Annotated in this window: 60 protein-coding genes (2 of these 60 cut by a window edge); 32 read left to right on the top strand and 28 right to left on the bottom strand. The window is 44.1% G+C overall.

What is annotated here, in order from left to right:
- Positions 1–1,004: the 3' portion of a stage V sporulation protein SpoVR gene (gene spoVR / locus ACZ07B_RS11595; protein WP_003233364.1), read on the top strand. It extends 403 nt beyond the left edge of the window; 1,004 of the gene's 1,407 nt are visible here — the last part of the coding sequence; its start codon lies off the left edge, out of view; the stop codon is at positions 1,002–1,004.
- A gap of 29 nt (positions 1,005–1,033) precedes the next feature.
- Here the strand turns inward: spoVR and phoA are convergent, their stop codons facing one another.
- The gene (phoA, locus tag ACZ07B_RS11590) at positions 1,034–2,410 is read right to left on the bottom strand and encodes an alkaline phosphatase PhoA (protein WP_464877201.1); all 1,377 of its coding nucleotides are present in this window, start codon (positions 2,408–2,410) and stop codon (positions 1,034–1,036) included.
- A 537-nt stretch (positions 2,411–2,947) separates the two neighbouring features.
- Between phoA and lytE the strand changes: the two genes are divergently transcribed.
- Positions 2,948–3,952, top strand: coding sequence for a peptidoglycan endopeptidase LytE (lytE, locus tag ACZ07B_RS11585; RefSeq protein WP_003244816.1), 1,005 nt, complete (start codon positions 2,948–2,950; stop codon positions 3,950–3,952).
- 70 nt (positions 3,953–4,022) lie between these two features.
- On the opposite strand, the gene citR is transcribed toward lytE, so the two are convergent.
- A complete protein-coding gene (gene citR, locus ACZ07B_RS11580; protein WP_003233357.1) occupies positions 4,023–4,898 on the bottom strand; it encodes a transcriptional regulator CitR in 876 nt (291 codons plus the stop codon).
- Positions 4,899–5,006: 108 nt separating this feature from the next.
- Between citR and citA the strand changes: the two genes are divergently transcribed.
- The 4 genes from citA to ACZ07B_RS11560 all read left to right on the top strand — a co-directional run bounded on the left by citA (position 5,007) and on the right by ACZ07B_RS11560 (position 10,177).
- On the top strand, positions 5,007–6,107 hold the full coding sequence (citA, locus tag ACZ07B_RS11575; protein WP_464877200.1) for a citrate synthase CitA: 1,101 nt from the start codon (positions 5,007–5,009) through the stop codon (positions 6,105–6,107).
- Positions 6,108–6,180: 73 nt separating this feature from the next.
- The gene (locus ACZ07B_RS11570) at positions 6,181–7,050 is read left to right on the top strand and encodes an SDR family oxidoreductase (RefSeq protein ID WP_015483011.1); all 870 of its coding nucleotides are present in this window, start codon (positions 6,181–6,183) and stop codon (positions 7,048–7,050) included.
- A 251-nt stretch (positions 7,051–7,301) separates the two neighbouring features.
- Complete coding sequence (gene bcaP / locus ACZ07B_RS11565) at positions 7,302–8,699, top strand: branched-chain amino acid transporter BcaP (RefSeq protein ID WP_003233350.1); 1,398 nt, start codon at positions 7,302–7,304, stop codon at positions 8,697–8,699.
- A gap of 122 nt (positions 8,700–8,821) precedes the next feature.
- Positions 8,822–10,177, top strand: a complete 1,356-nt coding sequence (locus ACZ07B_RS11560; RefSeq protein WP_464877199.1) for a sodium-dependent transporter — start codon at positions 8,822–8,824, stop codon at positions 10,175–10,177.
- A gap of 34 nt (positions 10,178–10,211) precedes the next feature.
- Here ACZ07B_RS11560 and pdxR read toward each other — a convergent pair whose 3' ends face one another.
- Positions 10,212–11,621: a MocR-like pyridoxine biosynthesis transcription factor PdxR gene (gene pdxR / locus ACZ07B_RS11555; RefSeq protein ID WP_464877198.1), complete on the bottom strand. Its 1,410-nt coding sequence runs from the start codon at positions 11,619–11,621 to the stop codon at positions 10,212–10,214.
- Positions 11,622–11,730: 109 nt separating this feature from the next.
- Here pdxR and ACZ07B_RS11550 point away from each other — a divergent pair, with 109 nt between their 5' ends.
- Positions 11,731–12,159 carry a GNAT family N-acetyltransferase gene (locus ACZ07B_RS11550; RefSeq protein WP_009966899.1) on the top strand — a complete coding sequence of 143 codons (429 nt, stop codon included), beginning with the start codon at positions 11,731–11,733 and terminating at the stop codon, positions 12,157–12,159.
- 31 nt (positions 12,160–12,190) lie between these two features.
- On the opposite strand, the gene ACZ07B_RS11545 is transcribed toward ACZ07B_RS11550, so the two are convergent.
- From ACZ07B_RS11545 to sigM, 3 genes are read right to left on the bottom strand one after another with little or no spacing between them, the layout of a single operon-like run.
- Positions 12,191–12,481, bottom strand: a complete 291-nt coding sequence (locus tag ACZ07B_RS11545) for an anti-sigma-M factor (protein WP_003233341.1) — start codon at positions 12,479–12,481, stop codon at positions 12,191–12,193.
- On the bottom strand, positions 12,469–13,545 hold the full coding sequence (locus tag ACZ07B_RS11540) for an anti-sigma factor (RefSeq protein WP_015252469.1): 1,077 nt from the start codon (positions 13,543–13,545) through the stop codon (positions 12,469–12,471). Before ACZ07B_RS11540 ends, ACZ07B_RS11545 begins: the two co-directional genes overlap by 13 nt.
- On the bottom strand, positions 13,535–14,026 hold the full coding sequence (sigM, locus tag ACZ07B_RS11535) for an RNA polymerase sigma factor SigM (RefSeq protein WP_003224177.1): 492 nt from the start codon (positions 14,024–14,026) through the stop codon (positions 13,535–13,537). The genes ACZ07B_RS11540 and sigM overlap by 11 nt, the downstream gene beginning before the upstream one ends.
- A gap of 196 nt (positions 14,027–14,222) precedes the next feature.
- On the opposite strand from sigM, the gene akrN reads away from it, so the two are divergent.
- Positions 14,223–15,218 carry an aldo/keto reductase gene (akrN, locus tag ACZ07B_RS11530; protein WP_212082866.1) on the top strand — a complete coding sequence of 332 codons (996 nt, stop codon included), beginning with the start codon at positions 14,223–14,225 and terminating at the stop codon, positions 15,216–15,218.
- Positions 15,219–15,352: 134 nt separating this feature from the next.
- On the top strand, positions 15,353–15,952 hold the full coding sequence (locus ACZ07B_RS11525; protein WP_003233335.1) for a 1-acylglycerol-3-phosphate O-acyltransferase: 600 nt from the start codon (positions 15,353–15,355) through the stop codon (positions 15,950–15,952).
- Between the two features lie 68 nt (positions 15,953–16,020).
- On the opposite strand, the gene ACZ07B_RS11520 is transcribed toward ACZ07B_RS11525, so the two are convergent.
- Complete coding sequence (locus ACZ07B_RS11520; protein ID WP_009966903.1) at positions 16,021–17,355, bottom strand: hemolysin family protein; 1,335 nt, start codon at positions 17,353–17,355, stop codon at positions 16,021–16,023.
- Positions 17,356–17,415: 60 nt separating this feature from the next.
- Positions 17,416–17,847, bottom strand: coding sequence for a Cu(I)-responsive transcriptional regulator (gene cueR, locus ACZ07B_RS11515; protein WP_010886460.1), 432 nt, complete (start codon positions 17,845–17,847; stop codon positions 17,416–17,418).
- A 157-nt stretch (positions 17,848–18,004) separates the two neighbouring features.
- On the opposite strand from cueR, the gene ACZ07B_RS11510 reads away from it, so the two are divergent.
- Both ACZ07B_RS11510 and ACZ07B_RS11505 read left to right on the top strand, forming a co-directional pair.
- Positions 18,005–19,186, top strand: a complete 1,182-nt coding sequence (locus tag ACZ07B_RS11510) for a pyridoxal phosphate-dependent aminotransferase (RefSeq protein ID WP_464877197.1) — start codon at positions 18,005–18,007, stop codon at positions 19,184–19,186.
- 326 nt (positions 19,187–19,512) lie between these two features.
- Complete coding sequence (locus tag ACZ07B_RS11505; protein WP_029726332.1) at positions 19,513–20,898, top strand: hemolysin family protein; 1,386 nt, start codon at positions 19,513–19,515, stop codon at positions 20,896–20,898.
- Positions 20,899–20,911: 13 nt separating this feature from the next.
- Here ACZ07B_RS11505 and crcB read toward each other — a convergent pair whose 3' ends face one another.
- Genes crcB through ACZ07B_RS11490 form a run of 3 tightly spaced genes read right to left on the bottom strand, consistent with a single transcriptional unit; the run spans position 20,912 to position 22,378 of the window.
- Positions 20,912–21,268, bottom strand: coding sequence for a fluoride efflux transporter CrcB (gene crcB / locus ACZ07B_RS11500; protein WP_464877196.1), 357 nt, complete (start codon positions 21,266–21,268; stop codon positions 20,912–20,914).
- On the bottom strand, positions 21,265–21,660 hold the full coding sequence (locus ACZ07B_RS11495; RefSeq protein WP_014479308.1) for a fluoride efflux transporter FluC: 396 nt from the start codon (positions 21,658–21,660) through the stop codon (positions 21,265–21,267). Before ACZ07B_RS11495 ends, crcB begins: the two co-directional genes overlap by 4 nt.
- A complete protein-coding gene (locus tag ACZ07B_RS11490; RefSeq protein ID WP_014479309.1) occupies positions 21,647–22,378 on the bottom strand; it encodes a glycerophosphodiester phosphodiesterase in 732 nt (243 codons plus the stop codon). The genes ACZ07B_RS11495 and ACZ07B_RS11490 overlap by 14 nt, the downstream gene beginning before the upstream one ends.
- Positions 22,379–22,611: 233 nt before the next feature.
- Here ACZ07B_RS11490 and ACZ07B_RS11485 point away from each other — a divergent pair, with 233 nt between their 5' ends.
- From ACZ07B_RS11485 to srtN, 3 genes are all read left to right on the top strand, one after another.
- Positions 22,612–22,719: a YhdX family protein gene (locus tag ACZ07B_RS11485; RefSeq protein WP_009966908.1), complete on the top strand. Its 108-nt coding sequence runs from the start codon at positions 22,612–22,614 to the stop codon at positions 22,717–22,719.
- A gap of 148 nt (positions 22,720–22,867) precedes the next feature.
- Entirely contained in the window at positions 22,868–23,983 is a 1,116-nt protein-coding gene (gene mscY / locus ACZ07B_RS11480) for a small-conductance mechanosensitive channel protein MscY (protein ID WP_217019779.1), read from the top strand.
- Positions 23,984–24,052: 69 nt separating this feature from the next.
- Positions 24,053–24,796 carry a sirtuin NAD-dependent deacetylase gene (srtN, locus tag ACZ07B_RS11475; protein ID WP_024571683.1) on the top strand — a complete coding sequence of 248 codons (744 nt, stop codon included), beginning with the start codon at positions 24,053–24,055 and terminating at the stop codon, positions 24,794–24,796.
- A 23-nt stretch (positions 24,797–24,819) separates the two neighbouring features.
- Here the strand turns inward: srtN and ACZ07B_RS11470 are convergent, their stop codons facing one another.
- Positions 24,820–25,668 carry a polysaccharide deacetylase family protein gene (locus tag ACZ07B_RS11470; protein ID WP_021479657.1) on the bottom strand — a complete coding sequence of 283 codons (849 nt, stop codon included), beginning with the start codon at positions 25,666–25,668 and terminating at the stop codon, positions 24,820–24,822.
- Positions 25,669–25,952: 284 nt separating this feature from the next.
- Here ACZ07B_RS11470 and dat point away from each other — a divergent pair, with 284 nt between their 5' ends.
- Positions 25,953–26,801 carry a D-amino-acid transaminase gene (dat, locus tag ACZ07B_RS11465; protein WP_015483020.1) on the top strand — a complete coding sequence of 283 codons (849 nt, stop codon included), beginning with the start codon at positions 25,953–25,955 and terminating at the stop codon, positions 26,799–26,801.
- 42 nt (positions 26,802–26,843) lie between these two features.
- Here the strand turns inward: dat and nhaC are convergent, their stop codons facing one another.
- A complete protein-coding gene (gene nhaC, locus ACZ07B_RS11460) occupies positions 26,844–28,205 on the bottom strand; it encodes a Na+/H+ antiporter NhaC (protein WP_046160222.1) in 1,362 nt (453 codons plus the stop codon).
- A 126-nt stretch (positions 28,206–28,331) separates the two neighbouring features.
- Positions 28,332–28,832 (bottom strand): universal stress protein, encoded by a 501-nt coding sequence (locus ACZ07B_RS11455; protein ID WP_015252456.1) that lies wholly within the window; start codon positions 28,830–28,832, stop codon positions 28,332–28,334.
- Positions 28,833–28,995: 163 nt separating this feature from the next.
- Between ACZ07B_RS11455 and ACZ07B_RS11450 the strand changes: the two genes are divergently transcribed.
- From ACZ07B_RS11450 to bmrD, 3 genes are all read left to right on the top strand, one after another.
- Positions 28,996–29,157: a hypothetical protein gene (locus tag ACZ07B_RS11450; RefSeq protein WP_216999786.1), complete on the top strand. Its 162-nt coding sequence runs from the start codon at positions 28,996–28,998 to the stop codon at positions 29,155–29,157.
- Positions 29,158–29,276: 119 nt separating this feature from the next.
- Positions 29,277–31,034, top strand: coding sequence for a multidrug ABC transporter ATP-binding protein BmrC (bmrC, locus tag ACZ07B_RS11445; RefSeq protein ID WP_464877195.1), 1,758 nt, complete (start codon positions 29,277–29,279; stop codon positions 31,032–31,034).
- Positions 31,031–33,052 carry a multidrug resistance ABC transporter ATP-binding protein/permease BmrD gene (bmrD, locus tag ACZ07B_RS11440; RefSeq protein ID WP_464877194.1) on the top strand — a complete coding sequence of 674 codons (2,022 nt, stop codon included), beginning with the start codon at positions 31,031–31,033 and terminating at the stop codon, positions 33,050–33,052. The genes bmrC and bmrD overlap by 4 nt, the downstream gene beginning before the upstream one ends.
- A 48-nt stretch (positions 33,053–33,100) precedes the next feature.
- Here the strand turns inward: bmrD and ACZ07B_RS11435 are convergent, their stop codons facing one another.
- From ACZ07B_RS11435 to spaC, 6 genes are all read right to left on the bottom strand, one after another.
- Positions 33,101–33,721 carry an SDR family oxidoreductase gene (locus ACZ07B_RS11435; RefSeq protein WP_273796246.1) on the bottom strand — a complete coding sequence of 207 codons (621 nt, stop codon included), beginning with the start codon at positions 33,719–33,721 and terminating at the stop codon, positions 33,101–33,103.
- Between the two features lie 38 nt (positions 33,722–33,759).
- Positions 33,760–33,885 (bottom strand): hypothetical protein, encoded by a 126-nt coding sequence (locus ACZ07B_RS11430; RefSeq protein WP_003245136.1) that lies wholly within the window; start codon positions 33,883–33,885, stop codon positions 33,760–33,762.
- A gap of 104 nt (positions 33,886–33,989) precedes the next feature.
- On the bottom strand, positions 33,990–34,193 hold the full coding sequence (gene sspB, locus ACZ07B_RS11425) for a beta type acid-soluble spore protein SspB (RefSeq protein ID WP_003233287.1): 204 nt from the start codon (positions 34,191–34,193) through the stop codon (positions 33,990–33,992).
- A 209-nt stretch (positions 34,194–34,402) separates the two neighbouring features.
- The gene (locus tag ACZ07B_RS11420; RefSeq protein WP_010886462.1) at positions 34,403–34,621 is read right to left on the bottom strand and encodes a YheE family protein; all 219 of its coding nucleotides are present in this window, start codon (positions 34,619–34,621) and stop codon (positions 34,403–34,405) included.
- 149 nt (positions 34,622–34,770) lie between these two features.
- On the bottom strand, positions 34,771–36,132 hold the full coding sequence (gene yheD / locus ACZ07B_RS11415) for a spore coat associated protein YheD (RefSeq protein WP_161619720.1): 1,362 nt from the start codon (positions 36,130–36,132) through the stop codon (positions 34,771–34,773).
- The gene (gene spaC, locus ACZ07B_RS11410) at positions 36,122–37,213 is read right to left on the bottom strand and encodes a spore coat associated protein SpaC (RefSeq protein ID WP_003245845.1); all 1,092 of its coding nucleotides are present in this window, start codon (positions 37,211–37,213) and stop codon (positions 36,122–36,124) included. The genes yheD and spaC overlap by 11 nt, the downstream gene beginning before the upstream one ends.
- A gap of 266 nt (positions 37,214–37,479) precedes the next feature.
- Here spaC and ACZ07B_RS11405 point away from each other — a divergent pair, with 266 nt between their 5' ends.
- A complete protein-coding gene (locus ACZ07B_RS11405) occupies positions 37,480–38,613 on the top strand; it encodes a DUF445 domain-containing protein (protein ID WP_014479323.1) in 1,134 nt (377 codons plus the stop codon).
- A gap of 100 nt (positions 38,614–38,713) precedes the next feature.
- Positions 38,714–39,067 carry a YlbF/YmcA family competence regulator gene (locus ACZ07B_RS11400; protein WP_003224239.1) on the top strand — a complete coding sequence of 118 codons (354 nt, stop codon included), beginning with the start codon at positions 38,714–38,716 and terminating at the stop codon, positions 39,065–39,067.
- Between the two features lie 43 nt (positions 39,068–39,110).
- On the opposite strand, the gene ACZ07B_RS11395 is transcribed toward ACZ07B_RS11400, so the two are convergent.
- Positions 39,111–40,184, bottom strand: a complete 1,074-nt coding sequence (locus ACZ07B_RS11395; protein WP_130572165.1) for a DNA alkylation repair protein — start codon at positions 40,182–40,184, stop codon at positions 39,111–39,113.
- Positions 40,185–40,668: 484 nt separating this feature from the next.
- Here ACZ07B_RS11395 and ACZ07B_RS11390 point away from each other — a divergent pair, with 484 nt between their 5' ends.
- Both ACZ07B_RS11390 and ACZ07B_RS11385 read left to right on the top strand, forming a co-directional pair.
- Positions 40,669–41,535, top strand: coding sequence for a Cof-type HAD-IIB family hydrolase (locus ACZ07B_RS11390; RefSeq protein ID WP_003233277.1), 867 nt, complete (start codon positions 40,669–40,671; stop codon positions 41,533–41,535).
- 111 nt (positions 41,536–41,646) lie between these two features.
- Positions 41,647–43,152, top strand: coding sequence for a coproporphyrinogen III oxidase (locus ACZ07B_RS11385; RefSeq protein WP_014479327.1), 1,506 nt, complete (start codon positions 41,647–41,649; stop codon positions 43,150–43,152).
- A gap of 17 nt (positions 43,153–43,169) precedes the next feature.
- Here the strand turns inward: ACZ07B_RS11385 and khtU are convergent, their stop codons facing one another.
- From khtU to khtS, 3 genes are all read right to left on the bottom strand, one after another.
- Complete coding sequence (gene khtU, locus ACZ07B_RS11380) at positions 43,170–44,387, bottom strand: K(+)/H(+) antiporter subunit KhtU (RefSeq protein WP_014476307.1); 1,218 nt, start codon at positions 44,385–44,387, stop codon at positions 43,170–43,172.
- Between the two features lie 6 nt (positions 44,388–44,393).
- Complete coding sequence (gene khtT, locus ACZ07B_RS11375) at positions 44,394–44,891, bottom strand: K(+)/H(+) antiporter subunit KhtT (RefSeq protein ID WP_003233269.1); 498 nt, start codon at positions 44,889–44,891, stop codon at positions 44,394–44,396.
- 63 nt (positions 44,892–44,954) lie between these two features.
- Positions 44,955–45,272 (bottom strand): K(+)/H(+) antiporter modulator KhtS, encoded by a 318-nt coding sequence (khtS, locus tag ACZ07B_RS11370; RefSeq protein ID WP_464877193.1) that lies wholly within the window; start codon positions 45,270–45,272, stop codon positions 44,955–44,957.
- A 185-nt stretch (positions 45,273–45,457) separates the two neighbouring features.
- Between khtS and ACZ07B_RS11365 the strand changes: the two genes are divergently transcribed.
- Positions 45,458–46,225, top strand: coding sequence for an enoyl-CoA hydratase (locus tag ACZ07B_RS11365; protein ID WP_124059656.1), 768 nt, complete (start codon positions 45,458–45,460; stop codon positions 46,223–46,225).
- 20 nt (positions 46,226–46,245) lie between these two features.
- Here ACZ07B_RS11365 and ACZ07B_RS11360 read toward each other — a convergent pair whose 3' ends face one another.
- A complete protein-coding gene (locus ACZ07B_RS11360; protein WP_015715596.1) occupies positions 46,246–46,431 on the bottom strand; it encodes a YhzD family protein in 186 nt (61 codons plus the stop codon).
- Between the two features lie 126 nt (positions 46,432–46,557).
- Between ACZ07B_RS11360 and ACZ07B_RS11355 the strand changes: the two genes are divergently transcribed.
- The 6 genes from ACZ07B_RS11355 (at position 46,558) to yhaL (ending at position 54,289) form a co-directional block, all read left to right on the top strand.
- Complete coding sequence (locus ACZ07B_RS11355) at positions 46,558–47,454, top strand: ABC transporter ATP-binding protein (protein ID WP_003233262.1); 897 nt, start codon at positions 46,558–46,560, stop codon at positions 47,452–47,454.
- A complete protein-coding gene (locus ACZ07B_RS11350) occupies positions 47,447–48,706 on the top strand; it encodes an ABC transporter permease (protein WP_003244912.1) in 1,260 nt (419 codons plus the stop codon). The genes ACZ07B_RS11355 and ACZ07B_RS11350 overlap by 8 nt, the downstream gene beginning before the upstream one ends.
- Positions 48,707–48,811: 105 nt before the next feature.
- Entirely contained in the window at positions 48,812–50,038 is a 1,227-nt protein-coding gene (locus tag ACZ07B_RS11345; protein WP_406901221.1) for an exonuclease SbcCD subunit D, read from the top strand.
- A 4-nt stretch (positions 50,039–50,042) separates the two neighbouring features.
- Positions 50,043–52,934 carry a DNA repair/recombination ATPase SbcE gene (sbcE, locus tag ACZ07B_RS11340; RefSeq protein WP_464877225.1) on the top strand — a complete coding sequence of 964 codons (2,892 nt, stop codon included), beginning with the start codon at positions 50,043–50,045 and terminating at the stop codon, positions 52,932–52,934.
- A 73-nt stretch (positions 52,935–53,007) separates the two neighbouring features.
- Positions 53,008–53,952 (top strand): 3'-5' exoribonuclease YhaM, encoded by a 945-nt coding sequence (gene yhaM / locus ACZ07B_RS11335; protein ID WP_003245698.1) that lies wholly within the window; start codon positions 53,008–53,010, stop codon positions 53,950–53,952.
- Between the two features lie 124 nt (positions 53,953–54,076).
- Positions 54,077–54,289 (top strand): sporulation YhaL family protein, encoded by a 213-nt coding sequence (gene yhaL, locus ACZ07B_RS11330; RefSeq protein WP_216999665.1) that lies wholly within the window; start codon positions 54,077–54,079, stop codon positions 54,287–54,289.
- A 39-nt stretch (positions 54,290–54,328) separates the two neighbouring features.
- On the opposite strand, the gene prsA is transcribed toward yhaL, so the two are convergent.
- Positions 54,329–55,207, bottom strand: a complete 879-nt coding sequence (prsA, locus tag ACZ07B_RS11325) for a peptidylprolyl isomerase PrsA (protein ID WP_015383240.1) — start codon at positions 55,205–55,207, stop codon at positions 54,329–54,331.
- A gap of 159 nt (positions 55,208–55,366) precedes the next feature.
- On the opposite strand from prsA, the gene yhzE1 reads away from it, so the two are divergent.
- The gene (gene yhzE1 / locus ACZ07B_RS11320; protein WP_003327753.1) at positions 55,367–55,453 is read left to right on the top strand and encodes a sporulation protein YhzE1; all 87 of its coding nucleotides are present in this window, start codon (positions 55,367–55,369) and stop codon (positions 55,451–55,453) included.
- A gap of 124 nt (positions 55,454–55,577) precedes the next feature.
- Positions 55,578–55,664 (top strand): sporulation protein YhzE2, encoded by an 87-nt coding sequence (gene yhzE2, locus ACZ07B_RS11315; RefSeq protein WP_003155248.1) that lies wholly within the window; start codon positions 55,578–55,580, stop codon positions 55,662–55,664.
- Between the two features lie 49 nt (positions 55,665–55,713).
- On the opposite strand, the gene ACZ07B_RS11310 is transcribed toward yhzE2, so the two are convergent.
- Positions 55,714–55,896: a hypothetical protein gene (locus ACZ07B_RS11310; RefSeq protein WP_024571667.1), complete on the bottom strand. Its 183-nt coding sequence runs from the start codon at positions 55,894–55,896 to the stop codon at positions 55,714–55,716.
- A 107-nt stretch (positions 55,897–56,003) separates the two neighbouring features.
- Positions 56,004–56,522 (bottom strand): DUF3267 domain-containing protein, encoded by a 519-nt coding sequence (locus tag ACZ07B_RS11305; protein ID WP_268549536.1) that lies wholly within the window; start codon positions 56,520–56,522, stop codon positions 56,004–56,006.
- Positions 56,523–56,729: 207 nt separating this feature from the next.
- Here ACZ07B_RS11305 and ACZ07B_RS11300 point away from each other — a divergent pair, with 207 nt between their 5' ends.
- A protein-coding gene (locus ACZ07B_RS11300) for a YhaI family protein (RefSeq protein ID WP_009966921.1) crosses the window boundary here: on the top strand, positions 56,730–57,052 show its 5' portion. It continues 19 nt past the right edge of the window; the window shows 323 of its 342 coding nt (coding positions 1–323); the start codon lies at positions 56,730–56,732; its stop codon lies off the right edge, out of view.

The raw sequence follows: 57,052 nt of genomic DNA, 5'->3' as shown, positions 1-57,052 counted from the left end.
GGATAAAACACTATGAGCAGGTTCACGGGATTAAAGAAGTCGAATCTTTTTTAGATGCGATCCTTTCGATTCAGGAGCATATCGATCCGTCGTTGGTCCGACCAAAGCTCCAATGGAGTGTGGATGATGAGGAAGAGGAGATTGAAGAGGCAGCCACGCCTTACGATGATCTATGGTCTTTAGATGAAAAGAAACCGAAAAAACAAGTGAAAAAATCGAAAAAACCGTTCCCGCCGCGGCCTGAAAAAGATATCCTGCTTTTTATCGAGGAGCATTCCCGGGAGCTGGAGCCATGGCAGCGCGATATATTAACGATGATGAGAGAGGAAATGCTTTATTTCTGGCCTCAGCTGGAAACCAAGATTATGAATGAGGGCTGGGCTTCCTATTGGCACCAGCGAATTATACGTGAGCTTGATTTAACCTCTGATGAAGCGATCGAGTTCGCCAAGCTGAATGCAGGTGTCGTTCAGCCGTCCAAAACAGGCATTAATCCTTATTATTTAGGGCTGAAAATATTTGAAGACATTGAAAAGAGGTACAACAACCCGACGGAGGAAATGAAGAAAATGGGCGTGCAGCCTGACTCCGGCCGGGAGAAAATGTTTGAGGTCAGGGAGATTGAATCCGATATCTCTTTCATCCGCAATTATTTAACCAAAGAATTAGTCATGCGCGAGGATCTTTATTTGTTTCAAAAACAGGGCCGAGATTATAAAATCATCGATAAACAGTGGAAGTCGGTACGCGACCAGCTCGTAAGCATGCGGGTAAATGGCGGATTTCCATATTTGACAGTAAACGACGGCGATTATATGAAAAATAACGAGCTCTATATTAAGCATTGGTATGAGGGAATAGAGCTGGATTTGAAATATTTGGAGAAAGTGCTTCCTTATTTATTCCAGCTTTGGGGAAGAAGCGTGCACATTGAGTCTGTGCTTGAGGATAAGGAAGTCATGTTTTCGTACGACGGAAAAGGTGTTCACCGCAGATATTTATAAAAAAGAGGATGCAGCGTTCTGCATCCTTTTTATTTTCCAGTTTTTAAAATCTTAAATATGATGTTTGCCTGGTCCGTATTGTTAATCAATCCGCGGAATTTTTCTTTTCCGGGGCCGTACGCGTATACCGGTACTTCTTCGCCGGTATGATCGGTACTCGTCCATCCGCTGTTGGAGCGGGTATTAAAAATCTTGATGATGGCTTTGTAGGCCCCTTTACTTTTGTCAGCCTGTGCAGCTGCTTCAACGCTTTTGATTTCTTCAGATGTGAATTTCAGATTGGCATAGCGGGCGAGCACATCTTTAACCGGCTTGCCTTCACTGATTTTTTTGGCCATGAATTCAGGTGTTTTCTTAGCGGAGAGAATCGGTTCTGCGTGCCAATTCTTTTCCCCGTTTGCGCCAATGGTAAAGCCGCCGGTTGTATGGTCAGCAGTTGCAATCACAAGTGTATGTTTGTCTTTTTTCGCAAATTCAATCGCGGCTTTATAGGCCTGTTCAAAATCTTTAACCTCGCTCATAGCTCCTACTGTATCATTGTCATGGGCCGCCCAGTCAATCTGGCTCCCTTCGACCATCAAGAAAAATCCTTTTTGATTTTGGTTCAGGCGATCAATTGCTGAAACAGTCATTTCTTTGAGAGACGGTGTTTTGCTGTCACGGTCGAGCGCCTTAGCAAGCCCTCCATCTGCGAAAAGCCCGAGCACCTGCTGATCTTTATTTTTCTTCAATGCTTGTTTAGTTGTTACATAGCTGTAGCCGGCTTGTTTGAATTCCTTTGTCAAGTTTCTGTCCTTGCGGTTAAAATAAGATTTTCCGCCGCCGAGCAGCACGTCTATTTTATGTTTGCCTTTTATTTTGTCATCCATATAGCTGTTGGCGATTTGGTCCATGTTTTTCCGTGATTCATTGTGGGCACCATATGCGGCTGGAGTGGCGTGGTTAATTTCAGACGTGGCGACAAGCCCTGTTGACTTGCCTTGCTGTTTGGCCTCTTCAAGTACTGATTTCACTTTTTTCCCGTTTTTATCGACGCCAATTGCATTGTTATATGTCTTAACGCCTGTCGCTAATGCTGTTCCGGCTGCTGCTGAATCTGTAATATTATAGTCAGGGTCATCCGGATGCGTCATCATCATGCCTGTCAGGTTCCGGTCAAATTCTGTTAACTTCGGGTTATTCGGTGTGTCACCGTTATTTTTCATGGAACGGTAGGCTCTTATGTAAGGCGTCCCCATGCCGTCGCCTATCATCACAATGACATTTCTGATCTCAGCTTTGTCTTGTTTTTTGGCGCTGGCCTTTTCTGTTTGCTGCAGCTCAACTCCGGCAAAGATTCCAGCTGTAAGGACAGAAACAGCGGCGATTGGCAGAAATTTTGATTTCATATTTTGAAATAAATTCATTTTCTCATGCCTCCTTTAATGTATTCCGTTTATCATGTTAGGGAAATTTTGTTAAATGCGGCTGTTGATCATGTAAACAATAAGTAAAGCCTTGTAAGGAAATGAAAAAACGCTTTTCGTTATCTTGCCTTATTTGATGTAAAGCATTCATTTTTCAGAAAAATCTTTACCTCTCTGTCTTTGCATGATATGTTTGTTTAAATAAAAAAACTGCGGATAACCGCAGCTCTCCTCGAATATTCTTTATCACTCATTTTTCCGGTATGTGAGCCGACCCCGAAAGTTTTTCATTTATTTCCTTTATGTTGAAAAACATCCCATAAAACATGACAAAAGCACTCGTTTTTTGTCACTTTTGCAACGAAAATGAAATATTTAATACCCTTAAAAACTTTTTTTTAGAACGAATAATTAAGAAATTTGTCACATGAAGTCAAGACTATTTCTGATGGGAATCTATCCTTATAATAGAAATCAATAAGATTAATTTAAAAAAAGAGATACATATATAGAGAGTTAACATTTGGGGAGGAAAATATGAAAAAGCAAATCATTACAGCTACGACAGCAGTTGTTTTAGGATCGACGTTATTTGCAGGAGCGGCATCTGCACAAAGCATTAAGGTGAAAAAAGGCGACACGTTATGGGATCTTTCAAGAAAATACGACACAACGATCAGTAAAATTAAATCAGAGAACCACCTTCGCTCAGACATTATTTATGTGGGACAAACTTTATCGATTAACGGCAAATCTACAAGTTCAAAAAGCAGCAGTTCTTCTTCCTCTTCTTCTACATACAAAGTAAAGAGCGGGGACAGCCTTTGGAAAATTTCAAAAAAATACGGCATGACAATCAATGAACTGAAGAAGCTGAATGGCTTAAAATCAGATTTGCTTCGTGTTGGACAAGTCCTGAAACTGAAAGGTTCAACTAGTTCAAGCAGCTCCAGCTCATCAAAAGTGTCATCGTCTTCAACTTCTACTTATAAAGTGAAGAGCGGAGACAGCCTTTCTAAAATTGCGAGCAAATACGGCACTACGGTTAGCAAATTAAAAAGCTTAAACGGCTTAAAATCAGATGTAATCTATGTCAACCAAGTATTGAAGGTGAAAGGAACAAGCACAAGCAGCTCAAAACCTGCTTCATCTTCATCATCTTCAAGCAGCAAAACGTCATCTACATCACTTAATGTGAGCAAACTGGTTTCTGATGCAAAAGCGTTAGTCGGAACGCCATATAAATGGGGCGGAACGACAACTTCCGGCTTTGACTGCAGCGGATTCATTTGGTACGTACTGAATAAACAAACAAGTGTGGGCAGAACAAGCACTGCAGGATACTGGAGTTCTATGAAGAGCATTGCCAGCCCGTCTGTTGGTGATTTCGTCTTCTTCACAACATATAAATCCGGCCCTTCTCACATGGGGATTTACATTGGAAACAACAGTTTCATTCATGCAGGATCTGACGGCGTACAAATCAGCAGCCTGAACAACAGCTACTGGAAGCCTCGTTACCTCGGTGCGAAAAGATTCTAAATTTTAGAGAAAACCCGTTCATTGGAACGGGTTTTTTTCATTAGACGGAGCACAGGCGTTTTGGTTGCTTCTAAAAATGAAAATGTGATAAAAAATCCAAGAATTTTTTTTCTTTCTTATTTTCATAAAGCGCAATCGCGTAAGCGCCGGCATAGGGCAGCTGTACAGACTGATAAGGAATTCTGATCATCTGTTTCTCTGCTAACTCACGCTTTACTGTAGATAAAGGCAGAAATGAAACTCCGAGTCCTTCCTTGATAAACCGTTTCGTTATATGTGTTTGAGTGACCTTCATTGTTCTCACAAATGGAAATGTCATTCTGACTTGACGGAGCAAGTCGTCCCAGTAATCAGGATGATTATGGGTCAAAAGCAGGTATTGTTCGAGCACCTCTTTGGCATCAATTTCGTTGTCTTCTATGAAACGCTTATCGGGCGGGGCAACAAGGACGACAGGGTCTTTGTATAAGCAGTGGCAGCTTAAAGAAGAAGACTGTACCTTTAAACAGCTTAGTCCGATATCTGCTTCCCCGGCTTTAATCAGTGACGCGATTTCCGCTGATTCGAAAATCGTAACCGCCATTTCTGTTTCCGTATTCATTGCTGTGTACCGTTTCATGACAGAAGGAAGCACAGTATCTGCAATAAGCGGAGAAACCGCGAGCTGTAAGGTTTGAGAGTAGCCTTGTCTCACTCTGTGAAGCTCTGCCATGCTGTTTTCATAATCATCAAGAAGCCTGAGCGCATACGGCAAATACGCCCTGCCTTCATCAGTCAGCTGGATTTGCCTGCCTTTACGCTCGAACAGCTTGCAGCTGATTTCTTTTTCTAATTGCTTGATATGTACGGTCACAGTAGGCTGAGATAAGAAAAGCGTTTCCGCCGTTTTTCGGAAGTTCTCATATTTTGCAGCGGTCACAAAGGTGTGAAGCCATTTGAAATCCATTTCTATTCTCCCTCTGATTAATATTTTTAATTAATTCCCTTTAAAATATTCATTATTTTTTAAATATTATATTTACTATAATAACAGAAAAGGATAGGGGGAATACAAATGGTACATTACGGATTAAAGGGAATTACATGTGTGGAAACATCCATCAGCCATATTGATGGTGAAAAAGGGCGTCTGATTTACAGAGGACATCATGCAAAAGACATCGCACTGAATCACAGCTTTGAAGAAGCGGCTTATTTGATTTTATTTGGAAAACTGCCTTCAACTGAAGAATTGCAGGTATTTAAAGATAAGCTGGCTGCGGAACGGAATCTTCCGGAACATATTGAGCGCTTGATTCAATCACTGCCAAACAACATGGACGATATGTCGGTGCTGAGAACGGTTGTTTCAGCATTGGGGGAAAATACGTACACATTCCATCCGAAAACAGAAGAAGCAATCCGGCTGATTGCAATCACGCCTTCCATCATTGCATACAGAAAAAGATGGACGCGCGGTGAACAAGCAATTGCACCTTCTTCCCAGTACGGACATGTCGAAAACTACTATTATATGCTCACAGGTGAACAGCCTTCAGAGGCAAAAAAGAAAGCGCTTGAAACCTATATGATTCTGGCCATGGAGCATGGCATGAACGCATCGACTTTTTCGGCACGGGTCACGTTATCTACAGAGAGTGATTTAGTGTCAGCCGTCACGGCTGCTCTCGGTACGATGAAAGGTCCGCTGCACGGAGGCGCTCCTTCTGCGGTGACAAAAATGCTTGAAGACATTGGAGAAAAAGAACATACTGAAGCATATCTGAAAGAAAAACTCGAAAAAGGAGAGCGCTTGATGGGATTCGGCCACAGGGTGTACAAAACAAAAGACCCGCGGGCAGAAGCTTTGAGACAGAAAGCAGAAGAGGTGGCCGGCAATGACCGTGATCTTGATCTTGCGCTGCATGTAGAAGCAGAAGCGATTCGTTTGCTAGAAATCTACAAACCGGGACGAAAGCTGTACACAAATGTTGAATTTTACGCGGCTGCAGTGATGAAGGCCATCGATTTTGACGATGAATTGTTTACTCCGACCTTTTCAGCAAGCCGAATGGTAGGGTGGTGCGCCCATGTGCTGGAACAGGCAGAAAACAACATGATTTTCCGCCCGTCAGCGAAATATACCGGTGCCATTCCCGAGGAAGTTCTTTCATAACATATTTTGGCGTTTATTCATTTCTTTCATGTGGTAACGTTCAGTATCAACCACATGTCTAGGAGTGATGAATGTGAACCCAATGGACAGACAAACAGAAGGACAAGAACCGCAGCATCAGGACAGACAGCCGGGCATTGAGTCAAAAATGAATCCGCTGCCGCTGTCAGAGGACGAGGATTATAGAGGAAGCGGAAAACTGAAAGGGAAAGTTGCGATCATTACTGGAGGCGACAGCGGAATAGGGAGAGCAGCAGCTATTGCCTTTGCTAAAGAGGGGGCTGATATCTCCATTCTATACTTAGACGAGCATTCGGACGCAGAGGAAACACGTAAACGGATCGAAAAGGAGAATGTCCGCTGCCTGCTTATCCCGGGAGATGTCGGGGACGAGAACCATTGTGAACAAGCTGTGCAGCAAACAGTCGACCATTTTGGTAAACTCGATATCTTAGTGAACAACGCCGCTGAACAGCATCCCCAGGACAGCATTCTCAATATTTCAACAGAACAGCTGGAAAAAACCTTTCGCACAAATATTTTTTCCATGTTTCATATGACGAAGAAAGCTTTGCCTCACCTGCAAGAGGGGAGTGCCATTATTAATACGACATCGATTACCGCTTATGAAGGGGATACGGCGTTAATTGATTATTCCAGCACAAAGGGTGCGATTGTTTCCTTTACGCGTTCCATGGCGAAGTCGCTTGCAGATAAAGGCATCAGAGTGAATGCGGTGGCGCCCGGTCCGATTTGGACACCGCTTATTCCGGCGACATTCCCTGAGGAAAAAGTGAAACAGCACGGCTTGGATACCCCAATGGGAAGACCGGGACAGCCGGTTGAGCATGCAGGCGCCTATGTTCTGCTGGCGTCTGACGAATCTTCCTATATGACAGGGCAGACCATTCATGTGAATGGCGGACGTTTTATTTCAACGTAATCAACGAAAAACCAGCTCAAGAGCTGGTTTTTTTTTGTGGGGTGAAAAATTTCAAAATAAAAAATTTGTCGATTTTTCTAACAATTTTGTTTTCATTTTTGCAATTTTATATATAATATTGAGTAGGAGAAAGGAATGATTCGCGACCAGTACAAATATAGTAGAAAAAAAGAAAAATGACCATTGTTGCTCGTGAATTCAGAAAATTCAAATAAAATATATAAAAATAGATGATCGGGAGTTGAAGGGGAATGAAAGGGAGCGTTTTTAGGAAGAAAAGCATTCAGGATTTAATCGCTGCGACGAGCGGGGAAAAGTCTTTAAAAAGAGAATTAGGGGCATTTGATTTAACGTTGCTTGGAATCGGCGCCATTATTGGCACAGGGATTTTTGTTCTGACGGGAACAGGCGCAGTCACGGCCGGTCCCGGGCTGACGATTTCATTTGTTGTGGCGGCGTTGGCTTGTTTATTCGCCGCCCTGTCTTACGCGGAATTTGCGTCAAGTGTGCCTGTTTCAGGTTCGGTGTATACATTCACTTATGCGACATTGGGAGAGCTTATGGCCTTTATTATCGGGTGGGATTTAATTTTAGAATACATGCTGGCGGTAAGTGCAGTGTCGGTCGGCTGGTCTGGTTATTTCCAATCGTTTTTATCAGGGCTCGGCATTCATCTTCCGGTTGCTTTAACAGCGGCACCGGGCGCAGTGAAAGGCACTTTTACCCTGTTTAATCTTCCTGCATTCGTCATTGTAATGGCGATCACATATTTGCTTTATTTAGGCATCAAAGAATCAAAAAGAGTCAACAATATCATGGTTATCTTGAAGATACTGGTTGTTCTGCTGTTTATCGCGGTGGCAGCCGTTTACGTGAAGCCGCACAACTGGCAGCCGTTTATGCCAATGGGCTTTGGCGGCGTGTTCAGTGCAGCGGCGCTCGTATTCTTTGCTTTTATCGGATTTGACGCTGTATCCTCTGCTGCGGAAGAAACGAAAAATCCCGCGAAGGATCTGCCTAAAGGCATTATTTTCTCTTTACTGGTCTGCACGATTTTATATGTCACAGTATCAGCAATCATGACTGGGGTTATCCCGTTTGCTCAATTTGCGGGTGTGGATCATCCGGTTTCTCTTGTTCTTCAAAGCGCAGGGCAAAATTGGGTGGCAGGCATCATTGATATTGGCGCCGTGCTGGGAATGACAACAGTTATGCTCGTGATGCTTTACGGGCAGACCCGCGTCATGTTTGCCATGTCGCGTGACGGACTTGTGCCGGGTTCACTTTCTAAAGTGCATCCAAAGCACAAAACACCTTATGTAGCCACTTGGTTTTTCGGAACGATGTCGGCGCTTCTCGGCTCACTTGTTCCGCTGGATGAACTTGCAAAGCTGGTAAACATCGGGACGTTGTCGGCATTTGTCCTGATTTCTGTGGCAGTTATCGTTTTGAGAAAGAAGCAACCGGATCTTCCGAGAGCCTTTAAATGCCCGGGAGTTCCGTTTATCCCAGGCCTGGCGATTCTGTTCTGCCTGTTCTTGATTTTAAATCTGGGATGGGTGACGATTGTCCGCTTCCTAGTGTGGCTGTTAATCGGCTTGGTAATTTATTTCCTGTATTCAAGAAAGCATTCAAAATTAAATCAATAAATAACCTTTTGATAAAGAGAGCGGTCATACAGGCCGCTCTCTTTTCTGTTCCTGGCAAATGAATCTATAGAAATGAAGACAAAAATAAGAGATAATATAGGCTGGAAAGGAAGTGACGTTTATTGTCTGAGCAAAAAACAGTCCAATGGGCTTCGAAAATTGGTTTCGTCATGGCAGCGGCCGGCTCGGCTATCGGCTTGGGCGCGATTTGGAAGTTCCCTTACGTAGCGGGGACCAATGGGGGAGGAGCCTTTTTTCTTATCTTCGTGTTATTTACCATCCTCTTAGGCTATCCGCTTTTGGTGGGGGAATTTATTTTTGGAAGACGGAACCAGACGAATGCCATTGATGCATATAAAAAAGAAGCGCCGCGATCAGCTTGGTTTCTTACGGGGTGGATCGGCGTAGCCGCGTGTTTCTTAGTGCTGTCGTTTTACAGTGTAATCGGGGGATGGATTTTGCTGTATATCGTAAAAACGGCGTCAGGCTCACTGTCCGGGCTTTCTCAAGCACAGTATGGCGCTCTTTTTGCTTCTATTATCCAAAATCCGGTGCAGACGCTCGCGGCTCAGCTTGTCTTTATGGTACTTACTGTCATCGTTGTCGCAAGAGGGGTTCAAAAAGGGATTGAACGGGTAAGCGCGGTGATGATGCCGATTTTGTTTTTATTGTTTATTCTGCTCGTTCTTCGGTCTCTTACGCTTAATGGTGCAATGGAGGGCGTAAAGTTTCTGCTTGTGCCTCATTTCGGCGATCTGACACCGGAATCCATATTATTCGCGCTGGGACAGGCCTTCTTTACGTTAACACTGGGGGTTTCGGTGATGGTGACCTACAGCTCCTATTTGCCGAAAACACAAAATATCCCTCGTTCGGCAGCCTCCATTGTCTTGATGAATATCATTGTGACACTCTTGGCAGGTTTGGCTATTTTTCCGGCGGTTTTTTCATTCGGTTTTCAGCCAAATGAAGGACCGACACTGCTGTTTACAGTGCTTCCGGCCGTTTTTGAACAGCTTCCGTTCGGCACGTTGTTTTTTATCGGTTTTCTCGTTGCGTTTTTATTTGCAGCCTTAACCTCAGCATTTTCGATGGTTGAAATTATCGTTGCCACAATCGGAAAAGGGGACGAAAAGAAGAGAAAAAAACTGTCATGGACGAGCGGGCTTTTGATCTTTTTGGTCGGAATCCCATGCTGCTTGTCTTATGGCGTTTTGAGTGATGTGCACCTATTTGGCAAAACGTTTTTTGATATTGCCGACTTTACCGTCAGCAATGTTTTGATGCCTTCAGGCGCTCTGTTAATTTCTCTATTTATCCCGCTGAAAATTTCGAAAAGCGAACTCTTGGCTGAAATGCGAAATGGATCAAATGCAGGTAAAGCATTCTTTTACACATGGTTTTATTTGCTTCGTTTTATCGTGCCGCTTGCCATTATTATCGTGTTCTTAAATTTAATCGGAATTTTATCATTTTAAAAAACAGGCTCCGTTTCCGGGGCCTGTTTTTTATTTAATAAGATGATATCAACGGTGCCCATGCCGTTTTCAGATTTTGGATGCCGAGCCTGATATCCTCTTCTGACAAACCGCCATAACCGATTAAGACAGAAGCAAAAGGCGTCTGTTCTTTATATGAGGGAGACACGGGATAGATGGTTACACCGTGGTCTGCGGCTGCTTGTATTGCTTCTTCCTCACTTGCTGGAAACAATAGTCGCAGCAGAATGTGAAGCCCCGAGTTTTTACCGAGAATCTCAACGGTGTTTCCTAGTTCAGAGCGGATGGCTTCTAACAGGACAGCGTGTTTTTTTCGGTATAAGCTTCTCATTCTATTTATGTGTTTTTGCCACTCTCCGGTTTCGATGAAGTCTGCCAGTGCCAATTGCGAGTGAACAGAGACGGTCTGCTTCATTAACTGAGCATTGTCTTTGATCGGTTCCATGAGTTCAGGGGGCACAATCATGAAGCTGAGCCGCAAGGAAGGCAGAAGTGACTTTGAAAAAGTGCCCAGATATATGACTCTGCCATTCGGATCAAGACCCTGTAAAGACGGAATGGGATGGCCGCTGTAGCGAAATTCTCCATCGTAATCATCTTCTATAATGAATGAATTTGTTTCTGCCGCCCATGCCAGCAGCTCCTGTCTGCGGGTAATCGTCATAATGGTCCCAATCGGAAACTGATGCGAAGGAGTCGTATACATGAGATAAGGATTCTGGCGGTAGGGCTCATCCGGCAGGACGCCTTCTGCATCAGAACAAATCGGAGTGACATCCATGTGATTTGCTTCAAACATCCTTCTTGAACGGTGAAAGCCCGGTTCTTCAAAGCCGATTTTTGTACCTTGCTTTAGCGAAAGGCAAAGAATTTGCAGAAGCACGGTGGTTCCTGCGCCGATGATAATCTGGCCGGGTTCGCAATTTACTCCCCGAGACAGCCTGACGAATCGGGCAATCATGTGCCTGAGTTCGTATTCTCCTTGAGGGTCGCCAGAGGTGTGAAACGATCTGGAATAGCGATCAAGACTTTTTACTATGCTTTTTCTCCATGCGTTAAAGGGAAAGAGGGTCGGATCAACGTTGCCCTGATGGAAGTCAATAGCAGGTGCGTTCTTTTCATGTAATCCCGGCTGTACAGACTGCTGAAAATGGTCAGGAGCTGTCGGGAATCCTTGTTCTACTTCCGCCGCGAACCAGCCGATTTTCGGCTTGCTTTTGACATAGCCCTCAGCAGTTAATTGCTCATAAGCCCGTTCTATAGTTGCCGTGCTGACATCGAGCAAGCTGGAGAGCCTGCGTTTTGACGGAAGTCTTGTTCCCTTTGTTATTCGCGCATGTGAAATTTCTTGTTTAAAAAAGGTATAAAGCTGCTCATACAGCGGTGTTTTGCTCTTTTTATCAAGAAACGGCGTAATATCCATCTCATGTCTCCTTTATATCTGGCATGGTCATTTTTTCTGATATTGGCTATTTGGCAAATGCCATTTATTAGCTATGATCATTGTAACGAAAGGAAAGGGGATTGAGAAGATGATCCATATGAAACAATTAACCTCGAAAGAAGAATGGGCTGAGTCGTATCCGATTATGAGTGAATTGAGAACAGAACTGGATATAGAGACGTATTTACAAAGGCTTGAAGCCTGTGTGCAGAAAGAATCGTATATGCTGTTTGCCTTATATGAAAATACAGCAATCAGAGCGCTGTGCGGGGCTCTGCCGAGAGTTTCCATTCATAAAGGAGAGCACTTGTGGATTGCGGATCTTGTTACAACGGCACCTTGCCGATCAAAGGGATACGGCAAAATGCTTTTGGATTATGCCTCAGACTGGGCGAGAAAAGCCGGACTTGGTTTTGTCAGTCTTTCATCTGGCCTTCAGCGTAAAGACGCACATCGATTTTATACAGATAAAATGGGTTTTACTATAGAAAGTTATTTGTTCCGAAAACCGGTGTAATGAAAAAAAGACGCCTGAAAAGGCGTCTTTTTTAAAAGCCAAACTGTAAATTCGTATCTACAGATACAATGGTATACACACAAATAATCACAAAGAGATTAAGGATGACGCCGAGCAGGCCTGGACCTGTGCGCCCTCTCTTGATGAAGAGTTCAACAACGCCGAACGGAACGGCAGCCATGGCGAACGGAAGCATTTGATAGGAATAAAACGTGACGTTGCTGATAATGGCCAAATTCAGCAACAGCAGGGACAGAACCGCTGTTCCGACAGAGATCCAGCCGAATACATTGTGTTCTTTAAAAATTCTTACCAGTTCCATAATTCCACCTCGCCGACATTCGCTGATTTTACAGATTTATTTTTCAGCATGCGCTGGATTTCCTTGGTTGGCCCTGTAACGACCGAACCGTATACATTGACACCGTTTTTCTCTACATAATCTAATCGGTTATCTACATTCAGGTCTTTCCGTTTTGAAATGACCTGAGCCCATTTTTCGTGTTTGGACATGAATTTCAGGGCGTTGATAAACTGATCGCCATTCGACTTGCCTTTTGTATTAAGGGCGGCCAAGAACTTTGAATCCTTTCCAGGATAGCCAAGAGGTTCTGTGGAAGCTGTCTTATTTGTGTTTTTCTCTGTTTCGATTGCGTTCCACAAAAAGCTCACATCATAGCCTTTGAATTTGTTATACACGTCTTTTGTCGGATATGCACGGTCATATGAAAGGTAGACCTCTGATACCGTTCCTTCAGGCAATGTGCTTAACGTTTTTTCTGCTTTTGCGGTCGTTTGTTCAGACTTGTTTGAAGGATGTGTAAAGTAATGGCCGGTTTTATTCACTTCTAAGTCATAGTAGTTTACTGCCGGCGCTTTTACTTTGTTATAAAACATTTCAACCCGTTCATTCCCTACGGCAGCCGTCTTCGTGCCAATCTGCTTTTGCAGCGGGAATTCCGTATTCATCCCAAATAGCTTCACTTGGCTTTTCAGTCCGGAAGTATCAACAAGAACATTCGGCATGGTCAGGGCTACAGTGACTGCGGCAGTTTCCATAAACTCATTGCCGGTGCTGTGTTTTCCACCCATTCCGTAATAGAGGTAGCTTCCCAGCGTACAAAGCGGCAAAATCATCAATGTCGAAATGACGGCAAGCACAGAAATTCGCAAATAAGACTTGCGTTTGCCGTAGGCTAAAATCGCTTTTTGTTTTTCAGGACTGATGCTGAGATCCCAATCGTTATCGTCCTCGAGTTCGCTTTCAATCAGTTCCTGATATACTTCGAGCTTCTCAAGTTCTTCCTCAAATGCAGTCATTTCCTGGTCGCTCATTTCCCCATTTTTATATTGATCAAAACGCTTTTTAAATTCTTCATTCATCATTAACACCTCTATTATAAAGTGCTTTCAGCCGCTGTCTGGCACGAAATAAAACACTTTTAAAATTCGCCTCTGAAATATTCATAATATGGGATGCTTCTTTGTAGTTTAACTCTTTTAAATAATATAGCGTTAAGGCCTCCCGATAATTATCGGGGAGCTCGGACATATAACCAGTCAGCACTTCCTTTATCTCTACCTGATGGGCAGGACTTTGAACAGCATTTTGAAAGAGGCTTCCGATTAAGTCATCAGAAATGGTTACTTCTTTCTTATGCTTTCTGACGTAATCAATGAAGGCGTTTCGCGCCACTTGAAAAAGCCAGGGCTTTACTTTGCTGTGATCATAGGAGTGAATGTGTATGTATGCCCGCATAAAGGTTTCCTGCAGCAAGTCTTCAGCAAGATGCTTGTCTTTTGTCATGGAGAGCAGGAACCTGTAAACATCATTCATGTACATTTGGTAAATTTCATCGATCGTCACTGCCTTTTCTCCCCTCTATGTTATACACGCATAAGAAAGGTTTAAAGTTGCACATTACATGCAAACGGCTTTTTTATACCTAATCAAACACCATTACTATATAGTACCCAAAAATGGCCGCAAAAGATAGTGCGGAGAAATGTTTAACATTTTTTCCAGAGGGGAAAAGATAGTGAAAAAGTGAAGGAGTGGCACAATGGAATATACCAGTATAGCAGATACAGGAATAGAAGCCTCCAGAATCGGCCTCGGCACATGGGCCATTGGCGGAACGATGTGGGGAGGCACTGATGAAAAAACATCGATTGAAACAATCCGAGCCGCTCTTGATCAGGGGATTACACTGATTGACACCGCGCCGGCTTACGGCTTCGGGCAGTCCGAGGAAATCGTCGGAAAGGCAATCAAAGAGTACGGCAAAAGAGACCAGGTGATTCTCGCAACGAAAACGGCTCTGGACTGGAAGAACAACCAGCTGTTTCGCCATGCGAACAGAGCGAGAATTGTAGAGGAAGTTGAGAATTCTTTGAAACGGCTTAAAACAGACTATATTGATCTTTATCAGGTGCATTGGCCCGATCCGCTTGTGCCAATTGAAGAAACGGCTGAAGTCATGAAGGAATTATATGATGCGGGAAAAATCCGGGCGATTGGCGTCAGCAATTTTTCAATTGAGCAAATGGATACATTTCGCGCCGTCGCACCTCTCCATACGATTCAGCCTCCATATAATCTGTTTGAAAGAGAGATGGAAGAGAGTGTTCTTCCTTATGCGAAAGATAACAAGATAACAACATTATTATACGGCAGTTTATGCAGAGGGCTGTTAACAGGCAAAATGACCGAAGAATATACATTTGAGGGCGATGATCTGCGTAATCACGATCCAAAATTCCAGAAGCCCCGCTTTAAAGAGTATCTTTCTGCTGTCAATCAATTGGATAAGCTGGCGAAGACACGTTATGGAAAATCAGTGATTCACTTGGCTGTCAGATGGATCTTAGATCAGCCGGGAGCGGATATCGCTCTTTGGGGGGCAAGAAAGCCTGAGCAGCTTGAGGCCCTATCTGAGATTACAGGCTGGACGCTGAACAGTGAAGATCAGAAAGATATCAATACTATATTGGAAAATACGATATCAGACCCTGTCGGACCGGAGTTTATGGCCCCGCCGACCAGAGAGGAAATATAACAAAAGCTGAGGGCGAATCCTCAGCTTTTTGGCGTTTTAACGGGAGAAATCTTAAAAATTAGTACCAGGTAATAAAAAATATTGTTATAATAGATGACAGAAAGAATCATTGATTACGACAAAGGAAGTGCGATATGTATAAGTTTTGTGCAAATGCTTTAAAAGTTATTCTTTCTCTTCGCGGAGGAGTGAAGGTGTATAACAAAGAAAACCTTCCGGCCGATTCAGGTTTTGTCATCGCGTGTACACATTCCGGCTGGGTTGATGTGATTACACTCGGAGTCGGGATTCTTCCTTATCAAATACACTACATGGCGAAAAAAGAGCTTTTTCAAAATAAATGGATCGGTTCGTTTCTGAAGAAAATTCATGCCTTTCCGGTAGATCGGGAAAATCCCGGGCCAAGCAGTATTAAAACGCCGATTAAGCTGCTGAAAGAAGGAGAGATCGTCGGTATCTTCCCAAGCGGAACAAGAACCTCTGAGGATGTGCCTTTGAAAAGAGGTGCGGTGACGATTGCGCAAATGGGGAAAGCGCCGCTTGTCCCCGCTGCATATCAGGGCCCTTCAAGCGGAAAAGAGTTATTCAAAAAAGGAAAAATGAAGCTGATTATCGGTGAGCCTCTTCACCAGGCTGATTTTGCCCACCTGCCTTCAAAGGAAAGACTTGCAGCAATGACAGAGGCTTTGAATCAGCGGATTAAAGAACTAGAGAATAAACTTGATCAGCTATAAGGCGTTCTGAGAGATTGCCCTGAAACTGTGAAAATAAGAAAAGCACCTTATACAAGGTGCTTTTCTTATTATGCTTCCTGCTGGTTAGCTGTCTCCAGAAGTTCTTCTTCTTGAAGCTTTTTCACTTCAATATATGCGACGTGGTGGCCGTCAATTTCATTAATGATGAATTCGCAGCCCTCTTCGATGATGGAATCATCTTTTTCAACATCGTATTTTTGAGTAAGGAACCAGCCGCCGATTGTATCGACTTCTTCGTTCTCTAAATGGATGCCTAGCAGGTCGTTTACTTGGTCAATTAACACTTTTCCGTCAAGAATATAATGGCCTTCGCCGATTTTGCGGATTTCGCTAATTTCATCAATATCAAATTCGTCGCGGATTTCACCGACAATTTCCTCAATGATGTCCTCAACCGTCACAAGCCCGGCAGTACCGCCGTATTCATCAGACAAAATGGCCATGTGGACCCTCTCTTTTTGCATTTTGACAAGCAGGTCTTGGATCGGCGCAGATTCAATGACATGAATGATCGGGTTGACGAATTGAGAAATGGTGGAATCAACAGATACCTCACCGCTGATGCAGGCGGTTAGCACTTCTTTAATGTTAATAACCCCGATAATGTTATCTTTATCGCCCTCTTCCACAGGGTAGCGGGTATATTTTTCAATCTGAATGATGTCCATCATTTCAGAAATCTTGATATCATGCGGAAGGCTGACAATTTCGGTCCGCGGAATCATAATTTCTTTCGCGAGCCTGTCGTCAAATTCAAAGATTTTATTTACATATTTAAACTCTGATTGGTTGATTTCACCGCTTTTATAGCTTTCAGACAAAATGATTCGCAGCTCTTCTTCTGAGTGAGCCAGTTCGTTTTCTGAAACGGTCTCCAGGCCAAATGCTTTGGTCAATAACCGTGCAGAATTGTTCAAAAGCCAAATGAATGGGAACGCGATGCGGTAAAACCAAATCAGCGGTTTCGCAAACAGCATAGACACTGCTTCCGCCTTTTGGATAGCGACTGTCTTAGGTGCAAGTTCTCCGACAACAACGTGTAAGAACGTGATAATGGCATACGCAAAAATAAACGATATGACATGTGAAAGGGAACCTGGTACGTTCATTTGTACGAAAAGCGGGTGAAGCAGCCTTTCGATCGTTGATTCACCTAAAACCCCTAATCCGATGGAAGTCAATGTAATTCCGAGCTGACACGCAGATAAATATTCATCAAGGTGCGTGGTCACTTTTTTTACGGCTATTGCTGCTTTATTTCCTTCCGCGATCAGCTGATCGATCCGTGAGCCTCTGATTCTGATAATGGCAAACTCAGATGCCACGAAAAATGCCGTCAGGGCGATTAAAACAGCAACTAAAATCAAATTCACTATGTCCAATTAGAACCTTCACTCTAGCAATGAGAATGAAGGTAACACCTCCTGTTAGATAAAATGGTTTTAACTTAACAGCAGCATAAATGATTGGAACACGGCGAGCTTTTCAGGCGGGAGTTTGCTTTTCAGCTTGTCACGATCCTCGGGCTTCAGCCGTTCAAACCGATGCAAGATTCCGGAGATGTTTTGATTCATATGATCAATTTCTAATGCCAGATTTCCAATTTCATCATCAAGTTTAGCTGAAGAGGGAAACTGGTTCTCCAGTCGATCTTTAATATCGGACAGGGCCAATCGCTGCTTCTTGCAATCTACAATAAATATAAGTCGTTTGAGTGCATTTTCGTCGTAGTAACGGTAATTTGAACAGGATCTGGCCGGCGTAAGCAGACCGAGATTCGTATAATAATCAACTGTCCGTTTCGTTACTCCGGCGAGTGCCGCTAGTTCACTGATGCGATAAGTCTCAGCCCCATCTATATCCCTCCCAACCATCACGTTATAGTTATGAGAATAGTTTAATATATGAACGGTGTCTTGCACAAGTTTATTGTTTTTTTCAGACCGGAATTGGAAGTTGTGGAATTCATCATCTGATTGAAGTAACATAGGAAGATAGAATTTTCAAATTTTTTATATGCGGAAGGGACAGATGAAATTGGCTGGGTTATCCCGGGAAGTTGAAGAAAACTTAAATAAAGGATCGTGGATTCGCAAGCTGTTTGATGAAGGTGCAAGGCTGAAGAAGGAGTTCGGGGAAGACCAGGTATTTGATTTTTCACTCGGCAACCCGATTGTTGAACCGCCTGAAGCTTTTAAGAGAGCGTTAATAGAGGAAGCTGAAAAAGGCAGCCACGGATACATACAAAACCAAGGGCTTCCTGCAGCGAGAGAAAAAGTCGCGCAATTTCTGGGGTCACGTTTTGAAGCTGATTTCTCAGCGGAGCGTATCGTCATGACGGTGGGCGCGGGAGGCGCTTTGAATGTTGCGTTAAAAAGCATCGTAAACCCTGGGGAAGAGGTCATTATTCTCGCACCTTATTTTGCAGAATATAAGTTGTATATTGAGAACTACGGGGGAAAGGCCGTCAGCTGCCCGTTGACAGGCCGGTTTGAGATCGACATTGATGCGGTAAGGCAATCGATCACTCCACAGACGAAAGGGCTGATCCTCAATACACCGCATAACCCCACAGGCACGGTTCTCAGCCAGAAAAATATAGACGATTTAGGCACTTTATTAAAAGAAATAGAAGAGAAGAGCGGCCAGAGGATTTATGTGCTGTTTGATGAACCGTACAGTCAATTAATCTATGATGAAGAGCTGGCAAATCTGTTTCAATCGTACCATCGTGTGATATTGGCTAGCTCATTCAGTAAAGATCTCGGCATAGCCGGGGAGCGGCTCGGATATATCGGATTGGACAGCCGAATGCCGGATGCGGACCTTTTGATCAACGCTTTTGTGTATTGTAATCGAACGCTTGGATTTGTGAATGCCCCTGTCATGATGCAGCGGGCTGTGGCACGAATGGATGATTTAAGAGTAGACGCGAGCGCTTATAAAGAGCGCCGGGATTTAATGGTAGACATTTTAAAAGAAGCCGGTTTTGAATTTGAAATGCCAAAGGGAGGTTTCTTTGTTTTTCCGAAATCGCCGATTGAAGATGAAGTTGCATTTTGCGTGCATGCCGCCCAAAAATACAAATTATTAATTGTGCCGAGCAGCGGTTTTGGAATGAGCGGGCATTTCCGATTATCCTTCAGTGTGCCGATCGAGCAGATTAAAAACTCACGGGACATTTTCATTTCTTTATATAAAGATTTTGCTTAAGAAGGCAAAGAAAAGAAAACAGTTTTCAAGGCTGTTTTCTTTTTATATCCGCAAAATCCTTCCTCTTCCAATCCAGACAGGCGCAGAATTGACAAGCAGGCATGCAGTTAAGGTTTTCTTCATGATAAAAGTCTAAAAATTAAAAATCATTTTTGGAATGAGTTGTGTTACAATAAAATATACAATTTATAATCAAACTTTGACTTTTGGAGGTGGTATGATGGGGCCCTCTGCTTAGGCAACAATACACCGCGTACCTCAATGTTAAGGAAAAATGATTATATCAGGAGGTGACTCCTTATCCTTTGTTGAGAGGATAGGGTTAAATGGACGATATTGACAGTCTGATTTTAATTGGCGTGCTCATTGCTTTAACCGCGTTTTTCGTTGCAAGCGAGTTTGCGATTGTTAGAGTGAGGAGATCCAGAATAGATCAGCTTATCACAGAAGGAAACAAACGGGCGATACTCGCAAGGCGTGTCATTACAGATTTGGATGAATATTTATCCGCATCCCAGCTAGGCATTACATTGACATCAATCGGGCTTGGCGTACTGGGTGAGCCGGCCTTTGAACGGCTGCTGCATCCACTGTTTGAACCGCTCGGCTTGCCGGACTCGGTTTCACATGCAGTCTCTTTTGCAGTCGCGTACGGCTTGATCACGTTCCTGCACGTTGTTGTAGGTGAACTGGCCCCGAAAACGGTCGCGATTCAAAAGGCAGAACAGCTGACTTTACTGATAGCGGGCCCTTTGCGTTTATTCTATTTGCTCCTGTTTCCGTTTATTTGGATCCTCAATGGATCGGCGCGGCTTTTATGCGGGATGTTCGGTTTGAAGCCTGCGTCAGAACATGATGGTTCCCATTCTGAGGAAGAACTCAGGATGCTGTTATCTGAGAGTTTAAAAAACGGAGAGATTAATCCGTCTGAATATAAATATGTGAATAAGATTTTTGAATTTGATAATCGGATCGCCAAAGAAATTATGATACCGCGGAAGGAAATGGCTGCTGTGTCAACTGAGATGACGATGGCCGAGATGCTTGAAGTCATGCTGAAGGAAAAATACACGCGCTGGCCAGTCACAGATGGAGACAAAGACAGTGTGATCGGTTTGGTCAATACGAAGCATTTGTTTTCTGATTTGCTGTTTATGACAGAAGAAGAACGAATGAAGATGACGATCCATCCGTATGTGAGGCCGGTCATCGAAGTGATTGAAACGATCCCGGTTCATGATTTGCTGATTAAAATGCAGCGCGAGCGCATTCATATGGCAATATTGTCGGATGAATACGGAGGAACCTCGGGACTTGTGACGACAGAGGATATTCTTGAGGAAATTGTCGGAGAGATCAGAGATGAATTTGATGAAGATGAACAGCCGCTGATCCAAAAGCTTGGCGACGGCCATTATGTGATGGATGGAAAGGTTCGGATCGATCAGGTGAACAGCCTTCTTGGCGCATCGATTCAAGAAGACGTCGATACGATCGGCGGGCTGATATTAAAAGAAAACATCGATATTGAGGCTGGTGAATCCATTCGCATCGGTTCATATACGATAAAGGTGCTGAAGATGGACGGCCGATTAATCAAGCAAATCGATATAAAAGAAGAAGCCGGCAACACAACCGGGATTACGGCGCACCACAAGCTGCCGCTGCCCGAGCCTGTGATGCTGAACAGTGCAACCTTGAGCGAGAAATAAGCTCAAGGTTTTTTTACATTGTGATTGTCCAGCCGCACCAAAATGCCAAAAGCGATCCGCAAAGTGTCAGGGCGATGTACAAGATGCTTTCTATTACACGTTTGGCCATAAGGAGTTGAATACTTTCAACGCTGAAGGTGGAAAAGGTCGTAAAGGCGCCAAAAAACCCCGTGCCGATGATAAGCGAGACCGAAGCATTTGCAACGTGAAGTCCTGTAAATATTCCGAGCCCGAGAGTTCCGAGAATATTGACTGTCAGTATGCCAATGGGCAGGCTGAGACCTTTGGTTTTGGCGGTTATGACATTGCCAAGCCAGAAGCGAAGCATTGCGCCAAGTCCGCCCCCTATGAAAATACCCGCTAGTGTCATCTTTCCTGCAGCCCCTTTCTTTGCTGAATGCCTGCTATGCGCCGTCCCGCAAAAACACCAATCAGTGCAAATATGATCCCTGATATCAATGAGGCTGCCACATATAAAAGAGCCAATGAGGGTTGTCCTTGCAAAAGCATCACTGTTTCCTTAGAAAACGTGGACATTGTTGTGAAGCCTCCGCAAAAGCCGGTGCCTAAAAAAGCCGACAGCAGAGGCCGTTTTGCCCCGATCATAAAAAATCCGGTCAAAATGCCTAATAGAAGGCTGCCTGCCGCATTTTCCAGCCAGGTTGCCGCCGGGAACTGACCGGTGTGTATCCATAAGTTTAATCCGTATCGGAGGCAGGCGCCAAGCGCGCCTCCGATAAAAACCGCGCTATATATTTTCATGTTTGCCATCCTTTATGATGAAATCCGGGTAATCTGTAACGATGCCGTCCACGCCCATGGCTTGTAATTTTGCCGCTGTCTTTTGATTGTTGACAGTCCATGCAAATATGTTTAAGCCATTTTTATGGACGGAGCCGATCATCAGACGGTTGAGCCGTGTGTATTTTATATTGACATAGTTTGCAAAAGAGCGGAAGGCCTTCATCTGATTTCTGGACAGCATGCCAAAGTTGGGCCTTGTAATGACCGCTGTCGGAATCGAAGGATAAAGCTCGCGGAACCTTTGGACGGAGCGGAACTGAAAGGATTGAACAATATTATTGATAGAAAAAGAAAATTGCCCTAATAGCTGTCCCACCTCTTCTTCAATTCCGACTTGAGACGGATGGCCTTTTAGTTCAATTAAAAGGCCGATTTTTTTGTGGTAGCGCTTGAGCACCGCTTCCAGGGTCGGAATACGCTCTCCTTGAAAAGCGGGGCCGTACCAGCTTCCTGCATCGAGTTTTTGCAATTCCTCCAAGGTAAAATCCTTAACAAAGCCCGATCCGTTTGTTGTTCGGTCAACCCTGTCATCGTGTATTACAACAATCTGCCTGTCTTTTGTAAGCTGGACATCCAGTTCAATCATATCTGCATTCATTTTCACCGCAAGGTCAAATGCGGCAATCGTATTTTCCGGAGCGTAGCCGGATGCTCCGCGATGGGCAATGATGTACAAGCTAAGTCAGCTCCTCGTATGGGCATTTCTGTTATTGTATCAAAACCATATATGCACCGCGATACAAACTGGTGAATTTTTTCTGCCATATCGGAATGGTCCGGGCTGAGGAATGCGTATAACTAAAAAAAGACACTCAGCGTATCAGAACACATTTCGTCAGAAAATTAGGTCTTTCGACATGTTCACAACAAAATATGATCCTTTATAATAGCAAAAAAGGAGGCGAGATCATGGGAAAAGGGAGAATCAGAGTGGAGGAAAGAATTAAAGCCGAAACGGATGCTGAAATGCAAAAAGCAACTCTCCTTGATCAGACACAAACGAAAAAAGGTAAGTGACTGTCCCTATTGAATCTGGCTGATAGATGAATCGAGAAATGACCCCGGCGTTTCGCCGGGGTTTTGTGCTGCAAAAGACATTTAAATGAACATCTTTACGAATATTTTAGTATAATAAACAATTGATTGGGATAGAGGGGAGACAGTCATGCCGGATTATCTGCAGCAGTATTTTACGCTTGATATCATCATTCAAATCGGCATCAGCTTGGCGATTTTGCTGGTGTTTCTTATACTTAGAAAATTATTCACAAGATATTTCTTTAACCTGCTTTTTAATTTGACAAACCGGCCGAAAACAGAAATTTTTAAACAGGTGGTTCTGGCGTTTGATAAGCCGGCCAGATGGTTTTTTGTTGCCCTTGGGCTGTTTTTAGCGATCCGGTATTCACCGTTTTTAGATGAGCAAATGCCGGTCATCAGCAAAATATACCGCTCACTGATTGTGGCGCTCTTGTGCTGGGGTCTTTGTAATTTGACCGCAACATCGTCGTTTATCTTCCATAAGGTGAATCAGCGCTTCGAGCTTGACATGGATGACATTCTGGCCCCGTTTTTATCCAAATTGCTCCGTTTTGTGATCATTGCGCTCAGTGTCAGTGTGATCGCTCAGGAATTCAATTATGATGTCAACGGATTTGTAGCGGGCCTAGGTCTTGGCGGGCTGGCTTTTGCGCTTGCCGCGAAGGATACCATCAGCAACTTCTTCGGCGGTATTATTATTATTACTGAAAAGCCGTTTACAATTGGTGACTGGGTGGAGACGTCAACAGTAACAGGATCAGTCGAGGATATTACCTTTAGGAGCACGAGATTCAGAACAGCACAGGGGGCGCTTGTAACGGTGCCGAACTCTACGCTGTCGATGGAAGCGATCACGAACTGGACAAGAATGACCAAACGCCAGATTACGTTTTCCATCCATGTGTCCTACGCTACGCCGATTGAGAACCTTGAACGCTCCATTCATTCTCTCAGAACAATGCTTTTAGAGCATGAGGGCGTTGATAATGAAACAATCATGGTCAACTTTGATACGTTTGCCGACAGCTACTACAATTTATTTTTTAACTTCTATACAATAACGACAGTTTGGGCTGAAAACCTTAATATTAGAGAGGATATCAACTATAAAATTATTGAGATTTTAGGTGCAGAAGGTGTCCAGTTTGCATATCCCGGCCAAATGGTTGTTGTCAAGCAAAAGCACGAAAGCGACCCATTCCAGGTGAATCTAAATAAAGAGGAAAAGGAACGGGCTTAAAAGAGAGACTTCGTCTGACAGAGGCGGAGTCTTTTTCATGGTAAAATAAGAGAAAAAGGCGGTGTTGAGTTGGAAGCATTCAAAAATATTCTACATGAAGCACAGAGAATTGTTGTGCTGACAGGAGCGGGAATGAGCACAGAATCAGGGATTCCCGACTTTCGTTCAGCAGGGGGCATTTGGACGGAAGATGCCTCAAGAATGGAAGCGATGAGCCTTGATTATTTCTCAAGTCATCCGCGTCTGTTTTGGCCCAAATTCAAAGAATTGTTCCAGATGAAAATGAGCGGCAGCTTTGAACCGAATGAAGGACATTTGCTTTTAGCTGAGCTGGAGAAGCAAGGGAAGCAGGTCGATATTTTTACGCAAAACATTGACGGTCTTCATAAAAAAGCGGGGAACAGGCATGTATACGAACTGCATGGTTCTATCCAGACAGCAGCTTGTCCGGCATGCGGCGCCCGATATGATCTTCCCCATTTGCTGGAGCGGGAGGTGCCGGAGTGCACGGCGGCCGGAAACAATGGGGACATTTGCGGAACGGTATTAAAAACCGATGTTGTTCTCTTTGGCGACGCCGTCATGCACTTTGACACCCTTTATGAAAAGCTGGATCAAGCAGATCTTTTATTGGTTATCGGCACGTCTCTCGAAGTGGCTCCGGCTAGATTTGTGCCTGAGGATGCAAGCCTGATTCCCGGCATGAAGAAAGTCATCATAAACCTTGAACCAACGTATTGCGACAGCTTGTTTGACATGGTCATCCATCAAAAAATCGGCGAGTTTGCCCGAAGTTTGGGCATAAAAAAGTGAGCCGCCTTATGCGCCTCACTTTTTTATTCATGAACAGGAACCATTGTGTCCTCTAACACTCCGAAGGAATATCCTTTTTCTTTTAATTTATTGATTAGTACCGGCAGCGCATTTACGGTAGCGGGAAGATCATGCATGAGAATCACATTCGGGCGGCCTGAAGAGCTTTGTTCCATATTTTCAAGCTGCTCTAACACGGCCGTCACATACTTTGAATTTCGGTATTTCCAGTCCATGCTGTCAATCGTCCAATCCCAGTACACAAAACCGTCTTTCTCAAGATTGCGGATTTGTGAGGGGGTTAGTGACGGCTTGCTTCCGTAGGGCGTTCTGACAAGAGCGGTTTTATATCCTGTAATGTCCTGCAGCGTGTCACGCGCCTCCTGCATTTCTTTTAACGGAGATGTCGGTGATTGATAGAACAATCTGTTATTGTGGGTAACGCCATGTAAACCGAGTGCGTGGCCTTCCTTTTCTGCTCTTTTCACAGCTTGTTTGAATTCGTTCATCCGCGGTGACAGCATAAAAAACGTCGCTTTTACATCAGCGCTTTTCAGTACATCGAGCAAGCGATTTGTAAAGGCTGACGGGCCGTCATCGAAGGTTAAGTAAACCGTTTTATCTCCCATGTCCTGCTTTGTCTGCAGATGTTTTATCAGCAGATCGGGGGAGTCGTTTTTCAGCTTAAGGCTTTCCTTCTCATCTCGAAGCTGTCCGTTAGTTGTGACAGTGACTTCCTTTGCTTTCGTTGAACTGTTAGAATAACCCAAAATCACCATAAGCAAAAGCAGCACACATAAAACTGCTAAACTTGCAAATTTAAAAGCAAGCGAAACTGCAGAAGGAGAAGCTTCTCCTCTCGTTTGTCGCATAACAATCTCTCCATTGGCATAAAATCTCTACATAATGCTGTACAGCAGGCAGCTTATGAAGATGCCTTATGTTTACAACCTATGTATTACCAATCAAGTATACAGGAATAAAACTGGAAAGCACATAGAAAATTTGTCGAAATGTCAGATTTTAAGGAAAAAATAAACTCCTTTCCGCTATAGATCTCTTGATCTTTCTGTTTTTCAGCTTGTCCAATATGGTAGAATTAGTGACAATGACAGCTTGAATGACATCAGGGACATCTCGAAAAGGGAGGGCTTTTATGAAGGTTTTAGTCAATGGCCGGCTGATTGGGCGCAGTGAAGCATCAATCGATTTGGAAGATCGCGGTTATCAGTTTGGTGACGGCATCTATGAAGTGATCAGGGTGTACAAAGGAGTATTGTTCGGCTTACGTGAGCATGCAGAGCGTTTTTTCAGAAGTGCTGCTGAAATTGGAATTTCACTTCCATTCAGTATAGAAGATCTCGAGTGGGACCTGCAAAAGCTTGTACAGGAAAATGCGGTCAGTGAGGGAGCGGTATACATTCAGACAACAAGAGGTGTGGCCCCGCGAAAACACCAGTATGAAGCCGGGCTTGAGCCGCAGACTACTGCTTATACGTTTACGGTGAAAAAACCGGAGCAAGAGCAGGCATACGGAGTGGCGGCCATTACAGATGAGGATCTTCGCTGGCTAAGATGTGATATCAAAAGTCTGAATTTACTGTATAATGTCATGACGAAGCAAAAGGCCTATGAAGCGGGAGCATTTGAAGCCATTTTACTTAGAGACGGCGTTGTTACGGAGGGTACTTCCTCTAACGTTTATGCCGTTATCAACGGCACGGTGCGAACACATCCGGCTAACCGGCTCATTCTCAATGGAATTACACGGATGAATATTTTAGGACTGATTGAAAAGAATGGGATCAAACTGGATGAGACTCCTGTCAGTGAAGAAGAGTTGAAACAGGCGGAAGAGATCTTTATTTCGTCAACGACGGCAGAAATTATTCCGGTCGTGACGCTCGATGGACAATCGGTCGGAAGCGGGAAACCCGGACCGGTGACCAAACAGCTTCAGGCTGCTTTTCAAGAAAGCATTCAACAGGCTGCTAGCATTTCATAAATGAACGAAGAAAAGAGCCCGCTTTTTACAGCGGGGCTCTTTTTATTTTTTAACAAATCCAATCAAAATGGAGATCATCGGCGATATATAGAGGAAGAACGTAAACGGGATGTAGTCTATGACTGGAACACCAAGTGCGCTCGCCATAAATGCGCCGCTGACGCCCCAAGGAATCAATGGGTTAATTAATGTTCCGCCGTCCTCTAATGATCTTGTCAGAAATTTTCGCTGGATGTTTTGTTTGTCATATAAGGATTTAAATGATTGTCCCGGTATTAATATCGATAAATACTGTTCGCCGGTTGCCAAGTTGACGCCGATGCTTGAGCAGACAGTTGCTGCAACAAGACGGCCTTTTGAGCGGATGCCTTTCATGACGCCTTCCAATAGTGCAGAAATCAATCCGATTTTCTCCATCAATCCCCCGAGTGCAAAAGCAATCATAATGAGAGAGACAGAGCCCATCATGGATTGCAGTCCGCCTCTGTTGATAATTTTAGCGGCTGCCTCATTGTCAGTTTCGAAAGTTGTGCCATTTTGCAAAGCTGTCATAAACGCCTGCAGGCTGCTGTCGGGTACAAAAATAGCAGTCAAAATTCCCGAGGAAATAATTCCGGCAGTCAGAACGGGGATTACTGATACCCGTTTAATTGCCAGCAAAACGACTAAGAGCGGAGAAAGAAGGGCCCACGGTGTCACGTTTGCGGCATCTTTTATTCCGGTTATGACCTGCTGAATATTATCGGTTGAAGCAGCGTCCGCTGACACTGATGAACCGAGAAAGTAAAACAGAACGACAGTGATGAGCAAAGCTGGAATGGTTGTGCCCATCATATGGCGAATGTGTTCAAAGATCGGTATTTCGCCTATTCCGGCTGCAAAGTTGGTTGTGTCCGACATCGGCGACATTTTATCACCAAAACAAGCGCCGCATATGACTGCGCCTGCTGTCCATTCAAGCGGAACGCCAGCCGCGCTCGCCACGCCGATCAGCGCTACCCCGATTGTGCTAACAGTTGTCAGGCTTGAGCCAACAAGTGTGCTGATGATCATACATGAAAACAAAGCAGTCAACAGAAGGTGGCTTGGTTCAATAAAGGATAGGGCATAAACTGTCACAGTCGGTATTGCGCCGCTGTACATCCAGGCGCCGATTAAGATGCCGATCAGCGCTAGAACAATAATCGGCTGTACGCCATTTTTGATCCCGTCTACAATCCCTTTTTCAATACTCTTCCAGGAAAATCCAAACCATAAAGCTGCTGCTGAAAGCATGACAACACTTAAAAACAGCGGGATATGAGGTTCTACATGAAGCAAGAATAAGCAAGAAATAATAATGCATAACATCAATATAAATAAACCGACGGCTAACGGAAACGTCAGCTTTTTTTGAGAATCCAAAATAACACCCCATATTTATCTTTAATGCTTTTGTGCTTTTGGGCACGAAAGCATTATAACAGAAAAAAACGAAAATCTATGTTTTTTCACAATTATGAATATAAAAGAAGTGAGCACAGGGCGTGCTCACTTTACAATCAGGACGGGTATATCCGATTTCGCTGAAAGCTTTTCACTTACACTTCCGAATATTAGCTTTTTCAGCCTGTTTTGGTCTCTGCTTCCGGTTACGATCATATCGGCAGAAATGCGGTTTGCATGCTCGATAATTGATTCAGCCGGATCGCCTTCTAATATATCGATATCTCCATCTGCCTGCTGTTCATTCAGCATCATTCTTGCTTCGGCGATGACTTCTTCCGTACGGTCTTCATAGATCATTGGCTCAGGTGATGTTACATCCGATATCAGCGGATCAGGAACACTTGTCATGCCTCCGCTGATATAGCTTGCCTCAGCTGCGGGTCTGGGCGGGTCGATGACGGTCTGATTGTCTTTCATATCATGTGAATGGGCGACGGTAATAGCGGCATTTACGGTTTTAGCAAGATCAATGGCTGTCTGAAGCGCTTTCTTACTATTTTCACTTCCGTCAAACGCAACAATGATACGGTCAGCATGGAACATCCTTCTCACCCTTTCAAAGCGTCTTACAACACTACTACCCGAATTTGAGCACAATTAACCTTTTCCTATTCAAGTAATGATTGACAATAAAAGGTTTTGTTTATATGATGATAAAAAGATGAAATCAGAATGGAAGGAGGGTTTGCTATGCCAAGGAATTTGCGTGTTTATCAAACAGTTTCATATTGGCGCGGCAAACCTTTTGTTCTGTTTTCGTGAACGGTTTTTTAGGTCGGACCGCGCGCTGAAAAGCGCTGTGCGTAACATATTGGTTAAAAAAGGCATGGAGCTGACGCTTCATGCCTTTTTTATATACAAAATCTAAGGAAAGACAGGTGTATGGGATGTGAAGACAAATACAGAGGCGAGGGCTGTTCGTGCCAAACTGGATGAAAAAAGCTGCAAGGAAAAAATAGAAGGCGGCTGATAAGGAGATGGGGATAGATGTTTTCAGTTTTGAAAAAGCTTGGCTGGTTTTTTAAGGCGTACTGGCTGCGCTATACGATTGCGATTGTCCTTTTATTAGCAGTCAATGTCATTGAAATGTTTCCGCCTAAGCTCTTGGGGAACGCCATAGATGATATGAAAGCAGGGGCATTTACTGCGGAAGGGCTGCTGTTTTATATCGGTATCTTTTTTGTGCTGACGGCGGCCGTGTATATCATGTCTTATTTTTGGATGCATCAGCTGTTTGGCGGAGCGAATCTGATGGAGAAAATTCTTCGTACGAAGCTGATGGGGCATTTGCTGACTATGTCGCCGCCGTTTTATGAAAAAAACCGGACAGGCGATTTAATGGCACGAGGGACAAATGATCTTCAGGCCGTCAGTTTAACGACAGGGTTTGGCATCTTGACGTTAGTCGATTCTACGATGTTTATGATGACGATCTTTTTGACGATGGGGTTTTTGATCAGCTGGAAGCTGACCTTCGCCGCCATTATCCCGCTTCCAGTCATGGCGATTGCAATCAGTCTATATGGAAGTAAAATTCATGAGCGGTTTACTGAGGCCCAAAACGCGTTCGGGGCGCTGAATGACAGAGTGCTGGAATCTGTTTCAGGCGTGCGGGTGATTCGCGCGTATGTTCAGGAAACAAACGATGTTCGCTGGTTTAATGAAATGACCGCTGATGTTTATCAGAAAAATATGAAAGTGGCTTTTATTGATTCACTGTTTGAGCCGACGGTGAAACTGCTTGTCGGCGCAAGCTATCTGATTGGGCTCGGCTACGGAGCGTTTCTTGTATTCCGGAACGAGCTGACGCTTGGAGAGTTAGTGTCCTTTAACGTTTATCTTGGCATGATGATTTGGCCGATGTTTGCAATCGGTGAACTCATTAACGTGATGCAGCGCGGCAATGCGTCATTAGACCGGGTAAATGAAACTCTTTCTTATGAAACGGATGTGACAGATCCAAAACAGCCCGCTGATCTTAAAGAGCCTGGAGATATCGTTTTCAGTCATGTCAGCTTTACATATCCAAGCTCAACAAGTGACAATCTTCAGGATATTTCATTTACGGTGCGAAAAGGGCAGACTGTCGGGATTGCAGGTAAAACCGGGAGCGGAAAAACGACAATTATTAAGCAGCTTTTGCGCCAGTACCCTCCAGGTGAAGGGAGCATTACATTTTCAGGCGTACCGATTCAGCAAATCCCTCTTGATCGGCTCCGCGGGTGGATCGGATATGTGCCGCAGGATCATTTACTGTTTTCACGGACTGTAAAAGAAAATATTTTATACGGAAAACAGGATGCAACTGATAAAGAGGTTCAGCAAGCGATTGCCGAAGCACATTTTGAAAAAGATTTGCACATGCTTCCGTCCGGGCTGGAGACAATGGTCGGTGAAAAAGGCGTGGCACTGTCAGGCGGGCAGAAACAAAGAATTTCGATTGCGAGAGCACTCATGGCGAATCCGGAAATCTTGATCCTGGATGATTCGCTTTCCGCTGTAGATGCCAAAACAGAGGCTGCAATTATCAAGAACATCAGAGAAAACCGCAAAGGAAAAACGACATTTATTTTGACGCACCGATTATCCGCGGTAGAGCACGCTGACCTGATCCTTGTGATGGACGGCGGCGTCATTGCTGAGAGTGGCACGCATCAAGAACTGCTGGCCAATAATGGGTGGTACCGGGAACAATATGAAAGACAGCAGCTGTTCACTGCGGAAGAAGGGGGAGCAGGGGCATGAAAATAGGAAAAACGTTATGGAGATACGCACTTCTTTATCGAAAATTGCTGATCACAGCCGTCCTTTTGCTAGCTGTTGCCGTCGGTGCAGAACTGACTGGGCCCTTTATTGGCAAAAAAATGATAGACGACCATATCCTCGGCATTGAGAAAACATGGTATGAAGCTGCGGAAAAAGATAAAAATGCCGTTCAGTTTCACGGCGTCTCATATGTCAGAGAGGACCGATTGCAGGAGCCTGCTTCAAAAGCAAAAGAAGCGCATATTTATCAAGTGGGAATGGCGTTCTATTTTGTTGATCAGGCTGTCAGCTTCGACGGGAATAGAACGGTTTCTGACGGGAAGCTGACGATCACAAACGGAGAAAAGAGCCGGGCATATGCTGCCGAAAAGCTGACTAAGCAGGAACTTTTCCAGTTCTATCAGCCGGAAATAAAGGGAATGGTGTTTCTGATCTGCCTGTATGGGGGCTTGCTTGTGTTTTCGGTATTCTTTCAATACGGACAGCATTATCTGCTGCAGATGAGCGCCAATCGGATTATTCAAAAGATGAGGCAGGACGTGTTTTCGCACATACAGAAAATGCCGATTCGCTATTTTGACAACCTTCCGGCCGGAAAAGTCGTTGCGCGGATTACCAATGATACGGAGGCTATCAGGGATTTATATGTCACAGTGCTTTCAACATTTGTGACAAGCGGAATCTATATGTTCGGGATATTCACGGCTTTGTTTCTGCTTGATGTGAAGCTTGCGTTTGTATGTCTGGCAATTGTGCCGATTATCTGGCTGTGGTCTGTCATATACCGGAGATATGCGTCGTATTACAACCAAAAAATCCGCTCGATCAACAGTGACATTAACGCAAAAATGAATGAATCAATTCAAGGCATGACCATTATTCAGGCTTTCCGCCATCAAAAGGAAACAATGAGAGAATTTGAGGAATTAAATGAATCACATTTTTATTTCCAAAACAGGATGCTGAATTTAAACTCCTTAATGTCCCATAATTTGGTCAATGTCATCCGCAATCTTGCGTTCGTCTGTCTGATCTGGCATTTTGGCGGTGCGAGCCTGAATGCGGCCGGGATTGTTTCTATCGGTGTGCTGTACGCGTTTGTCGATTATTTGAACCGGTTATTTCAGCCGATCACAGGCATCGTCAATCAGTTTTCAAAGCTGGAGCTTGCAAGGGTCTCCGCCGGGCGTGTTTTTGAACTGCTTGAAGAAAAGAATACGGAAGAAGCGGGTGAACCGGCGAAGGAGCGCGCGCTGGGGCGGGTTGAATTTCGTGATGTGTCATTTGCGTATCAAGAAGGTGAAGAGGTATTAAAGCATATTTCCTTTACTGCGCAAAAAGGCGAAACCGTAGCGCTCGTCGGCCATACCGGATCAGGAAAAAGCTCGATTTTGAATCTTCTGTTTCGTTTTTATGATGCGCAAAAAGGTGATGTCTTAATTGATGGAAAAAGCATTTACAACATGTCAAGACAGGAACTCAGATCCCATATGGGCATTGTGCTTCAGGACCCGTACTTATTCTCGGGTACAATCGGATCTAACGTAAGCCTGGATGACGAAAGAATGACTGAAGAAGAAATAAAAAATGCACTGCGGCAAGTCGGTGCTGAGCCTCTTCTTAAGAAGCTTCCTAAAGGCATTAATGAGCCCGTGATTGAAAAAGGTAGCACGCTATCCTCTGGAGAGCGGCAGTTAATTTCTTTCGCAAGAGCTTTGGCGTTTGATCCCGCGATCTTGATTTTAGATGAGGCAACGGCGCATATTGATACAGAGACAGAGGCCGTGATCCAGAAGGCGCTTGATGTCGTCAAACAAGGACGCACCACCTTCGTCATCGCTCACCGGCTTTCAACAATCAGAAATGCTGATCAGATTTTGGTTCTTGATAAAGGAGAAATTGTTGAGAGAGGGAACCACGAGGAACTGATGGCATTAGAAGGCCAATATTATCAAATGTATGAACTGCAAAAGGGACAGAAACATTCCATTGCATAACGCTCAAAAACCCAAAACAATCGTGTTTTGGGTTTTTGGTTTATGTAGTCAATAAGCCAGTCCGACACGGTTTCCGACATACTCACCTGTAACGAGCTCACGATATAAAAAGTCCGCAGTATCGCCGACCGAAATGCTTGTGCCGCCCTCAGGCAAAACGTTACGCTCCGTACGATAAACGCCGGTTGCTGTTCCGTCCGGGAGGTAAGTGGGGCAGATGATTGTCCAGTCTAATGATGATTCTTTAAGCATTTCGTATACTTTTGCATGCTCCTTGGCTGCGCGGGTCTGCTTTCGTTTCGATTCATTTGTTTCAAACCGGTATTTTCCCGGTTCATATCGGGAATCTAGGATCCCTGCGGTGCCGATCGTAATAAGCCGTTTGATATGCTGTTCCTCCATAACGGAGAGAATGTGTGCCATAGCAGTTGACAAGGTATCATCACCATCTGTGCCTAGACAGCTGATCACGATTTCAGCATTCTCCATTATTTTTTTCACATCTTCTAAGCGGCGGGCGTTCCCCATGACGGTTCTGTCTTTTGAAAGGGGAAGATCAGCATGTTGAGATCTGGTCAGAGCGAAAATATCAAATCTTTCATCTGCTGCAGCTTGTGTTAAAAAGGCTTGTCCGACGCGGCCGCTGGCTCCTAATAAAGCGATTTTCATCAAAAAACCTCCTCGCCTTTCATTATAAAAGGATGTTCTCAGTTTGAACAGCGCGGGAAAGAATACCTGTACAAATAAACAGAACGATGGGAAACATATTCATGAATCATGGATACACTTACGAACTGAACCAGCTCCCAATTCACAATGGTGATGAATGACACCCCGATTCCCTCCCTTTTTTTCTAGGATATGTGGAGCAGGAAAAAAGGGTGACAAAATAAAGAGAGCGCGGAAACCGCGCCCTCTATAGCCATATATTGAATTGTTATTGAACTCTGCCGCCCATTTGCTGTTGAGCGAAAGATACTAAACGTTTTGTAATTTCTCCTCCGACAGAACCGTTAGCGCGAGAAGTTGTGTCCGCTCCAAGGTTAACGCCGAATTCAGAAGCGATTTCAAGTTTCATTTGATCGATAGCCTGAGCTGCGCCAGGAACTAGTAAGTCATTTGAAGAGTTTTGGTTAGCCATGTGTAAAATCTCCTTTTTTGTTTAGTATGGTTGGGTTAACTGGAGTTGCACCAATCTGTGAACCCTTCTCGGGTGTCACTGCCGCCTCGGCGTAACCCAATGCTTTGCCGGCTTGTTACTACGTATTATGTTAAAATGTCCGGAAACTCATGCGGAGAATTGTGTGGTAAATCTTGAGAAAGAAAAAAAGCTTAGCCGTTTAGGCTAAGCTAGTCATAAATATGAAAAAGCATCAGTTCATGTATCTCGTTTGTAAGAGCAGGCTCGTCAGCGCGGGCGGGAAACAAGTCCCCCCATTCAATCTCACCGCTCTTATGATAGATGCCTTCATAATGGGTCCCTTTATAATAAAATGAAATTTTCCATCCGGGCAGCTTTTCTTTTGGGAATAAAGGTTTCCAGCTGAAATGAGAAATCATTACGGCCACGCTCCTTACATTTGGTATCAATTGACCTGAATATAAACGGCTTATGTTCATTGTATCATTGTTCCAAAACATCATTGAAGAGGCCTTCATATGCAGTTTGTCCCAGCCTTGGATAAAGATAAGCCCGCTTTATTAAAAAAGCGGACAGGTTACGAAGGCCACAATGCTTCAGGAGATATGATTGCCTTCTCAGATAAATATGACGCGTATTCAAAGCTTCTTCGTTTTGTAAGAGAATCAACATGATGCAAATTTGGATGAGAAAAAATGCTTCGGCCCGGGCGCGAATTCGCTTCAAACATCCATACTTTACCGTTCTGATCAATGCCAAAATCGAAACCGATCTCCCCGATAAACCCCTCGATATGATCATGAAGGACATGGCTTGCCGTCAGTGCCGCTGCAGAAAGCTTTTTAATGACCTCAACTCTTTCAGCGGGATCATCGTATACTTCCGCAAGTGTCTTTACAGTGCCGCCGTTAGAAAGATGTGTTGTAATGCTGTTCTTTCCGGAAATTTTTACGGCGATTGCTGTCACTGTCCATTTTCCTTTTCTGTTTTTATTGGTATGGACACGGAAATCCGCTGGTTTGCCTTGAAATTCGATGAGATCAACACCTTGCTGAATGAGAAAGTCGGACGAGTTGTGCTGTTTTTGAAATTCTGCAAGGAATGAGGCGGCATCGGAATAATCAATCGAAGTAAATGTTTTGGCGTCATTCGTATGCTTTACCGTCAGGCCGTCATCTGTTCTTGTCAGCTGATAAATGCCGGTGCCGAGTGCTCCATTTGCCGGTTTGATATAGACTTTTTTGTATGCGCCACAGAGCTCATCTATCAGCTCCACAGACGGTGTCAGCTCGGATCTAGGCAAAAAAGGTGCCGTTCTCGGATCTTTTTCGAGCAATTGATGAACGTTCCATTTATTGAAAAACGTTTTATTAAACCATGGGATCTGATATTCATCGATCAGCCTCTTTTTTGTATGTTGCAAGAGAAGTGAATCTTCAATTTTTCGGTTCGGCAAACGGTCATAAACGACGTTCGGCAATGGAACGATTTTTTTCTCCCAGCCGTTTTCCCTGTAAAGGAGGCCTTCAATCGTGCCTTCCTCCCAATTGATTTGGTGCGCGCCAAAAACGAAGCAGTAGCCCCCGGCTTGCTCGTGTAACGTGACAAGTTTAGAAAAAAAGAGGGAACGATCCTTAAATGGACGTTCAAGAGATACAGTAAACCCTGCCGTAAAGATGCCGACTAACGGCCCGATATGCACTGTATGATCATGAATCAGTATATCAGCCCTGCTTCGGTGGGGAAGCAAAAGCTCATGAAACAGATTTTCAGAGAGCAGCACGGTTTGTTCCAGATGCCGTCTGTAAGCAACGTGGCATCTGACAACCTTCGTTCCGAATGCGGCATGCAAAAGTCCGTCTTGCTTCAGCGAAGAGGGCAGAAACAGGGTGTTTTCACTGGTTTTGTCTATGCCGATCAAAAACCGTTTAGGATTCACGCGGAAGAACTCCTTTCTGGCTTTGCTCAGAAAACAGATATTGGCAGCGCTTTAGGGGACAAGTGTACAGCTGTTCTTTTTGCTCGGGAGAGACACGCAGGATTGACTTCCTGCCTGGTTTGGAATTGATATCTAAAATCCAAATTCTCCCGTCCTTTGCAAGACATATATCAAGACCGAGTTCAAACAACGGCCCATAGCGCTCGTCAAGATAATACGGAACCGATTGGGTAATTGAAAACACATCATCTAGTAAAACCACTTGCTGTTTTTTCGGTATATCTTCAAACCAGGAGTCAAATGTCAGCGCATCAGATCCGCCTGACAAATTGGCCAGCAGCCCGTGTTTGTATCCGCGTCTTACTGCCTTTCCGACTGTATTCCATTCACCTGCTTCGTTTTTTTCCATAAACAGACGAATATCACAAGGGTATTGTTCCTTATCTTGAATGTTTAAGTAAGGCTGAAGCAAATATTGATGCTGAAGCACTTTTTTGCACCATGTCTTAAAAGAAGTTTGGTTGGAAAACGTTTTTGTCTGCTTATCCTTTCCGATGTGATAAGTAGCAGTGATGTTTTTCTTGCCCAGCTTCAAAAGAATCACGCCTCTGCCTCCCGCGCCGAATGCCGGTTTAAGGATGCAGGCTTTTTCTTTGGATAAAAAGGAGTGAATTTGTTCGTAGCGGCTCACCTTTATCGTTTCGGGAATATAGGGATTGATTACAGAGTGCTGCTGCAAATCGTGAAGGACGGTCCACTTATCGGGAAGACCCCGCCCGATAAATTCCGTTTTCGGATATTTTTTGAGCCACTCAACGATTGGTTTTGCTTTTTGGGAATGTGAATCCTTGCCGTAAAAACAGCGATCATAAATATAATCTGGAATCGCCATTTCAGTTTCGTTCCATGTGCTGCTGGCCGAATGATAGACCGATGCTTTGACACGCAAAGTGTCAGGTGAAATATCAAATGGTGTAAACCGGATGAAACGTATGCCGAATTCGGGTGCTCTTTTGGCCAGTTCTGCGGAATAATCCGCTTCATGCTGGCGGGATAAGGACATAAAACCGAGTGTTATCATGGTGAGACTCCCCCTTTTATTCAAAAGCTGCCGGCGAGTGTCCGCAGCTTTACGCTAAATACATGTAAGACGAACGCAGCTGACGGTATTCTACTTTACAGAATACGATTCTCCACCTTGCCCTATTCCAAAAGAACAAGCTGATTTTCTAAGAACAGGAATTTGTCTCCTCGTTTGCTAAGTGATTGCATGAGCCTCTATAATACGTATAGGTACATAATCTATATGAAAAAAGCTGAAGCACAGATGGAGGAAGATGAATAGGAATGGGTATTGCAGGAACCTTTATTTTTATGATCGTGATCGGCGCTGCCATTGGAGCGGTGACCAATCATTTAGCAATTCAAATGCTGTTTAGGCCGTATAAAGCGTACTATTTGTTTGGGAAACGAGTTCCTTTTACGCCCGGGCTGATTCCGAGACGGCGAGATGAACTTGCAAAACAAATGGGACTGATGGTAGTCAATCATCTCTTAACCCCTGAAGGCATTAAAAAGCGGCTCGTCTCTGATGCAGCCAAAACGCAGGCTCTTCGAGTGGGGGAACAGCTGATTCAAAAGCTGTCACTTTCTGAAGTGACAGTAAAAGAAGCGCTTGAAAAAGCCGGGATGAAGCGCCCCGAAAAAGCTGCTGATGCATGGATCAGCAGCTGGACGGATGATAAGCTGAATGAGCTTTTCCGCCAATACGGGCACCAATCGTTAAAAGAGCTGGTGCCTATAGAGGTGCAGGAAAAGCTAGAGGAAAAGATTCCGATGATTTCAGGATATATATTGTCACGGAGTGTCCGTTATTTTGAAAGTGATGAAGGAAAAATCCGTCTTGGCAATATGATTGATGACTTTTTAAAAGAGCGCGGCATGCTTGGAAGCATGGTGCAAATGTTTCTTGGCAATTCAAGCCTTGCGGATCGCGTGCTGCCGGAGCTGCTGAAATTCTTGCGGAATGAGGAAACAAATAAATTGCTTTCTGATCTCTTAAAAAACGAATGGGGCAAGCTGAGGGAGTATACGTTTAATGAAGCAGATGAAAAATGGAATGCAAAGGCGCTCATTTTCAGTTTGAAACGAAGAGTGCTGCAAGCATTTTCGACTGCCCCTTTCTTCGACAATACGATTGGCACGCTTACCGTCCGCTATGAATCTGAGCTGACCCAGCAAATGCTGCCGGCACTGTTAGACAAATTGCTTGAAGGGATTTCGTCCAACCTTGAAAGTGTCTTAAAACGGTTGCGTCTTGAGGAAATCGTCAAGGAGCAGGTGGATCAGTTCCCGGTGGAGCGTCTTGAAGAAATGGTGCTGTCCATTTCAAAAAAAGAATTTAAAATGATTACCTATTTGGGGGGCCTTCTCGGCGGAATTATAGGCGCGATTCAAGCACTGTTTGTCATCCTTTTTTAAGAAGAAATGGTTTTTGATTAATGAAAGGAGCTCCATAGTCTGTTATAGTGGAGTGGTATGTCAAACGGCAAAACGGCAATGATGAAAGGAGCTATTTACAATGGCTGTTAATTTTTATGATGTAGCGTATGATCTGGAAAATGCATTACGCGGGAGCGAAGAGTTTACCCGTTTAAAAAACCTTTACGACGAAGTTAACGCAGATGAATCAGCGAAGCGCATGTTCGAAAACTTCCGTGATGTACAGCTTAGACTCCAGCAAAAACAAATGGCAGGAGAAGAGATTACACAAGAAGAAGTGACGCAGGCTCAAAAAACAGTAGCGCTTGTACAGCAGCACGAAAAAATTTCTCAGCTGATGGAAGCGGAGCAGCGCATGAGCATGCTGATTGGTGAATTGAACAAAATCATTATGAAGCCTTTGGAAGAGCTTTACGGCAGTGTTGAAGGCTAATCAGCAAAATCCCTTCTTGGATAAGAAGGGATTTTTTATTCATTCAGCAAACTTGGAAATCCAATGAATCTTTTACCTCTCCATTGATGATCACTGATAATGTATGAATACCTTTGTAATGCTTTCTGGTGGTTAAATCCTTAAAGGATTGGATTCTTGTGTATAACTTTGTTTCGTTTTTTCGTATATTTGTTTCAGTTATTTTAAATACTTTCTGATGACGCTGGCCTCTTGCTTTTACAAAATCAATTGCGTACTCAATTCTTACTTTTTGATCCCTGTCTGAATGAATATAGAAAGAAAATTCAAGGCTTTCGCCAATAACTATACGTTTGGGCTGGCATGTTAAATCATGTAGTTGTATCGAATCAGCATTTTCATAACCAAAAAGCGCTAAGGCCTGTTTATCACCCTTTTTTAATAAGGTCCGATAGGCGTGTTTGATAATCCAGTCTGTATGGGGATGTGTTCCGTACCATTGATCTGCGACTTTTCTCAGTAAATGAGGATGCGTTTTTGATATATCATTAAGGTTGTTGGCCACGCTTTTCCTTACATATAAGGACTCGTCCTGCATCAGCTTTTCAAGGATCGGCAATACGGGGGAAGGGTCCGATTTCAAAGCCGGTATCGATTTTCCCCATGGCAGGCGGGGCCTGCTGCCTTCGCTCGCAAGTCTTCTCACGTGTTCATTTTTATGCTCAGACCATGCAAGCAATTGTGCAACCATCTTTTCTTGATCTAACAGCAAAAAAGGCCTTACAGCAAATTCTGAGGTCGAATATTGCGTAAAGTATTCCAATGCCTTTATTGATTCATCCCAATGCGCTAACCCGTACTGTTCCACATAATCTGGAAATAAAATTCCGCTGAGTCCTTTAAAATGAGGGGCTGTATCCCGTAAAATTGCGAGCGCTTCAACGTATTGTTTTGGCAAAGTTTCGTATAAAGAAACTGTCACGCGGCGCATCCGCTCTTTTAAAGTGAGTTCAGGCCAGTCCTCCAGCCGTAATGTATCCAAGAATCTGTTTTTGTTAAAATCAGGATAGGATGACCTTACATGATGGATCAACTGAGATATCAGTTCTTCATTATATATTTCTTTTAAATCAGCCATATAAACACCGCTTTTTCGTTTATTATTTATATTGTATGGGAATGTACGTTCTGGATCAAGTGTATGGTCCTAAAAATTAACAACTGATCCTACCACGGATATACAAAAGTTGGTTACTTTTTTTAGTTAAAAAAACCCTTGTCATCGGTAAGGAAAACTGAGATAATAGCATTGAAAGCGCCTACACTTACCTATTTCAAATGGATACGGTCGCATATCATGCCGTTATATAGAGGGGATAAGCAACAGAGAGTAAGTGTTCGGAGCGCATCATTGGTCAAACAAGGGGTTCCTGATACATGATTTTTCGCAAATCGAAATAACGATATTAGGGAGAATGGCTGCTTCGATCGTATCCTATCAACAAGCCATTATAAAGTCTGCTGAGCCAGGCTTTTTTTGCTTTAAGAAAAGGTTGTTCTAAACACAGAGACAGGGTCATATCCTATACACAAGTACAGTCATCAAGGAGGGGGACATCTCTGTGTCAAAACAATTGCTTGCCTTAAATATAGATGGAGCGCTGCTTCGGTCGAACGGGAAGATTCATCAGGCAACGAAAGACGCGATTGAATATGTAAAGAAAAAAGGGATTTACGTCACACTCGTGACCAACCGTCATTTTCGTTCAGCACAGAAAATTGCGAAATCGCTAAAGCTTGATGCCAAGCTGATCACCCATAGCGGGGCATATATCGCTGAGAAAATTGACGCCCCGTTTTTTGAAAAAAGAATTTCTGATGATCATACCTTTAACATTGTTCAAGTGCTGGAGAGCTATCAATGCAATATTCGGCTTCTTCACGAAAAGTATTCCATCGGAAACAAGAAAAAGGTGAATTCGAATTTATTGGGGAAAGCACTCATTCATCCGTCTGACCCGATCTTTTATCCAGTCCAGTTCGTTGAATCATTAAGCGATCTCCTCATGGATGAGCCGGTGAGTGCACCCGTCATCGAGGTGTACACGGAGCACGACATTCAGCATGACATTACAGAAACGATTACAAAAGCCTTCCCTGCGGTGGATGTGATTCGCGTAAACGATGAGAAGCTGAATATCGTCCCGAAAGGTGTCTCGAAGGAAGCGGGTTTGGCCCTCGTCGCTTCAGAGCTGGGCCTGAGTATGGATGATGTCGTGGCCATTGGGCATCAGTATGACGATCTGCCGATGATCGAACTTGCCGGTCTTGGGGTAGCGATGGGGAATGCCGTTCCGGAAATTAAGAGAAAGGCAGATTGGGTTACAAGGTCCAATGACGAGCAAGGTGTCGCTTATATGATGAAGGAATATTTCCGAATGCAGCAGCGAAAAGGATTTCTTGATAAGTTCCACATGAAACGTGTGTAAAAAAGCCGCTCGCACCCTGACAGGTGCGGCGGCTTTTTTGCCGGATTGATTTTAGCAGTTTATTTCTGTACACTAAAGAAAGTTTTGAATCTGATAAATTAGGTGATGAAGTTGCAAATTAAAATAGAAGGCATACATGATGACCGCCTGCATCGGCCTCTGCAAAATATTGCAAATTTGTTTTATGAAGAGTGCGAGCTTGCGTATGGCGGAGAGGAGCCCGCAGATTTTGTCATTTCTTTAGCGTTGTCACAAACGGATGAGCATGTGACGGTTTCGGGAGAAGTGAAGGGAACTGGCATAAAGGAACAGCATACAAAATTCTTTTCTCCCGGCATGAATGAAAAAGAAGCTTTTAAGCAAGTGAAAAACACAATTTCTTATGTGTATCTCAATCTTCTTCAGGCGCATACGGGCATTACGCAGAAGTGGGGAATCCTCACAGGAATCCGGCCCACAAAGCTGCTTCATAAAAAACTGCAAAGCGGAATGTCCAAGGAGCAAGCGCATGCTGAGTTGAAAAAAGACTATTTAATTCATGATGAAAAAATCATGCTAATGCAGGAAATTGTTGACCGTCAGCTGGCGGCAGTTCCGGATTTGTACCGAGTAAAGGATGAAGTCAGCATTTATATCGGCATTCCGTTCTGCCCGACAAAATGCGCGTATTGCACATTCCCTGCGTACGCCATCCAAGGACAGGCAGGCAGAGTCGGCTCATTCCTATGGGGACTGCATTACGAAATGCAGAAAATCGGTGAATGGCTGAAGGAGCATGATGTTAAGGTTACAACCATTTACTTTGGCGGCGGGACACCGACAAGCATTACAGCGGAGGAGATGGATCTGCTGTATGAAGAAATGGTCCGCTCCTTCCCGGATGTGAAAAACATTCGTGAGATTACGGTGGAGGCCGGTCGTCCTGACACGATTACAGAAGAAAAACTCGCCGTTTTAAACAAATATGACATTGATCGGATCAGCATCAATCCGCAATCCTATGAAAACGAAACGCTAAAGGCGATCGGGCGGCACCATACGGTTGAAGAGACCATTGAGAAATATCATCTGTCACGCCAGCACGGCATGAATAATATCAACATGGACTTGATTATTGGTTTGCCTGGGGAAGGCGTGAAGGAGTTCAGGCACAGTCTTTCAGAAACAGAAAAACTGATGCCGGAATCCCTTACCGTTCATACTCTTTCATTTAAACGGGCGTCAGAAATGACGAGAAACAAGCATAAGTACAAAGTTGCCGGCAGGGAAGAGGTTTCTCAAATGATGGAAGACGCGGTAGCCTGGACGAAAGAGCATGGGTACGTGCCTTATTATTTATACCGCCAGAAAAACATTCTTGGAAACCTTGAAAACGTCGGATACTCTTTGCCGGGACAAGAAAGCATCTACAACATTATGATTATGGAAGAGGTGCAGACGATTATTGGCATCGGCTGCGGCGCTGCTAGTAAATTTATTGATCGGGATACAGGGAAAATTACGCATTTTGCGAATCCGAAAGATCCGAAATCGTACAATGAGCGCTTCGAGCACTACACGGACGAAAAAATCAAATATTTAGAGCAGATTTTTGAGAAAACGACAAAGCAGCACTGATCACAGTGCTGCTTTTTTTATCCCTGTTTTTTTGCGGGCTGGACATCAGGCTTCCATTTAAATACCTTGTTCAGCAAGCGGTAAATTCGTTTTGATTCCTTTGTTACAAGCGGTCCCAAAATCGCCAGAATGAGTACATATAATGCGGCAAACGGCTTTAATGTGGCTGACAGTCCGCCGGCTATCCCGAGATTCGCAACGATAATCGAAAATTCTCCCCGCGATACGATCGTCAGCCCGATATTCGATGAAGCCTTATGAGAAAGCCCTGCGCGTCGTCCTGCCACCATTCCGGCGATAAAATTTCCCAGAATGGTCAAAATCACTGCACCCAACGCAAGCCAAACCGCTTCACCGAGCGAAAACGGATCGATGCTGAGGCCGAAGCTGAAAAAGAACATCGCACCGAAGAAGTCGCGAAACGGAACGACGAGGTGTTCAATCCTATCGGAATGCTCTGTTTCTGAAAAGACCAAACCGAGCAGCAGCGCGCCGATTGCTTCTGCTACATGAATCGTCTCGGAAAACCCGGCGATAAAAAAGAGCGCTGCGAAAATGACGATAATAAACACTTCGTTTGAGCGAATGTCCAACAGTTTGTTCAACAGCGGCGGGAGTTTTCTTGCTGCGATAAAAAACAGCAGCATATAACCGAAGGCGATCAAAATGGACAAGAGCGCACTCCCTACGGATGTCGCATCACCTAGCACAAGGCCGGAAACAACGGACAGATATACGGCAAGGAAAATATCTTCAAACATGATGATGCCGAGAATCAATTCGGTTTCCGGATTGGCGGTTCTTTTTAAATCAACGAGCACTTTTGCGACAATCGCACTTGACGAGATTGTGATGACGCCTGCGAGGATGAGGACTTCCAGAAAGGAAAATCCGGTGATAAACCCGTAAAGCAGTCCGAGACTGAAGTTAATCAAAATATAAATCGTCCCGCCGACCGCGATTGATTTTCCTGATTTGATTAACTTCCCGACAGAGAATTCGAGTCCGAGATAGAAGAGGAGGAACAGTACGCCCATTCGCCCGAAAAACTCAATGATTTCACTGCTTTGAATAAATGTTAGATCAATAATCCCTATTTTCGGCGCGTGCGGTCCAACAAGCATTCCCAGCACAATCAGAAACGGAATAATCGAAAATTTAATTTTATTGGCGATCACACTGGCGATTGCCACAAGCACAAGTGCAGTTCCGACTTCAAATACAAGATGGTCCATCGGGGCTCACACGCCCTCTCCAGAAAGAAAATCGTGAATCAGTTTCTTCAGATGCTTTCTCTCACCTGAGAGGACAAGGGTGTCATTTTCTTCAATAATCGAATCGGCTCCGGGATTTAGGAGCTTTTCCTGGTTGTGTTTGATAATGGCAATTACAGTGACATCGTAATTCTGGCGAACATCAAGCTCTCCGAGTGTGCGCCCGATCGATTTGGCGCCTTTTTCAACCTTAAACCATTCAATAATAAGATCGCTGAAGGCCATTTCGATGGACTCCAGAGCTTGCGGTTTATAGACCATGCCCCCGAGAATAGCTGCAATTTGCCTTGCTTCAGAATCATCCAATGAAATATTTGAAAGAAGCTCATCCGGGTCCCGGTCATTAAACCGGTAAATTTCCCTTCTTCCGTCATCATGAATGATAATCGTCATTTTTTCGTGGCTTCTTGTTTCGATTTCAAACTTTTTGCCGATGCCCGGCAGATCGTTTTCTTTAATATTCAATGAAAATCCCTCCGAATGTAGTGTTGGCAGTATGGGGTGAGTTACAAATAAAACTTGAGCAAATTATATTCGGAGGTAATTAGACTGGTATTTGACAGGGACGGCACAAGCCTTTTCCAGACTGTTTATCAGCGGTTCGTCAAGTGGTTTGACAGAGAGCTGCCTGACAGACTGCGCCAGCGGGCTGTACTCTTTGATCAGCTCAGCCGGGTGCATGCTGCCCGGCGCCGGCGTTTTTGCCGATTGTGTTTCCTGCGGATATGAGGACATAGGCACATAGCTGTCAGTGCTTGCTTCAAACTGGGAAGGCAGAACCACGTCCGAAGGGGGAAAGTACACCATAAATAAACTTAACAGAAAACTGATCAGCAATTTATCCATGTTCCTTTCCTCCCTTCTCGTCAAGATATCCCTTCTTTTTCACTATATAAAACTTTATGTTTCCATTCAAACAATATGCATTTTTCAGTATCTATTGACCTTGAAAAATAAAAAGGTTTATTTGAGGATGGCGAGGAATGTATAGGAGAAAGAAAAAAGCAAGCGCATACATGGAGGTGCTTTATATGGAGTTTGTTCAATATGCATGTAATGGGGCCGTTGCAGAGATTATCCTGAATCGGCCTGATGCCCATCACGCCCTGAATGAACAGATGCTGTCTGAATTGAAGGAGGCAGTCGAAATGGCGGCTGCAAGCGAGGCGCTCATCGTTCTCCTGAGAGGAAGCGGGAAAGGCTTTTCGGCCGGCGGTGATATCAGGATGATGACATCAGAGCATGACTCTGATCAATTTAAACGGCTGATGGATACGATTGAGGCTGTCACCCTGAATTTATATCAGATGAAGAAAGTGACAATTGCAGCCATTCATGGCGCTGCTGCGGGACTGGGCCTGAGTTTGGCGCTTTGTGCGGACATTGTGCTCGCTGAAAAAAACGCCGTTCTCGCGATGAATTTTATCGGCATTGGGCTTGTTCCGGACGGCGGAGGACATTATTTGCTGAAGAAAAGAATCGGTGAAGCAAAAGCGAAAAAACTGATTTGGAGCGGAAAAAAACTATCTGCCTCGGAAGCTGCCGATATGGGGCTTCTTGATGGGACATTTGCTGGAGACCCTGCCGAAGGCGCAAGACCCATTATCGAAACCTTGTTGGCCTCCCCTCTTTTGGCGATGATCGAAACGAAAGCTATTTTTCAAAGCCTCCAGATTGAAGAACTGAAAAAAGTGCTATCCCTTGAGCGCAGCGCCCAAGAGAGAATGAGAAGGACCAAGGATCACCAAGAAGGAATCCGTGCCTTTTTAGAAAAACGGGAGCCGAAGTTTCAAGCGTAACAGATCAGCCGGAAAGCTGATCATCTGTGAAACAAAATCAGCTTTCCGGCTGCATTGACTAAACGATGAGTATGACTATGAAGCTCTTTTTCTTTTAAGAGGGCTTCACCATGAGTTTTTGCCGCTTCTTCATGTTCTGCCTCGAATCGCTCGTTTACCAGCGTGTTCCCCGAAGGATCAAATACGGTAAGGAAATAATCAGCCATCAGGTTTCTCCTCCATTTTAAGGTTTATCAGTCTTTCTTCATTTATATTCTAAAAAGGAAATCAAAATCCTTTATTATGCTTTATCCAAAATTAGTATATAATGGGTCAGGGAAGGAGGAGATTCAGTGCTTACAATTGATCACGTAACGAAGACATTTGGAGATTATAAAGCCGTTGACGGATTGGACTTAGATATTCCGGAACAGCAAATGTTCGGTTTATTAGGCGCAAACGGAGCGGGAAAAACAACGACGTTTCGCATGATCCTAGGATTATTAAGCATTACGGAGGGCTCAATCAGCTGGAAGGGCCGTCCTGTGAATTATCATATCAGCAACAAAATCGGTTATTTGCCGGAAGAGCGGGGCCTTTATCCGAAAATGAAGGTAAGGGATCAGCTCGTCTATCTTGCCAGATTAAAAGGGATGGAGAAGCGAGAGGCTGTAAAAGAGCTCGGGACATGGCTTGAACGCTTCAATATTACAGATTACGAGAATAAGAAGGTGGAAGAGCTTTCGAAGGGGAATCAGCAGAAAATCCAATTCATTTCGGCAGTTTTGCATAAGCCGGAGCTCCTGATTCTTGATGAACCATTCAGCGGCTTGGACCCTGTCAATGTTGAGCTGTTAAAAGAGGCTGTGATCTCGCTGAAAAACAGCGGTGTTTCTATTTTATTTTCAAGCCATCGGATGGAACATGTGGAGGAGCTTTGTGAGAACCTTTGCATATTGCAGAAAGGAAAACCGGTTGTACAAGGCAAGCTGAAGGAGATCAAGCGTTCTTTCGGTAAAAAGAATGTTACCATTCACTCCGATGACGATCTGCGCTTTTTGCAGTCCCATGAAGGCATTCTTCAATGGAAGGAAACGGCAGACGGTGTCAAGCTGCAGATTGCCAATGAAGACATTTCTCAAGAGATTTTTGCTATGCTCCAAGGAAAAGGGTTTATCAGAAAGTTTGAGCTTGAAGAGCCGTCACTGCATGATATTTTTATAGAAAAGGTGGGGGCCGTCTATGAATAAATTTTGGATCATGCTTTCTCATACATACAAAAATAAGATTATGGCAAAATCCTTTATTATTTCGACTGTCATCACGGTGCTGCTTGTTTTAGTTGTAACAAATCTGGAGTCGATCATTTCTTTGTTTCAAGGTGACGATGCGAAAGAAAAAATCGCCGTTGTTGATGAAACAAACGAATTATATCCGGTTTTTTCTAAGCAGCTGAAAGCGGTGGATACAGACGGCGATCTTGATGTGAAGCTGTCGAAGCAATCGGAGGATGAGGTCACAAAGCAAGTCAAAGATGAATCACTCGATGGCATGCTCATCATCAAACGAGATGAAAAAGGGACCATTTCAGGAACATATAAAGCGTTAACGATTTCTGATGAAAGCACGTATCAAACGCTGCAGCAGGCGCTGACGCAAACCAAAACAGCTGTCGGAACAGCGGAGCTCGGCGTGTCGCAGGAAACGATTAGCAGCCTTTATGCGCCTGTTACTGTGGGGCAGAAGGCGCTGAAAGAAGGGGCAAAGTCTGAGGAAGAGCTTGGCCAGACGGTAGGGCTTGTTTACATTATGCTGTTCGTCATTTATTTCTCGGTGATTATGTATGCCAGCATGATAGCGATGGAGGTCGCAACCGAAAAATCTTCGCGAGTTATGGAAATCCTGATCTCAAGTATGCCGCCGATCCAGCAAATGTTTGCAAAGCTGCTTGGTATCGGGCTTGTCGGGATCACACAGCTTGCTATTATTATAGGAGCAGGCTCTCTGTCGCTTAAGCTGAACCAAAAGAGCGAAACGGCTTCATCTGTCGGCGGGTTCCTTAATTTGACCGACGTATCTGCAACTACTGTCATCTATGCTGTCATTTTCTTTTTGCTCGGATACTTTTTGTACGCGACACTTGCCGCGTTTCTCGGCAGTGTCGTCAGCAGAATAGAGGACGTGCAGCAAACGATCACGCCGATGACGCTTTTGGTTGTCGCCGGTTTTATGATCGCGATGTTCGGTTTGAATGCGCCTGACGCAGGATTTATTACGGTAACTTCGTTTATTCCGTTCTTTACGCCAATGATTATGTTCCTGCGCGTCGGCATGCTTGATATTCCGTTCTGGCAGGCGGCTGTCGGAATCGGAATCACACTGCTCACCATTGTCATACTGGCCGTTATCGGCGCCAGAATTTATAAAGGCGGTGTATTAATTTACGGCAATTCAAGCGCGTTCAAAGCGATCAAACAAGCGCTTCGTTTAGCGAAAAACTGATTGGAAAACAGCCTGGGATTCTCAGGCTGTTTCTTTATTGACAGAACGTGCATTCGCAAGAATTCGGTGCTAAAATAAGGGTACTTCATCCTGGAAAGGAGCAGAATGTTGACTGATCTAACCTTTATTCATGCGGCAGATCTTCATCTTGACAGCCCGTTTTACGGGATATCGCATCTGCCGGAGCCGATTTTTGCCCGGATTAAAGAAAGCACGTTTGCAAGCGTGAGACATATGATAGACGCCGCAGTGAGAGAGCACGTTGATTTCATTTTGCTTGCGGGAGATCTGTTTGATGAAGCCAATCGAAGCTTAAAGGCTCAGCTCTTTTTGAAAAAACAGTTTGAAAGACTCAGAGAGTGCGGAATTTCGGTATACGTCATCTTTGGGAATCACGATCATCTTGGCGGGGAGTGGACTCCGATTGAATGGCCTGAGAATGTCCATATTTTTTCGTCCGCTGTTCCAGAAGAAAAATCGTTTTTTAAAGAAGGCAGGCGCATAGCAAGCATTTACGGCTTCAGCTATCAAGCCAGAGCAGTGACGGAAAACCAAGCCGCCCGCTATCGGAGATCAACTGACGCACCGTTTCATATCGGCATGCTCCACGGCACGCTGTCAGGATCTGAAGGACACGATCCGTATTGCCCGTTTACACATGACGACCTCGTGAAAAGCGGGATGGATTATTGGGCGCTTGGCCATATACATAAACGCCAGGTTCTATCTGCCGAGCATCCGGCAGTCATTTACCCGGGAAACACGCAAGCACGCCATATGAAGGAGACGGGAGATAAAGGCTATTATCTCGTTCATGTGACAAACGGAGATATATCTTATGAATTTCAGAGAGCGCATGATGTCCTGTGGGAAAAAGCGGCGGTTGATGTGACGGAGGCAAAGAATATGACCGTCCTCTTCCAAATGGTGGAGAACACGTTTTCGAAGCTGCGGAAAAAGGGGAGCCCTGTTTGTGTAAGGCTTGTTTTACAAGGGACGGCGCCGGAATGGCTGCTGGAGGCGCCAAAAGGCACCTTGGATGAGTTTCTTGAAGCTCTTCAGGAGCAAGAAGCGGAGGAAGAACGTTTCGTTTGGCCTCTTAGATTGGACGATGAGACAGAAAACGAAGCAAACCTAACAAACCTTGATCCTTTTTTTGGCGGTTTATTTGAAGACATTGATCGCAGCGATCTGTCAGACGTGCTGGAAGGGCTTGAGCGGCATCCAGTGTATAGAAGGCACGCGGACCGGTTTAGCCAAGAGGAGGTAAAGGAAATAAAAGAACAGGCACAGATTTTATTGAAAAAGCAGCTTAAGGTGCTTGATACATGAGGCGGTGACAGCTTTGCGAATTATATCCTTACATATCTACCAATACGGAAAATTTTCCAATCGGACCTTTCACTTTTCCGCCTCTCCTGTCCAAGTCATCTACGGATTAAATGAGGCAGGAAAAACGACGATGATGTCATTTATTGAAAGTATGCTGTTCGGTTTTCCAAAAACAAAAAAATATGAACCGAAAACAGGCGGTGTCTACGGCGGTGTTCTTGAAGCTGAACATCCTGAATATGGGGTGCTGAAGATCGAACGGACGAAAGGGACTGCCGAAAAACTAAGCGTGTACACAGAAAAGGGCGAAGTAAAGCAGGGAGATGTTTTAAAGCAGCTGTTCCAGGGCACAGACAGGTCGTTGTACAAAGCCATATATTCGTTTGACGTATTCGGGCTGCAGGAAATTCACGCCTTTAATCGGGATAAGATAGGGGAATTTTTGCTCTTTTCCAGCTTGTTTGGTGCTGAAGCCGTATCAAAGCTTGATTCAAGGCTGACGAAGGAAAGCGAAAGGCTCTATAAACCAAATGGGCGAAACCCTCAATTGAATCAGGAGCTGGAAACGCTTAAGCAGCTGGCAGTGAAGCTAAAACAGGCTGAAGCAGAGGAAGCGGGCTATCATCAGCTTCTCGGGGAAAAACGAACGCTTGAAGCCCGCCTTGCAGCCGCGGAAACCGAATTGAAAGAGACGGCGGGACATATCCGAATGATTGAGGGAGCGATTGAGCGAAAACCATTGCTAAATGAAAAAGCGACACTCGAACAGGTGATTGCAGAATTTCCGGAACATGTAGGACAATTTCCTGCTGACGGACTGCATCAGCTGGAAAAATATGAATCCCATCTGCACCCGAAATCAGCACAGCTTGAGGCGCTTCGGGTGAAGATGGCGGAGTTGGACAAACAGAGGCAAAAGCTTATCCCCAATAAAGAACTATTGGCGAAAGAAACGCTGATACAAGAGCTTTCGGCAGCGTTTCATATGTACCAATCCTGGGGAGAACAGCTGGCAGCCATTCAGGCACAGCTGCGCCAGACGTCTGCGCAGACAGCGGCAGGACTGGAACAGCTTAATAAAACGGATGAAAATGAGCTCCTGAATATGAACACCTCATATGATTATGAATGGCAGCTTCAGCAAGCGGTGCAGCAATATGTACAGGCAAGAGACAGAAAACGGCAGCTTGACGAGACGTTTGAACTTGCCCGGCAAGAGCTGGAAGACGCGGAAAAGGCCGTTCGTGCCGCTTCGTCCGCGATTCTTGAAAACAGCCAAAGAAAAGATAAAGAAGCAGCTCTTAGAGCATATGATGAAACACAGGGGCAGCACCAAGAGCAAGCGAAGCTCAGAGAACAGCTAACGTTTTTTGAAAGACAGCAGGCTAAACAGAAAAAGACTGTCATTGCAGCTGGTATGTTGTTCATCGTTCTCTTTTCTCTGCTGCAGCAATGGATTCCCGCCATAAGTTTCGGCGCTGCACTTATTGTGTATTGGCTTGTATCAGGAAAACCGTCTTTTCGAAACAGCCGAGAGACAAGACAGCCCATGACGGATATTTCACCAGCAGAAGCTGAAATGCTTAGAGGAGCGTTATGGGAGGATGACCGCAATAAGCAGCACCTTCTCACACAGCGTGCAGCGCTCCAGCAAAAAGAGGCGGCGTATGAAAGGGTCATCCAGCAGTTTGAACAGTGGGAAGCCGAAATGGCGCCGTCCTTTACACAGGTTGAGCGTTTTATGAATGAGCTCGGATTTAAGGAAGATCCATCATTTTTGCTTGATGCATACAGCTTAATGAAGGATGTTAAAAAAGAAGTGAAGAAAAAGCATGAGCTGACCATTGAAGCAGGCAGGCTGAAAAAGCACCGGAGAACATTCGAAGAACGCGTCAGTATGCTTCGTCCCGTGAATCAGAGTCAGGATATCTCCATTTCGGACGCCCTTCACACATTGCGGAAAAACATTGAACGTGAAAAAGAAATTGAGAAGCAAAAAAAGGAAATTGAAACAGATATTCATTATACAAAGGAACAGATGCTTGAACTTGAGCAAGAAATACAGTATTTCCACGCACAGATCGAACAGTTATTTGCCGCGGCTGCTGCAAAAGACAGAGATGCGTTTTTTGCCATAGCCGACATCAGCAGGCAATTGAAGGATACGGAGAACAAGCTTCATCACGTAAACGCACAGCTTCAAGGCGGGCACCCGGAGGAACTTGAACTGGCGGATTCCAATACGCTTTCTGAATTGAAAGATAAGCAATTTGTTGAGAATGAAAGAAAAGAGCGGCTGACTGAGGAGATCGAGCAGCTCCGCAGCCAAATCGCACTGCTCTCAGTCAAACAGGAACAATTAGAGGCTTCGGGATTGGTCTCAGACCTCAAGCTTCAAACCGAAATGCAAAAAGAACGTGTAAAAGAAACGGCTAAAAAATGGGCCTCGATACAAATGATCAAACAGGTGATCAGAAACAAATTGGAGCGGCATAAAAAAGTCGAGCTTCCGCGCCTTCTGGAGACGGCAGGAGAATTCTTCCGCCCCCTGACTGACGGAAGCTACCAAACCATTTATTTTTCCGAATCGGATGATTCGATCATGGTTATGCATGGCGATGGAACTGTCTATCATGCGGAAGAGCTGTCACAAGGGACATGTGAACAGCTGTATACAGCGATCCGATTTGCTTTGGCCGTTACGCGCCAGGATGGGTCAATGCTTCCTTTCCAGCTTGACGACAGTTTTGTTCATTTTGATCAGGAAAGGCTGAAACGTGTATTACATGTTCTGTATGATTTATCCAAAGGCGGTAGGCAGATTTTGTATTTTACATGCCATGAGCACGTAAAAGATGCATTTCATAGCAGCCAAATCATCCATTTGGTGTCATAAAAGAGGTTCTATAGCTGAAAATCGGTATGTGATATACTGGTATTATGTAAGATACGGAGGGAGCTTTAATAGAATGGCTAAAGGGATTATGCTACATGAGGTTGGCGAACAGGTGGACCAGTATCTATTGATTAAATCCTCGACGAAAGGGATTGCAAGCAATGGAAAACCGTTTTTGACGCTGATGCTGCAAGACCAGTCAGGCGATATTGAAGCGAAGCTGTGGGATGCCAAGCAAAGTGATGAAGTGACTTATGCGCCGCAGACGATTGTCAAGGTCGTGGGGGATGTTCACCATTATCGCGGGCGCACCCAGCTAAAGCTAAGAAATATCAGACCGGTAAGCGAGCAAGAGAACGTCAATATTGATGATTTTTTAGAAACCGCGCCGATTCCGAAAAATGAAATGATGGACACCATCACTCAATATATATTTGAAATGAAAAATCCGAATATCCAGCGAATCACAAGGTTTTTGGTTAAAAAACACGAAGCTGAGTTTATGGATTATCCGGCGGCTACGAAAAACCACCATGAGTTTGTCTCAGGTTTGGCGTATCATGTTGTCTCTATGCTGAACCTGGCGAAAGCAATAGCAGATTTATATCCATCTCTTGATCGTGATCTGCTTTATGCCGGTGTTATCCTGCATGATCTTGGAAAAGTGAAAGAGCTGTCCGGCCCTGTTTCCACTTCATACACGGTGGAAGGCAATTTGCTCGGCCATATTTCGATTATGGTGACAGAGCTTTCAAAAGCGGCTGAGGAGCTTCAAATCGATTCTGAAGAGGTGTTAATTCTTCAGCACTTGATTTTGAGTCACCACGGGAAAGCGGAATGGGGCAGCCCGAAACCGCCGATGGTGAAAGAAGCGGAAATTCTTCACTATATAGACAATCTGGATGCAAAAATGAATATGATGGACAGAGCGCTTGAGCGCGTGAAGCCGGGCGAGTACACTGAACGTGTATTTGCGCTGGAAAACCGTTCCTTTTATAAACCGACATTTCATAAATAACGTAAAAAGGACTGATGCTGACATATTCAGATCAGTCCTTTTTGATGTGTCTTTCCCGCTCATAACTCGTCTCATTCCCGCATATGGTTAAGAATAAAGAATCTATGCAAAGGGGGAGGAGCCCGTGTTATTTTTTCCGTGGTGGGTGTATCTTTGTATTGTAGGCATTATTTTCAGCGCATATAAACTTGTGGCGGCAGCCAAAGAAGAAGAAAAAGTAGACCAGGCTTTTATTGAAAAAGAAGGGCAGATTTATATGGAGAGGATGGAAAAGGAGCGAGAACGCCGTGGTTCTCAGCAGCATGAAGAAGAAAATCAAAACCATTCCATCGCATAAAAAAACTGTGCGGCTCGATGAGCCTGCACAGCTTTTTTATTATTTAGAACTGCTTGAAGGTGAAGAAGTGCTGTTGCTTGTTGAAGATGTATTAAATGTGTCTTTCAGATCTTTATCTTTTACTTCGATGTCAGCTTTCTTCATGACTTTTTGAACAGCTTCCTGAACAGCTGCGTTGTCATTTAATTTTTGTTCAAGCACTTCAGATTTCAATTCTTTTTTCATATCATCGTATTTGCCGCGTTCTTCTGTCTTTTTAATGATATGGTAGCCGTATTGCGTTTTGACTGGGTCACTGACTTCACCTGTTTTTAATTTGAATGCAGCTTTGCTGAATGTTTCGTCCATTTGGCCTTCTTTTGCAAACCAGCCTAGATCTCCGCCTTGTGAAGCAGAGCTGTCTGTTGAGTATTCTTTCGCAAGGTCTTCAAACTTCTCGCCTTTTTTCAGCTTTTTCTCTACTTCTTCAGCTGTCTTTTTATCAGCGACAAGGATGTGGCTTGCACGGATTTTGCCTTTTAAGCCTTCCCAGTACTCTTTGATATCGGCGTCTGTTACTTTGATGTTATCTTTAGCCGCTTTTTGTGTCAGCAATTCATATTTTACTTGTTCTTTCAGGTAATCCTTGCCATATTGCTTTTCGAGGGCAGTATATTGATCGCCAAGCTGCGTTTTGTATTCTTTCAGCTTGTTGTCAATTTCTTTATCCGAAACTTTATACTTCTTGTCCAATACTTTTTCTTGCACTAGCTGTGTCAGTACGCTTGCGCCAGCTGTTTTCTTCATGTTTGTGTAAAGCTCGCCTTTTGTGACATCGCCTGCGTCTGTTTTTGCGATGACTTCTTTGTCGCCGCTGCTGCAAGCACTGAGAGCGAGGATGCTTGTAGCAGTGATAGCTGCTATTGCGATTTTCTTCATTGTTTTCAAACACTCCTAATCATTCCAAATTAAATTACCTATGCGTATCATAACATATTGTGGCTTTCTGTAAAAAGATTTTAAATAAAGGGCATTCGTCTAGTCAAACTTTTGTTGATGACATACTTATATATTGATCAAGAAAAGGAGGTATGTAACATGAGCGGAGGATACTCTAACGGATTCGCGTTGCTCGTAGTACTGTTCATTTTGCTTATCATCGTAGGTGCAGCTTACATCTACTAAGCAGCCCGAGGATCGCTTGCAACATAAGCGATCCTTTATTTTCACTAGCGCCTAATCGTTTCAAACATGAATTGCATAACATGTAATTGGTAAATAAAGCTTATTACAGGAGGTGCTTTTTAAGATGGGTGAAGTATTTGCAGGCGGATTCGCTTTATTGGTTGTGTTATTTATTTTATTGATTATCATCGGCGCTTCTTGGCTGTACTAATCAACATAAAAAAGCATAGCTGCTTAATCAGCAGCTATGCCTTTCGTATTTACACTGTAAAGGAGATCTCCACAAACGAAGAGATCAGTAAAATTAATATAGATACATTAATAAACCGGAATACCTTATCTTGCCGCTCTTCAGGAATCTCTCTGACAAGGCATAATGTATTGGTGAGCCTGTTTATGAAATATAAAATAAACACGGCAGCCACGATAAAATAGAATAAAATGATGGGAGATTCCCCCTCTCTCTGAACTGTCCCATATTACATTACCAAATATTTATTAAAAAAGATAGAATGCAAATTGAAAAATCGCCACCAGCACCAGGGTTTGACTACTTTTCAACAAGAATATCCAAGCTGTCTGCTTCCTGATCAATAAAAGCGGTTTTCGGTGCTTTTATCAGCTTGAGAGCCAGCAGGAAATCAGGCAGACAGTAGCCGGCGTGAATGCCCGAGATCATGCAGAAATAATGAGCATGATTCGGAAATGCCAGTGCTGCGTAAAACAATACCGGTGTAATCAGCAAGAACGGGCTTACCAGTGAAATCAGCATTGTTGTTTTTGGTATACGTTTCCATGTGCGCATGCGCAATATGTAAAACTTTTTTTCTATTTTTCTTTTTTTGCAGATGATTGGCAGGACATGGATGACTTTATGTACAAATAAAATAACGACGAGCAAACCGCCGAATAAAGATACATATTCATCGCTTAAGCTTGTGCCAGGCCGCAGCAGCTCAAAAGCTAAAAAGGTAGATATAAAAACCAAAATCATAAAACATACAGCAGTTAATATTATGCGAACGGCGCCATAATCCTTCATGAGATTTATGGTCTTCCAGCAATTCATCAAAGTCATCCTTCCGTACATCTTGAATAGAATCTCAAAATAATTTACTCCTCCGAAGAGAAAAAATCAATGCTTTTTTAAGAAAAAATATCATCCGGCAGGTATTTTTTTGAAACAAGCAAACAAACTGCGAAATATGGGGTTAGAACTTTCTTCTCAGTGAATTATCAGCTAAAATAAGATTAAAGATAGAAAGAAGTGGTGTGGATGGATTCGATGGATCATCGCATTGAGCGATTAGAATATTACATACAATTATTAGTGAAAACAGTAGATATGGACAGGTACCCCTTCTATGCGCTTCTCATTGATAAAGGGCTGAGCAAGGAAGAAGGGGAAGCGGTTATGAGGATATGCGATGAATTGTCGGAAGAGCTGGCAACACAAAAAGCGCAAGGATTTGTAACCTTTGATAAGCTCCTTGCGCTTTTTGCCGGACAGCTGAATGAAAAATTAGATGTTCATGAAACGATTTTTGCCCTGTATGAGCAAGGGCTTTATCAAGAGCTGATGGAAGTCTTTATTGACAT

Source organism: Bacillus sp. 9.4 (assembly GCF_055486415.1).
This window is presented reverse-complemented; position numbering and strand designations above follow the sequence as displayed.

Bases quoted from the DNA above. Each gene is read 5' to 3' on its own strand.
- phoA (WP_464877201.1), bottom strand. From the start codon at position 2,410: ATGAATTTATTTCAAAATATGAAATCAAAATTTCTGCCAATCGCCGCT.
- lytE (WP_003244816.1), top strand. From the start codon at position 2,948: ATGAAAAAGCAAATCATTACAGCTACGACAGCAGTTGTTTTAGGATCG.
- citR (WP_003233357.1), bottom strand. From the start codon at position 4,898: ATGGATTTCAAATGGCTTCACACCTTTGTGACCGCTGCAAAATATGAG.
- citA (WP_464877200.1), top strand. From the start codon at position 5,007: ATGGTACATTACGGATTAAAGGGAATTACATGTGTGGAAACATCCATC.
- bcaP (WP_003233350.1), top strand. From the start codon at position 7,302: ATGAAAGGGAGCGTTTTTAGGAAGAAAAGCATTCAGGATTTAATCGCT.
- pdxR (WP_464877198.1), bottom strand. From the start codon at position 11,621: ATGGATATTACGCCGTTTCTTGATAAAAAGAGCAAAACACCGCTGTAT.
- ACZ07B_RS11550 (WP_009966899.1), top strand. From the start codon at position 11,731: ATGATCCATATGAAACAATTAACCTCGAAAGAAGAATGGGCTGAGTCG.
- ACZ07B_RS11545 (WP_003233341.1), bottom strand. From the start codon at position 12,481: ATGGAACTGGTAAGAATTTTTAAAGAACACAATGTATTCGGCTGGATC.
- ACZ07B_RS11540 (WP_015252469.1), bottom strand. From the start codon at position 13,545: ATGATGAATGAAGAATTTAAAAAGCGTTTTGATCAATATAAAAATGGG.
- akrN (WP_212082866.1), top strand. From the start codon at position 14,223: ATGGAATATACCAGTATAGCAGATACAGGAATAGAAGCCTCCAGAATC.
- ACZ07B_RS11525 (WP_003233335.1), top strand. From the start codon at position 15,353: ATGTATAAGTTTTGTGCAAATGCTTTAAAAGTTATTCTTTCTCTTCGC.
- cueR (WP_010886460.1), bottom strand. From the start codon at position 17,847: ATGGTTGGGAGGGATATAGATGGGGCTGAGACTTATCGCATCAGTGAA.
- ACZ07B_RS11510 (WP_464877197.1), top strand. From the start codon at position 18,005: ATGAAATTGGCTGGGTTATCCCGGGAAGTTGAAGAAAACTTAAATAAA.
- ACZ07B_RS11505 (WP_029726332.1), top strand. From the start codon at position 19,513: ATGGACGATATTGACAGTCTGATTTTAATTGGCGTGCTCATTGCTTTA.
- crcB (WP_464877196.1), bottom strand. From the start codon at position 21,268: ATGACACTAGCGGGTATTTTCATAGGGGGCGGACTTGGCGCAATGCTT.
- ACZ07B_RS11495 (WP_014479308.1), bottom strand. From the start codon at position 21,660: ATGAAAATATATAGCGCGGTTTTTATCGGAGGCGCGCTTGGCGCCTGC.
- ACZ07B_RS11485 (WP_009966908.1), top strand. From the start codon at position 22,612: ATGGGAAAAGGGAGAATCAGAGTGGAGGAAAGAATTAAAGCCGAAACG.
- mscY (WP_217019779.1), top strand. From the start codon at position 22,868: ATGCCGGATTATCTGCAGCAGTATTTTACGCTTGATATCATCATTCAA.
- ACZ07B_RS11470 (WP_021479657.1), bottom strand. From the start codon at position 25,668: ATGCGACAAACGAGAGGAGAAGCTTCTCCTTCTGCAGTTTCGCTTGCT.
- dat (WP_015483020.1), top strand. From the start codon at position 25,953: ATGAAGGTTTTAGTCAATGGCCGGCTGATTGGGCGCAGTGAAGCATCA.
- ACZ07B_RS11455 (WP_015252456.1), bottom strand. From the start codon at position 28,832: ATGTTCCATGCTGACCGTATCATTGTTGCGTTTGACGGAAGTGAAAAT.
- bmrC (WP_464877195.1), top strand. From the start codon at position 29,277: ATGTTTTCAGTTTTGAAAAAGCTTGGCTGGTTTTTTAAGGCGTACTGG.
- bmrD (WP_464877194.1), top strand. From the start codon at position 31,031: ATGAAAATAGGAAAAACGTTATGGAGATACGCACTTCTTTATCGAAAA.
- ACZ07B_RS11435 (WP_273796246.1), bottom strand. From the start codon at position 33,721: ATGAAAATCGCTTTATTAGGAGCCAGCGGCCGCGTCGGACAAGCCTTT.
- sspB (WP_003233287.1), bottom strand. From the start codon at position 34,193: ATGGCTAACCAAAACTCTTCAAATGACTTACTAGTTCCTGGCGCAGCT.
- spaC (WP_003245845.1), bottom strand. From the start codon at position 37,213: ATGATAACACTCGGTTTTATGTCCTTATCCCGCCAGCATGAAGCGGAT.
- ACZ07B_RS11405 (WP_014479323.1), top strand. From the start codon at position 37,480: ATGGGTATTGCAGGAACCTTTATTTTTATGATCGTGATCGGCGCTGCC.
- ACZ07B_RS11400 (WP_003224239.1), top strand. From the start codon at position 38,714: ATGGCTGTTAATTTTTATGATGTAGCGTATGATCTGGAAAATGCATTA.
- ACZ07B_RS11395 (WP_130572165.1), bottom strand. From the start codon at position 40,184: ATGGCTGATTTAAAAGAAATATATAATGAAGAACTGATATCTCAGTTG.
- khtU (WP_014476307.1), bottom strand. From the start codon at position 44,387: ATGGACCATCTTGTATTTGAAGTCGGAACTGCACTTGTGCTTGTGGCA.
- khtS (WP_464877193.1), bottom strand. From the start codon at position 45,272: ATGGATAAATTGCTGATCAGTTTTCTGTTAAGTTTATTTATGGTGTAC.
- ACZ07B_RS11365 (WP_124059656.1), top strand. From the start codon at position 45,458: ATGGAGTTTGTTCAATATGCATGTAATGGGGCCGTTGCAGAGATTATC.
- ACZ07B_RS11360 (WP_015715596.1), bottom strand. From the start codon at position 46,431: ATGGCTGATTATTTCCTTACCGTATTTGATCCTTCGGGGAACACGCTG.
- ACZ07B_RS11350 (WP_003244912.1), top strand. From the start codon at position 47,447: ATGAATAAATTTTGGATCATGCTTTCTCATACATACAAAAATAAGATT.
- ACZ07B_RS11345 (WP_406901221.1), top strand. From the start codon at position 48,812: ATGTTGACTGATCTAACCTTTATTCATGCGGCAGATCTTCATCTTGAC.
- yhaM (WP_003245698.1), top strand. From the start codon at position 53,008: ATGGCTAAAGGGATTATGCTACATGAGGTTGGCGAACAGGTGGACCAG.
- prsA (WP_015383240.1), bottom strand. From the start codon at position 55,207: ATGAAGAAAATCGCAATAGCAGCTATCACTGCTACAAGCATCCTCGCT.
- yhzE1 (WP_003327753.1), top strand. From the start codon at position 55,367: ATGAGCGGAGGATACTCTAACGGATTCGCGTTGCTCGTAGTACTGTTC.
- yhzE2 (WP_003155248.1), top strand. From the start codon at position 55,578: ATGGGTGAAGTATTTGCAGGCGGATTCGCTTTATTGGTTGTGTTATTT.
- ACZ07B_RS11305 (WP_268549536.1), bottom strand. From the start codon at position 56,522: ATGAATTGCTGGAAGACCATAAATCTCATGAAGGATTATGGCGCCGTT.